The organism is Mycoplasma sp. 246B, from assembly GCF_054353935.1.
Window position 1 is genome coordinate 230,686 of sequence record NZ_JBTHHM010000001.1, and the last position, 54,897, is coordinate 285,582.

Genomic DNA, 54,897 nt, shown 5'->3' on the forward strand with positions numbered 1-54,897 from the left:
TAATTCATATAATTCTGCTTTCATTTTAGTTTATTTAATTAACAAAGGGATGTTATTTAAAAATAATATTATTTGATATAAAAAAGATGGTTTTTCACCAAGTAAGAAAAAATATGTTAATAATCAAGAGACAATTACATTCCTAACAAAATCTAATAAATATACATTCAATTATAATGATATAAGAACTGAATATCTTTCGAAGAAGCGACTTTTGAATGCTAAAAACAAAGGGATAATTAAAAAAGGGAAACGATGAACACCTAATCCGAATGGTAAATTATGTACTGATATTTGAGAAATTCCGTCGGTTAGACATACGAATAAAGTTAACGGCAAGGTTGTGAAGACTAATCATCCAACACCGAAACCGAAAACAATGATTGAAAGAATGATAAAAGCAAGTTCTAATCCGGGAGATCTTGTTCTAGATTTATTTAGTGGTAGTGGTGTTACATCATTTGTAGCAAAAGAATTAAATAGAAATTTCATAGGATGTGAGTTAGATTCAGAATATGTTATGAAAATAAACATAAAATTACTAGATATAAACAAGCAGCAGCAAAAATAATTGTTATAATTTATAACTTATAAGGATTTTATGCAAAAGAATTATCAAGAGATTTATAAACATTTATCTAAATCACAAATACCGTTAGAAGATTTTAAAAAGACAAGGTTATTTAGTTATTTATCTAATTTAGGATACCAGTTATCAAAATTCAAAAATATGAATCAAAAATCATTGTATTATATACACTTTACATCTTTTTGTAATATTTATCAGCCTAACAAAATAAGGTTAAGAAATGATTCGTTTTTAGATGATGTGATAAATAAAAAAGATTCTATTTTAGTAGCTGGATACCGTGAAAATAAAGATGTTTACTTAGTTTTTATGAGTAAATCATTTTTTGGTTATAACAAACAAGTATCTGTATCAAATTCATTTATTTTAATGGAATATAGTGATTTAAAAAATAAGATACTACCATTAAATTCGGATGTAATTTTGCCTTATTGAATTAAGAAAAATAAGCAATCAAAAATAAAATATTTATACTATGTAACATCGAATGACTTTGATGAAGAAATTTTTGATAATTTTAAAGAAACAGTTAATAAGATGAATTTTAATCCATATTCTGAAAATATTGAAATTCAAAATTCACTTATAAACAAAGGCCCAAAAATAAACCAAAATGAAGTCTTAAAAATTAGAAGTTTTTGAAATTATAAATGTGCCTTGATAAGCTCAAATTATGACTATAAATGCCCACTTGGTGAAAACATTGATATAGATAAATTAAATAATTACGGTTTATCTTATGTAGATATTCATCATATTGTTCCGAAATGATATTTTATTAAGTATTTTAAGGATAAAGGTGAAATAATTGATTGAAATATGATTCATAGTAGCACAAATTTAATTCCATTGTGTGCTGCTTGTCATACAGGGATTCATAAAGGCTCTTCGAAAGAATCTATTAAAAAAGAACTTAGCTTTAAAATAATTAATTCGCTTTATAACAATTTATTTAATAAAAATATACAAAGTGATTTTGATAGTTTTATTATCAAAAATACTGATATCAAAGAAATAAAAAAATTATTTGAAATTTATACGGATGAATTATGAAGAAATTAATTGTCTGGGATTTATTTGGTGGTGGTCAAAACTCGGTATTTAATGCAATAAATGAAGATAAATATTTAAAAGACAAATTTGAAATATATACATGAGATATTACTGAACCTACTAGAAACAACCATTATAAATTAGATTTAGCATCAGATAATATAGTGCAATTATTTTGAAAATATCCTAGACCTGATATTATCGTTGCTAGTCCATTGTGTCAAAGTTTCAGTTGTGTTTTAGCAATGAAAGGCGGAGGAACTCCTTTTTGAAAGCTAAATGAAACCAAGGATTATGTTTTAGAACGAAGTGTAGAAGAATTTGAAAGATTAAAGGGTGGTTTTACTAAAAATTTAAAGGCAGATGTGCAACTTTTTATCAAACGTCTGGGTGAAAAATGTTTAAATAATACAATTGAATTAATAAAGTTTTATAAACCAAAATATTTTTATATTGAAAATCCTAAACAATCAATGATGTGAAAATATATACAATTTAACCGTAAAGATTTTCACAATGAAAATCATTACTTTAATGAAGCAAGCTATGGAAAATATGGTTTTCTAACAACAAAAGCAACTTATTTTTATAGTAATTTAAAATTAATTTTAAAAAAAGGAAGAATCGATCCACCTTATACGATACAAGAAATTAATGGTGAAAAGTATTATGTATTAAAAGATGATCACAACATTAAACTTAGACGCGATTTGGATAGTAGGATGTTAGGATTGGCTTCATTGAATCGGATGATTAAGGCTCGTAAAGTCAAAAGTGGTATGGGTGCAATGGATTTTGTGCAAAGATATAAAACACCTGTTCAAAAAAATAAAATGGTAAATGAACAAATATGTGAAGCAGGACCCGCTTCTGCCATACCTCATTCATTGATAATAGATATTTTTAATCAAATTTTAAATGATGTAGAAACGAAAGAGTAAGAAATACATTTAAAGGTATTAAAAATAAAAAAATGGAACAAATGTGGAAATAATTTTATTTATAGAATAAAAAAGTGAATTTTATTTGTAAATATTTAATATTTTCAAATACTTTAATTATAATTATTTAGCCTTGTACCCCCAAGGTAAAAAATAATTCTCAAATTGTGTAATGTTATTCATTTATGTCCTTTTGCTAGTAGCAAATAATATGATGATACAAAAAAACCAAGGAAACTTGGTTTTTTAAAATTTGTTTTGTGGTAAGAAAATGTGTCCATCAATGCTGGTAACATCGGATATTGCTATAAATGCATCGCTATCTATTTTTCGGACATCTTTTATAATTCGATTTACTTGTCTAAACAATGTAATTGATGTAACAACATCTAATAATTCATTTGAATAACCACCTTGTGCTTTAAACAAACTTACACCTGTAACAATTTTACGGTCAACTTTAATGATTTGAGCGATTTCTACTGCTTTTTTGAGTGAGTAAATTTCAACACGGACTAACTTAAATTTTGGATACAACTTATTTAAAACAATGATATAGACAATATTTGTTAAGATTGTTGCAACAAAATTCGGAGATAAATATAATTGAAATGATCACTTTAAGGAGTTTATTTGAGCAAGTTCATGACCAGAAATATTACCTGATTTTGATGCTGCTTCCAAAAGTAGTGAACCAGGCAATCATGAACCAATTAACACACCGATTAAAACAATTATAATGTTAATATTACCTGAAATAGAACCAAATGATTTTTGCTTAGTATTTGCATATCATTCACCAATAATCCCTGTAACTCCAGCAGTTCCACCGATTATCTGAATAATTGCAAAAATTCATGCAAGTAAAAATCCGTATATAATAGCAAAAACAAATAATGCAATAATATTTCCACCATCTTTTCAGGTTAGTGGGATTATCCCGCTTAATGGTTGCTGTCATTCAGAAAGTGATTTTTTAATTTCAGCATTTGAAAAATCACCAATTAAGTAGATTGAACCAATATTATGAATAAATCCTAATCCGAAGGAAACTAATGAAGAAACAACTAAAAAAATTACCGTTAAATTCGTAAATAATTTACCTATTTTTTTATAACCAAAAATAAATATCGGTATGCTTAGGATAATATAAGCTAATCAAAAGACAAATTGATCTAAAAAGTTACGAATTCCTAGTGTAACACTTCCTTTTGGAAGCAAAACAATTAAAAGTTTTGATAAAGCTTGTCCAAAAGTTGCTAATCCAAAGTTATAAATTCCGACATTTTTAACTAAAAAAACCGAAATAACACCAAAAAAGACAGCAGCAGCAATTGTAATTAAAACAAGTTTTCAAAAAGGTTTTTGTGAATAAAGCAAACTTAGTTTCAATCCGAAATTTGCCATTTTGGTTCTTTTATAAATGGTATTTTTTTTAACTAAACGAGTTTTTCTTTCGCTGGTTCCTGCTAGAATTTCTCCAATTTCTAATGTAAGTGTTTTTCGTGATATTTTTGAAATTAAACTATTATCATTTTCGGCTTTTTTGGTTTCTTCAAAAATTGGATCACAAATGCTGGTTTCATTTGTTACATTTTCTTTTTGAGTTTCTAACGAATCATTTTTGTTTTCTTGCATCAAACCTCCTTTTACATAGTAAAAAAATAACAAATTCTTGTTAAGTTTTTTATTAGAATAATTATATTCTTTTTAACTAAAAATTAGACATTTATCTAACTCAATTTTAGTTTTATAATTATATCAAATATAGTTTAGATATTAAGTGATAAAGGAATATGATGAGAGAAAAAGATATTTTAATGAAATTAGTAATGCCAAAATATTCAATAACATATAATCGCTTAGGAATTAATATTGGTAAGCATCCTATAATATTTTTTAAAAATTATCAAGATAATGAATATTATTATGTTTCTGCTCGTAGTGCATCTGATTTTGATAATAAAAAGAGATTTAAATATAATTACGAAGTTGAAATAACTAATTCAAAGATGTTAAATAATAAAGTAAGTTATATTGATACAACACAAATTTTTCATATAAATAAACAAGATCTATATAAAGTTTTTGATAAAGATTCAGTAATATTTTTAAATACAAATTATTTTGATATTAATGATATCAAAAGTATTTATAATAAAATTTATCAAAACTTAACTAAAAATCCACCTTATGTTTCACTTAGTTATATAAATATCAACAAAAATAAAATTCATACACAAACTAAATATTCACATAAAGAGTTTTTATGAAGAAATTATTCTGAATTACAAATAAAACCAGATGGATATAAATATCTTAATTCTGCTAAATGACAAATAAACAAAATTCTAAATAATAACAATTATCCAGATACTATTTTAGAACTTGATGATTTAGCTGGTGGAATATACACAACATATACTGAAATAATTCAAAAACATCATTTATTTGAAAAGTTTAAATCTTTTTTAAAAAAGGATTATCCACAATTTCTTGAAGATAAAAAACTTGATTTTAACAAATATTCACCAAGGCAACTTGAACAAATTTATTTAGGTTTACAAGCATCAGTTGATGTTGATAAATATTTGGATTCAAAATGAGAATACGATCAAATGCAGCAAATTAGAATAGGTTTACAAGCAAAAATTGATATAAAAGACTATTATGATAATAATTTAGATGGATTAAAGATGCAGCAAATAAGAAATGTATTTTTAATGAACTAGATATAAAGAATAAATATAAAAATTATTGAGCAGATTCTGAAAATGATAGTAATTATGATATTAATAAAGCAGATATCAATGTAAAGGACATATTTAATGAAAATTTTGATGACAAAATAAATATCGTTTTTAATGATATTCTCAATCCTAATATATCTTCATTAAATGAAGATGCGAAAGAGACTAAGAATGAAATAAATGTTAAAATTGTTAAAAATATAGATAAAGAAAGTAAATCAGATAATGATGAAAATTCAGATGTTGATAATAAACAAGAGAATGACTTAGTTATTGAAGAAGATAGCGGTATAGTTATGTAAGTTTTAAATTTCAATTGAAAATATTTCCTTAAAATAGATAAAAAAATAATAAATTCACTAAATCTTATATATAAAATTTTGATATAATAATAATATCGTGTATATAAAATAATTCGATATATTTATATAAATAAATGGAGTAAAATGAAAATCAAAAAGAAATTAATATCGCTTTTACTAATTTCATCTAGTGTCACAGCAGTAGCGACAACTGCAGTTGTTGCTTCTTATATTTCGGTAAAGAATGTTCCAACTAAAACTCAATCAATGCATATGTCATTAGCACCATTAAAATATTTTGATGGTGATAATGAAGTTAAAACAAATGAATCAGATAAGAAAACCGATTCAGATAATAAAAATTCATCAAAACAGGAAACAAAAGAGTTACAAGAAGCAAAAGATGGATACAAACAACTTATAGCGTCAATTTTAACTAACGAAAATAGCATTTTCACTGATAAATCTTTTAGTCAATATAAAAAAATAGTAGATGATGAGAAGAAAATTCTTGATGAAAAACTTGACAAAAAAGAAATTACTGTTTTTGATGTAAGACTAGCAAATTCAAAAATTATTCATTATAAGTATCAATTAGTGATAAATGATGCAAAATTAGATGATGTTTATAAAATCATAACAGATTTAACAACAAAAATAAAAAATGATGGTGCCGCAGAAGTTCAAGCAGAAATTGATAAAAAAGTAGCAGACTTTAAAAAATCTTATGCAGATGCAAAAGATAATAATCAAAAAACAGAACAATTAACTAAATTAACTGAAATTTTCCTTGATGCAACATTGATTCAACCTGCTATTAAAGATCTTAACACCACTAATATTAATTCACTTAAATTAGAAATTGAAAACACCTGAAAAGAAAATGCATTTTTCACTGTGGATTCATTTAAACAGTTTTCAGATGAAAAAACAAAACTTATAAATCAACTGCAAGATTTATTAACTAATGGTACATCAATTACACAAGCGCAAGAAGATCAAGTTAATTCAGATTTAAAAAATTCAATTAATAAGTTAGTTATAGAATCATCTAAATTATCAGATGCAGAGAATAAATTAAAAGAACTTATAAGCAAGTTACCTAATGAAAAAGATAAAAATACCAAAAAATCAGTTCAAGATGTTGCAAATGAAAAATTAGCAGAAATCAATAATGCTAAAACAGGTGAAACATTACCATCTGATAAATTACAAGATTTATCTACATTGTTTATAAATGTCTGAAGTCAAATAAATAACCAAGAACTGATACAAAACTTTAAAGAGAAATTAAATCGTGAAATTAAAAAAATAAGCGACAACGATGAAGTCCAAGTTCTTTCAAATGAAGTGCAAAAAGCAGCAACAATAGAAGATCTTAAAAAGGTACAACTAAAGATAACCGAAAAAATAGCAACTCAAAAAGAAGTGATTGAAGAACCAGAATCTAAATCTACTACAGCAGCTATAATTATTACATCGATTGTAATTGGTATTCTAGCAGTTGTTGGAGTTGTTATTTCATGAATTGCTGCTCCTCGCAAAGAAAAGAATAAAGATTCAAAAGCACAAGAGCAAGAACAAAAAGCAGAAAATTAATTTCTGTTTTTTGATATTTAATTAGTTAACTGATTTTATAAATTATAAGAATATATTGTTTCTAAAACTATATCCGTAGAAACAAATATTAACAAAGATTAGCGAATGATTCCAAGATCGTATTGATTAATCAAAAACTTAATTAATATGATAAATCAATATTTTATAAATATACTTAGATAATTATAAAATTATATTTCTTTATTAATTGTTGAAAAATTTCCGTGTATAATGAAATATTGTTCAAATTTCTCTGGAGGGGAGGGATTCTATAAACACAATTAAATAAAACACTGAATCAATAATGTTGATATAAGTTGCACAAGATTTTCTTATCTGTTTTTATATATTTAAATAAGATAGTTATAATATATTTATGGTTAAATAATGGAAAAATTTTCATTTATTTATCGTAAATTACAAATAAAAATATATAATTATAGAGCAAAGAATTTATTTAGTGTTTATCTTGTTTATACTTTTCATTAATAAGTAATTTAATCAAAGTAATTTTTCATTTTTAATTTTTATATTTATAACACTAAATTTATTATGCAAATAAAGATATAAAGTGAAATTTATATCTTTATTCTTATATCTTAATTTTAAGAAAGGTTTAAATGAAAAAAAGACACCAGAAAATTTTTCTTTTATTATCAGGGATTACTTCATCAACGGTAATATTAGTTACTGCATGTTCTAATCAAACTGATAATAAACCAAAGCAAGTAATTATAAATCCAAAATTAATTAATTTATCAACATTACAAACAACATCAAAATCAGCAAAAATAAAAGCCATAATTGATTCAAGCAAACCTGAATATAATAATGCAACGGATTTTAAAATAACATTTAATAACACTTCTTATATAGCTTTTGAGATAAAAACATCTAATAACCAAAAAGAAATTACATTTAACTTAAATGATTTAAATCCTGCTACTATCTATACATTTATAAAATTAGAATTTAAAAATAGTGTTTTAAATTCAGATGTCAATAATTTTTCTTTTACAACTACACAACAAAGTGATTTGACACCACCAAAAAAAAATGAACCTGATCCTGAAAGTGAAAAATCTCAACCTATTGACAAACAAGAATCATATAAAATCGAATCTGTTCAAACATCTAATGTTCATACAACATCTGCTATATTAAAAATTAAGATTCACACATCATCTGATATTTTAGATGCAAGTAATTTTATATTAACATTAAATAATCAAAACTACACTTCTTTGTCATTTAACAAACAAACAAAAGAAGTAACTTTTGAATTAGAAAACCTAAACATAAATACAACATATAAGTTAAATAAATTGATAGTAAATGATAAAGAATTTCCATCATTTAATTTTAGTTTTAAGACAAAAGCAGAAAATGTAGTTGAATCATTACAAGCAAGTTCGATTAGTCACAACAGTTTATCAATCACATTCTCTTTGACAGATAATAATTTAGATGTCACACAATTAAATGTAGAAGTAAGCGATTACAGTCAACCTATTTTAGTTTCATTTAATCAAGAAACTCAAAGTTACAATTTTACTTTAACTAATTTAACCCCACAAAAATCATATACTATCAATTCTATAAGTTATCAAGGTAAGACATTATCAATAAAATCCTTGAATCACACCTTTACAACCACTTCTAATGCATTGCAAGTTAATCAAGCACATTTGGTATCAAAAAGCAAAAATACTGCTGCAATCGAGTTTAATTTAAACCGCGATATAACAGACAATGAATTAGCATCATTATCGGTAGATTTAACAAACAACGAAGCAACAACCAAACATAATAAATTTAAATATTTATCAAACCATAAGATATTGCTTCAAATAGATTCACTAAAACCACAGACAACCTACAAACTAACTAAATTAACTTTAAATAACAATGATATAGCATTAAACCGAGAAAATCAACTTTCTTTTACAACATCAAAAGAAGTTGCTGCTGATTCATTTGTAATTAGCAAAATAACTTATAAAGATATCACTGCTACTTCTGCTACAGTGCATATTGACTTTAGTTCAAACGATCTTTTAAATGAAAACCATCATGAATTTGAAGTAAATTTAGATAATAAAGTTTATAAATTTAGTGATTATAATCCATCTGAATCATATGTTGAAATTGTGCTTGATAATCTTGATTTTCATACTAAGTATTTTGTAAATTCAGTTACACTAAATGATAAAACTTTAACATTACCAACTGATGAATCACAAAAATCATTTACCACCTTGGACTGAAATCGTCCGGTAATATTAAATAGTTTAGGATATACTTTTGAAGATAAAGTTTCAGCTGATTCATCTGATGTGATGTCATTAGATTTTGGTGTTATTGATTTATTTCCACTTCATCGATCTCAGTATTTCTTTACAGCAGAATTTACTGATGAAAGTGCAAATAAAGACTACAATTTAGATTTTTTTGCTACACCTAAGGAAAATAATAACAATCAATTAAGTTTAGATAATATTCGCATCTTTGTTAAAAATAATCCTGAAGAAGCTGATGAAGGACATTATTATGATTTAGAACCAAATAAAACATATAAACTCAAAGCATTAAAATTAACTAATGGTGATGGACAAAGTGAACACGGAACACTTACTTTTACTTTAAAACAAGGTGCTTCATTTATCATTGATACACATATTAACACCACCAGATATCAAAATGTTGAAATAACTAATACTAATAATAATTTAAATGTTTCACTTAGTTTATCAGCCGATTCAAGTGATCCTGTTTCAGTTGATATAAAAAGTGATTTTGGTGGTTTATGAAATATAAATTTAACTAAAACAAATGATAAATATACAGGAAGCTTACAGATTAATAATTTTCCGTCTGGAACATACAGCATCGCAAGAGTATATTTAAATTCAAAACCTATTTTTGTAAATAAAAATAATAAAGGTAACGATACATTAAGAATTGATGCAAGTAAACCAACAACAAATAATATAAATACAATAAACTATTCATATGATAAATTTAATTATCAACATAATATTATTTTAGATTTACAAAGTAATAACACTGTTAATACATTTGTCTATAAACAGTCTCCAAATATTGTTATACAAAAAAATGACTCGGAAGATTTTATTAATTTAAATAGTATATGAAATCCGAATACTAATAAATTAGAAATAAAAACTTTAAATTTAGATTTTGCAACAACTTATAAAGTTATCGGAATTGGTAGTGTACATATTAACGAAAATAAGTCATTTACAACTATAGCTAAACCTACTACAAAAGCACAGCTTAGTGTTGATGAGTTAAATAATCTAATTAATTCAATCAATCACTTAACATTAAAAAAACGTTGATGAGCATCTGGTATTAAAAAAGCTTTATTAGCAGATAAAGATTTATTTAAATACTTTAATTTTTCAAATAAAAATGGATTCGATAATGAAATAACATTTAATTTTGATGAAAGTAAATTTAGTAATCTAAATGAATTAAATGGTACATTATCGCTGACTTTGAAATTAAGTAGTGGAAATAATCATTCAATTGAAAAAACTTTTAAAATTGAAAATTTATACTCAAAAGCTTGAATTATTGCTAATAAAACTAACACATTATTATTCGATCCATTAGTACATATCTCAAAAACAGGTATGAAAAAATCCACCAAGGACTTTGATGATGCATATAAAGATGCTAAATATAGTAACATTGATGATTTAGATTCATCTTTTGGAAAACCTGCTATTATCGTTGATCTAAACGATGCATCGCTACAAAACTTTATTGATATCGATGATGGACTAAAAAGTTATGATCCAAGTGTTTTTAAAGCATATTTTGTTAAATATAAGGATGATGAAAATGTCTATAAACCATATAAAACCACTGCATATGCTCCATTAGGTATGATTCAATATAAAATAATGTTTTGATTCAATCCAACTAATGCTGAAGATAAATATACTAACCAAATTACACCTTTGTGATTAGTCGGATTTAATAATTATACTAACAAAGATGCAAAAGATTGATATACATATTTATCAAGGCAAGCAAAATTATATGCATCAGCAGATTATTTAACTGTTAATTCTTCATATGGTCTTAAATCAACTGCAACCGAGAGTGCTGAGCAAATGGTTGCATCAATAAATAATAAAGCAAATTCTCAAGAAAAAGTAGATTATCTTGATAAATATACTAATTTAATCAAGTTTATTAATGATAATTATAATGTTATAAAAGATGCCTATAATCCAGCTGTAGCACGCAGTTATTATCAAATTGAAATTATAAATGCATCAAAAATTGAATATGGTAAAAACAAGTTTGTAGATATTGCTTTTGCATTAAAACCAATATATTTGGGTGCAAGTGATGCATATAAAGCAAAAACAGATATTATAGCAAAAAATGTTATCCATATCCAATTACTTAACAATAATTAAAAATATCCCGAAAAACTTTCTTCGGGATATTTTTAATCCTTAATTAAGGTTAAATTAATGGTATATTCACCTAAAAGTTGTCCATCTTTAGCTAGTGTATAAGTGAATTCAAATAAATCATCAGCAAAGTTTTTATAAAACCAATTTGATACTAGTTCGATTGCTTGGTTGCGTCAATTATAACCTTCAAGATCTAATAAAAACTTAAATTCTTTTTGGTATTTTAAATATACGGTTGTAGCACCTGCATAAATATTGATATTGGTTTCTGATATTTCGATTCGATTTCGAATTCCTTGTGAAGGTTCGCTAAAAGTTAAAATGTGATAACCATCATCAAATTCATAATCTAACACAGAAATAAAATCAATATCTTTTGATTCACCATTTTGTTTTTTTGTTGATTTAAAATTAATTTTCATATTTTTTTAATGCATCCTTGATAAATTCTGGTCCATATAAATATATTGCTTTTGCTAGCTCAGGACCATGTTGTTGCGATGTAGTGGCAAGACGTATGGGCATAAAAAGATTTTTGCCTTTGATGTTTAAGTTCTTTGAAGTGGCATTAATTGCATCTTGAATATTTTCGATACTAAAGTTATTAAAGTCTATATAATTTTTAAATTCATTGATAACTTGAATTTCATTATCATTAAATTCAAAGTATTTATCAATAGGATTAAGATAAAGCATCAAATTTTGATTCATTTCTGCATATGTAATAGCACTTTGTTTAAATGTATCGATAAATAAATTAATTCATTGTAAACTTTTATTACTATTATCAAGTGATAAATGTTTTAAAATTTCATTGTTATCTTGAGTTTTCATATATTGTTTTGAAAATCAATTCATTTTCAAAATATCGAATTTTGATGGACTTTTACTTAAACGATTTGGATCGAATTTTATAATATTTTCATAATGCGACATCATTTCACTAGCATCTGCTGCAGTTCAACCTAATAATGATAAAAAGTTAAATATTGCTTGAGGTAAATATCCTTCATTTTTATAATCTTCTATAAATTGTTTTAATGATGTATCGCGTTTAGAGAGTTTTTTACCTTCCATATTAGTAATAATGGTAAGATGTCCAAATTCAGGCATATTTCAGTTAAGCATTTGATATAAAGCAATTTGTTTTGGTGTGTTTCCGATATGCTCTTCACCTCTTAAAATATGTGTAATCTGCATATCATAATCATCGATTACTACTGCAAAGTTATAAGTAGGATATCCATCAGATTTGATAATTACTCAATCACCAATTTCATCTGAGTTAAAACTTATTTGTCCACGTACTATATCATTTCATTGATAAACTTGATTTTTTGGCATCGCTAACCGAATCGAATAAGCACCATTTTGATCACGAATTTGTTTTTCTGCATCGGAGATTTTTAATCAATTGCGATTATAACGAAAACTAGGAATACCTTTTGCATCGCTTTCTTGCTTTTGTGCTTCTAATTCTTCGGTTGTATCATATGCTTTATAAGCAAATCCTAGTTCTAACAACATATTTGCAACTTGTTGGTAGCGACCTAGTTTTTCGCTTTGTCGATATTGGCCATATTTTGGGTTTGGTTTTAAAGGTGATTCGTCAGGTATGATACCTAATCAAGCCAAATTATCTATCTGTGATGCTTCACCACCGATAACATTGCGTTTGACATCTGTATCTTCAAGACGGAAGATAAATGTTCCATTATAATGTTTTGCAAATAAATAGTTAAATAAAGCTGTTCGAGCTCCTCCGATATGTAAATAACCGGTAGGACTTGGTGCATAACGTGTTCTAACTTTTTGCATTTACATTATCCTTGAATGCATGATCTGAGTATGCAGAATTTACTCCTTTATCAAAAAGGTGTGTTTTGTAATTTGTTCCATAAAGTTTTTCAAGAGCTTGCTTAAAGGAATTATTTTGATCTTTACCTCCACCATAAATAACATCATATTGAGGGGTGTTGTAATCACCAAATGCTCCATCGTAGTTAACACCCGATGAACGCAATGCTGTAGCAATAGTAACCCTTGAGTCAAAGAATACTGAATCAACTAAAGCAACTAATTCGTTTTTCTTAGTTCTAACACCAGTCCCGGATGCACCACCACCGACATTAAAGTCTCTTATCGCATATGATAGTCCTGAATGGTAGTATTCTTTTCCATCATCTTTGGATGTAAATAGATTTGGTTTATTATCACCATAAGATAAAAACGGAAGTGCTAAAAAGCGATCAAAGACACCTTTGCGGTTCTTAAATTCAGAAAGTACATTTGAATGTGATAAAAATCCACCACGTTGTGCTCTTGGATTATTTGCTAAATCTGTTGAACTTTTTCCGTATAAAGAACGGTTGGCATTAGTTCATAATGAATATGAATAAGGTGCACTAGTTATTAAATCTTTATTTGTATATTGTTCATCACCTTCTTTTAAAAAGAAGTCGACAAACCCTTGTGATTTAGTTTGTGTTGCTGGAAAACCAACAAGGTAAAGTAAGTTGTAATCAGAAACAGGTTTTTTCTTGTGATCATCAATTTGACGTTTAATAATTGGCCCATCTACACTATCATAACCACTTTGTGATAAGTAATCAAAAGTAGGAAATGATACTTTATTTGTATTGTTTACATAATCATTTGACATATCTTTAGCAAATTGTTCTTTGGTTTTTCCATTTAGCAAGTTTTCAGGTAATTTATCAACATCTACTTCAAAGATAGCAAAATCTAAAAATTCTTTTGCATTTTGAGCATTAGTTGCAACTGATGTAGGGTCAAATTTAAAGAAGTCGCGACCATCTAAAATAACCTTAACTGAATTTTTATCAAAGCTAAAATTTGAAAAATGCTGATCAAAAGGAATGGTTTTTAACTGATTACCAATATAACTACCATTATTATTTAAACGAGTTAATCCTAAGGTAAAATCAGGTAAAGAACTTATACCATTTACCACGTGGTAGTTAGTGATAAAGTAGAATTTGGTTGGATAACTTTGGCCTTCTTTGATTTCATAATCAATTATTGATGCAGTTCCTGCTTCAGTTTCTTGTTTTTTTGGATATCCAGCTAATTGGTTGAAATCAGTTGGTTTGTTTTTGCTAATATAATCTTTAACTTTTTGTTTTACGGTTGCATCTAAACCGGCTGTTTCATCTAATTTTTTGTAAATTTTATCATATTCAGATTTTAATCAGTTTGTATATATAACTGCATCTTTTTCATTCCCGTTATTATCCTTTTCGTTTCCGTAGTCTGCTACAAGTTGCTTTTCGGTATCATCTTGAATAAGTTTTCAAACACCACGGTTACCATTCGATTTGTTTCATCTGTCTAATAATTTTGTTTTAGTATCTGAATCTTTAAGTTTATTTATCAAGTTTCCTAAATCTATATTATTTGTTAATGCAGTGGTTAAAAGGTTTTGTTGATTTTCATCTTTAGTAAATAAAAAATGATTAATACTTACATGATAAGATTGTTTGGCAAAATCTGAATATTGTTGGTTAGTGATAGTTCGTGCGACTCCTGTATTATTTTCTGGATTATTAATAGCATCAGTTCAGTTAGCAGCCACACGAGGACTGATATTAGGAAGTTGTAATTTCAATTTATCTTTATCATTAACTGCAATTGAATACCCCTTGATTCTTAATTCATCATAATTTGGCATATCCAGTTTTTTTAATTTTGCATCAATTTCTTGTTTTTGTTGCGAAGTTAAATTACTTGTAAGAGTCGAATCTGCGCTAAGGTATCTGTTTTTAATTAAATTTCAATCATAATCAAATTGTTGATCTTGATTCATATTAATAAAGTAGTTTACTTGGTCATTTTTACTAACATTTTTGGTTTGACCAAAGTTAAATTCTTCTTTTTTCTTAAATCCATCGATTGTAAAACTTTTATAAACATCAGCATCTTTACCAAAAGCCATAAATATAGTTATTTTACCATTAGCATCATCTACTTTGGTATTTGTTATGGTAAATTGAGGAATTTCATTTTCTTTTGCTGATAATTTTAAAATAAGTTTTCCTGGTTCCCTAATAGCAATTGCATCCTTTGTTACATCAACATTTGAAGCATATACATCTGACTTATTTCCTGAAAAATCAATATTAAATAAATCATTTAAAGAAGATTTTTCAACTTTTTGCTGTAATTCATTTTTTGTAAGTGTATTACCAGGATTTTGTGGATTTGTTCCAGGATTAGTCCCTTGATTTCCAGAACCAGGATTATCAGGGTTTTCTTTTTTGTTTTCACCTTCATTTGCATTTGAATTGGTTTTTGTTCCACATGCAACAGCAGAAATAGCTACAAAAGCAGTAGTAGCATTAAACAGCAAGAATTTAGATAAAAACTTGGATTTTTTTATTTTTAATGGCATAATTTCTCCTTATTATTTAAATATAAGATAATTTGAATAAATTTTACTACTTTAATTTTAAAAAAAATATTTTTAATTTTCCAAAAGTAATAAAATATTTTCAAATAAATCATTGATATTATACTAAATATAAAAAATTTTTTAAAGTGTTATAATATCAATACAAGGAGATATATTATGAAACGGACCTGAAAAATTAGTTTAATTGCTCTTTCTTCTATTGTGATAACCTCGGCTGCATCTGGGGTGTTTGCTAATATTGTTGCAACTGCTGCTGATAACAGTTATCACTCATTTACTGTTAGTGATCAACAAACCTTTGATACTCGCAGTAACCTTATTTTAGAAGGAAGTAAGACTTCAAAGGATTATAACCTAAAACAAAAAGATCCAGAAACAGTCATAACTCCTGAAAAAGAAGAAATCAAAACTATTCCTTCGGATGTACATCAAGAAGATATTATTAAAGTACAACCAAAACCACAACAACCAAAAACAGTTACTAAAACTGTGCAAACAGATGTAGGTAATATTCAAGTTACTGTTGAAGATGTTCCTCCACGTGTAGATAAACGTAGCGATCAAGAAAAAGGAATCACAAATCGTATACCATATCGTGCTGAATTAGTTCCTGATTTAAAAGATGTTAAACTTAATGCTGAAAACTATGCGCAAACAGTTTCAAATGGAGAAGCATCATTGAAAGCCTTTAGTAATCTTTGAGCAGGTGTTCCAGGAAAACCTGGTCCACTTCAAGAATACTATAAAGACTTATATATTTCTAGAGGTCATGATGAATTGCAAAATTATTTAAATAATAGTCCTAATGATTTAAATTTAATTTTACAATTATATGATAAATATCGTAATGTAATTGAGGCTGGTAATGCTAAGAAATTTATGTATGATTCAGTTCAAAATAAATATGATGAATGATTTAACCGTACCGATACTTTAGAATATATCCCACCAGTTCGTGGTTATGGAAAAGAGTATTTAAAAGTAGGGTGATTATGAATAGCAATGAATATGGACCCAAGTAAGTTTAAAGAATTATCACAAAACCTTAAAAATGAACTTGCAAAAGGATTTTATATCAGTAAAGATGAAAGAAATGTTTATGTAAATGATAAAGGTGAACTAGATTCATATGCAGTAAGTCCAATTTTCAATTCAGTTGTTGCTGAAATGAAACGAAATAATGCTGAAAAGCGAGCTTTAGGATATGATACACAATGAACTCGTAGTCCTGATGACATTGCCCGTGGTAATTATCCTGGGTGAAGAAAATATGATGGTGATATGTCATATAAATACCATAAATATGGTTTTGAAAGTGGTGATGGAATTTCAGTAACTGAATATAACAAAGAATCATCGAATACTGCAAATCCTAATGGGCCTAAAAAAGCATTTATTATGACTGCTGATTTAGCTAATGAAAAAGCATTTGCTAAAATAACCAATGTTATTAAAAATATGGTAGCTGCAAATGATATTCCGCTGGGAATTAGAATATTAAACATCGGTAAATATGATGATGCTCAAAATATTAGAAGTTTATTATCAGTGTTGCCTAAACATTTACCTTTATTAGAATTATATTTTGATAGCTTTAACACATCTGCTCTTGAAGCTATTTCTGATAAAAATATTGATGAACTTGGTTTATACACCAGCTTAAATTCACTTGATGAAAGATGATCAATTAATCCATGAGCGCTAAGAAATGTAGCTTGAGTAAATACCTTAGACTATAATGTAAGTTCCGATTATAATCGATATGAAAAAATTACTACTAGAATTACTTTTAATTCACTTGCTTTTGATGAAGATGACTGACATGGTGAAAATGATATGACAACAATTAATAATGGATTACGTATGGCATATGTAACCAGAAATAATGAACGTATTTTCCAAGGTGCAATGGGTCCAGGGTTGAAACCCGATCGTAATGCTTCTGGAAATTCATATCCGACTGGTTTAGATTTATCTCGAATTAAAGAAGCAAAAGGACTTAAAAATATGATTTTCTATGATGAAGATCACGGTTATTCAACCTTACGTAAATTAACCAGAATTGTCTTATATAATAATTCCGATACATGAGAAACTGATACTGATAATATGAATAAAGCACAATTTGCTATGGTTTTAGCAAAAGATATCCCGATGCCTCGCTCTAAAATTATTTTTTCAAATGGCAAAGGAACCAAGAATATTTTAATTAAACCAAAAATACCAGGTGCGACTTTAGATGGAACTGGTTTAGCTAACTTATCAACATTGATTGCTTATAGCGATGGAACTTTCTTTAAAGAAACAACTAAAATCTTTGTTCCAAATAACGCAACCAATTTATATAATCAATTAAAGGCTAATGGATATAATGTTGACTATCAATCAAATGATATACAAGAAATATAAAAATAATACCTTAAAAGGTATTATCCCAAAATGCAATCTAAAAAGCTACACTATAAAAATTAGACTATTGTGTAGCTTTTTTTGTATAACCACAAATATTTTCAATAATAAATTTACGATATTAATTTAACAAAAGCAAAAATAATTTTGAACTTACAAAGTCATTAATCCCAAAAGTTAAATTTTAAATTTAGTAACTTTTTTTATTTTTTATGCAAGCTTAAAAAATAAAACCTGCTTTGTAAACTGAGTTTGCAAAGCAGGGAGTTTTTTTGTTTCTTTTTTACAAAAAAGAAAGTTCCTCCGCCTATTTTGCCATTAGGCGAGAGCGGAGGGGGGTGGTAAAAGTGCAAAACAGATAAATGTATTGTATGTATATTTTACAAAGAGAAGCTTTGTTTTTGTTATTTCTAAATAAAATTATTACGGTTGTAAAAAACCCCTTTTCTATCTAGTGAATAGAAAGGAGCCTCTCATTAATAATTTTACCCTGAAAACAAGAATTTGATTAGAATTTTTATTAAAAACAGAGAAAAAATCACTAACTGAAATTTCAACAGAAATGAAAATTTCACGTTCATCTATCAGCAGAGAAATAAAGAGAAATTCGCATTTATTTGGTTATGATGCTTATTATGCGCAAGAAAAATGTGAGATAAGAAATCAATGAAAAAAGCATTGTATTTTAAAATCACACATGCATAAATATGATATATTTTCGCAAATTTTCCTTAGCAAATTTAATAAAAGAAGTTTTGGAATCGATGTCACTTATCAGTATATTAAAAATACTAAAAATGTGCAAATACAGCTTTAAGAACAGTATTCAACTGAATCGAAAGTGGTGTTTGAGTTATAAGCAGAAAAGACTGTTTACGCAGCAAATATAGAAAGAAACATCCAGATGACTACAAAAGTAGAGTAGAAAAATTAGTAGGAAAAAGATGGATTCGTCCTTTTTGATCTCGTCCAACTAGTATTGCAGAAAGAAGTGAATATGGACATTGAGAAGTCGATTTAATCGTAGGAAGAAACCGTGCAAAACATAGTCATTTACTTATTTTCACAGAGAGAATGACAAGATATGGAATTATCATTCTTCTACCAGAAAAAAATCCTTGAAAGATTAATCGATTACTTTGAGACACAATTAAAAAATACAAATTAAATGTTAAATCAATTACACAAGATAATGGTTGAGAATTTAAGAGTCTTTTTTATTTAGCATACAGATTACAAATTTATATCTACAAGGCAGACCCATATGCATCGCAGCAAAAGGGTGGGATTGAAAATTTCAACGGACTGGTTCGTAGATATTTTCTAAAGGGCACAAACTTCAATAATGTCACAGAAGATCAATTACTTTTAGTCCAAAACGAAATAAATAAAATGCCTCGAAAACTTTTTAAATACCAAAGTTCAGATGAGTTATTTTATCATTACAATTATTTTTTAGATCCTTGAAAACCTATACCAGATGAAGAACCTTTATATGCTTACAGTTATTTAAAAAGACAATCAAATACATCGAAAAATAAATTTTTCAAGAAATATAAATAGAAAATTAAACTAGATAGAAAAAGGAATATCAGTAATTTTTGATTACTGATTTTGTTTTCTTTCTTTTTTTCTTTTGTGAAAAATATAAGTAAACAAAAGAAGACAAATATTGATTTTTAAGTCTTTATTTGTCTTCTTAATCATTGCATTTAGTGTAGCTTCTTTAATTGCAATTCAGCATAATACCTTAAAAGGTATTATTTTATTTCTTTATAATTTGATTCGTCAATGAATTTATCACCCGATAATTCCTTACGTTTTTCTCGCATCTGTTCTCATGATAAACTTGGATCTGCAAATTCTTTAAAATCTAATCCTGATTCTAAGGCAAGCCGTATTTCTTCCATCTGTCAAGCATCAAAAAGACCACTAGAATATAAACTGGTATCAACTCCACTTTCTAAACCAAGACGTATTTCCTGCAATTGCCCATGACAATACGAATCTAAATCATTATTTCGTAATTCGACATAATCTGGAAATTGATTAACTAACAACTCTTGTTCGCGACTACGACCTTGATATTCAAATAATGCTTCTTGGTATTCCCTTTTAATTCAAATTAATAAGTTTTGTAGTTCTTTAAGTGTTTGTGGGTCCTTGTTACGTTTTTTTTCGATTTCAAGCAATAAAGTTTTCTTAGCTTCGCGTTGTTTTGATGTTAAAGTCGCATCATCACGAACTCAATCATAATCACGCTTTAAAAAGTTATCACAAGCATATAATGTCTTAGCACGCACTTGATTTTTTTTATCAATATATACATGCGAAAGCGATACAAGTGGTCGATTTTTACTTAAATTATCAATTATCCCTTTATATAACTCATGAATTTGTTCGATGTTAAAAAAATCTGTTTCTAAATAATAAATTGATTCTTCATCAAAAACTTCATGCAGATCATGGTCACTTATTTTATAAATTTCAGATGTATCTATAAAGCTATCATGGATAAATAAACCAGTTTTTGCTTTAGGAACCTTGATTTCATATTCCAATTTAGCCCGCTTATGATGAAATTTGTTTTTGGCACTTCGCGCTTTAACGTAGTAATAAACATCTTTATAAATATCTAAAAAAACTACAATTGGATGTACACCAAAATTATTTTCAAGTCGATCAAAGGTAACTGATTCATATGGTTTGAAAGGTTTTAATGGTTCAAAATGTTTTTGTATTTTATCTTTTTGTTCTGACATATTAACTCCTTTAATAAAATTATAAAACATTAAAATAAAGCAAAAGCAAATTTTTAAATTTATATATAATAAAATAAAGGGGTAAAATGATTGATAATAAATTAACTTATATCACACTGTTTTCATCAGCAGGAGTTGGTTGTTTCGGGTTTAAAAAGCAAGGATATGAATGCATCGCTACAAACGAATTGCTTGATAAACGTTTAAATATACAACGAATAAATAATAAATGTAAATATCAAAGCGGTTACTTATTAGGTGATATTAAAGAAAATTATGAAAATTTATATAATGAGATACAAAGATGACATTTACTTGGCAATGATGTTGTTGATGTAATTATTGCTACTCCCCCGTGTCAAGGGATGAGTGTTGCAAATCATAAAAAGAATAACAATGATATAAACCGAAATAGTTTAATCGTAGAAAGTATAAAATTAATTAACAATATTCAACCAAATTTTTTTATTTTTGAAAACGTTGCTTCCTTTTGAAAGACGGGGTGTTTATATAACAAAAAAATCGTTACAATATCAGAAGCTATTAAAGAAAGTTTAGGTAAAGATTATGAATATCAACATAAAATTATAAATTTCAAAAATTATGGTAGCAATTCATCAAGAACACGAACCTTAGTCATTGGTGTCCATAAGAAATTAGCTGATAAAATTGATGTCGAGAAACTTTTTCCTAAATATCAGGACGAAAAAACACTTTATCAAGTTATTGGTGATATGAAAACCTTAAAATGAGGCGAATATGATGACGATGATTTTTTTCATAGCTTCCGAACTTATAAACACCATATGCAATCATGGATACAAAATATCAAATCAGGACAATCAGCATTTAATAATTTAGAAGATATAAATAAGCCACATAAAATTATTAATGGTAAAATAATAATAAATAAAAATAAAAATGGTGATAAGTATAAAAGACAAAGTTTTGATAAGGTTGCTCAATGCATTCATACCAGAAACGATCAATTAGCAAGTCAAAATACAATTCATCCGAATCAAAATAGAGTATTTTCTATTCGAGAGTTAATGAAAATGATGACAATACCAAATGATTTTAAATGAACTAATATCCCTCTGTCACAGTTGAATAAGTTATCTTATGAAGAAAAAGTTGCTTTTTCAAAAAAGAATGAAATGAATATAAGACATTGTATCGGTGAATCAGTTCCTACTGTAATCTTTGAACAAATTGCTAAAAATATTAAGAAAGAGTTTTTTTGATGAAGAAAAGTTTAAATAAACAACAAATTAAACAAATTATAGAAAAAAAATGAATTAATAAACCATCAGAATTTAATTAAATTTATTAAAAATAGCAAACACAAATATGATTTCAATAGTTTATCTAGAATAATTGAATTATCTAATAGTAAGCGTAATTATTATGCAGCATTTTATACACCACAAATAATTTTAGAGCAAATAAATTCACAATTACCCGAATTTACAAAGAAAGAAATTAATATTTTAGAACCTGCAGTGGGTTCAGGTAATTTTTTACCTATTTTATTTAGAAAATATCAAAATAATATTGTGAATTTAACAATTATTGATATAAATAATGAATCATTAGAACTTTTAAAGATTCTTTATGAAAACAATATACCTGAAAATTTTAAGATTAAATATGTAAATGATGATTATTTAATGTTAAAATTTAATAAAAAATTTGATTTAATTATTGGAAATCCACCGTTTACCAAAATAAATAAAATTAAAAAAGTTGAATATCAAAATTTACATCAATATTCAGAAAATTTAAAAAATTTAGCAGGGTTATTTTTAGAAAAATCCTTATTAGAAGCCGAAAACATTTCACTGATAATGCCAAAAAATTTATTAAATACACCAGAATATCAAGAAACACGTAACTTATTAGTTAATTTTAATATTTCATCAATTATAGATTTTGGCGAAAAAGGATTTGATGATATTTTAATCGAAACTATTAATATAACAATTTCAAAATGTATTATAGATAGAATTTATATTAAATCATTACCCAAAAAACAAGAAAATTATCAATTCAGGGACTATATTTTCTCTAAGGAATTGCCATACTGAGTTATTTATCGTGATGAATTTTTTGATTTTGTGTATAAAAAAATGGAATTTGATATTTTTAAGGTATTTAGAGACCGTCAAATTACTAATTCAATACTTATTAATAACAAACAAAATACAATAAGAGTCTTGAAGTCTAAAAACATCGATGATAGTGGAAAAAGTATCAGCGAAATAGAAAATTATGATTCTTACATCCTGGATGTTGTTGCAAAAAAATTAGATGTCTATAAATATCTTGATTATGAAAATGCTTATTTAACACCTAATATGACTTATAAACCTAGGCTAATATCAAAACCAAAAGGTTATCTAACAAACGGATCAGTAGCAATATTAATACCTAAGAATAATTTAAAGTTAAATGACAAACAAAAAGAATATATTTCGACTGATGAGTTTAGAAAGTTCTATCATATTGCACGAAATTATCAAACTCGTTCAATAAACATTGATTCTTCAAGTGTTTTTTGATTCGGGAAGAACAAGGAGTTGAATTAGATGTATAAATTATTAAGCGATTTCTTCGATGATAAGAATTATGATTTAAGAATTTCAAAAAATTCTAGATGAATTGATCAAAAGTGTACATATGATGTTTTGTCAATAGTTTCTGATTGTATTTTAGAATATATCAATAATAAAATGGATACATTTAAAGTAAAAGACATTTGATTTAATGAATATACAGTTATAAATGTTTCAAATCTATTTACCAAACCAAATCCATCGAATAAATCATCAAGAGAATACGATAAATATTTTGGACAACCTATTAATTTACTTGTATATGCAGGAGTTTTAAAACAAAACAAAGTAAATAATGTAAGACACTTTAAGGTAACTAATAAAGAAATTTTAGAATATATTGCATTAAGACCAATGAATGTTCTAAACTTTTTATGTGAGTATATCAAAAAGGTTTTAAAAGATACTGATATATATCATTATTTTGTGAATTTTTTAAACAACACCAATGCTTATACCTTTAAATATTAAATGAACATTTAACAAATTTTTATAAACAAAATACAAAAATTAAAGGAACCCTAGAAATTTATAGAATTTTACTAAAATTATAAATCCACTTTCATTTGTAAATAAATCCTTAGGAACTAAAAAAGGTTATTTGTCTAAAAATATTATTACATTAGATGATTTAACATACAATAAAACAAATTTTAGAGATCTAAAACCTAAAAATATGTCTAGAAATGACTATGCACAAGTTATAAATAAGAAAATTAATGAGACAACATATCGAAAATATTTAATCGATAAAGCAAAAAAAGCAATAAAAATGTTGAATCAAAAATATAATAACAATAAAAGTGAAATTATAGGATTAACGGATAATAACGATGCAACACAAGTGCATCATATCTTTCCACAGTCTAAATTTCCACAAATAGCAGATTATTTAGAAAATTTAATTGCACTAACACCAAATCAACATTTCTTAATGGCACATCCGAATAATAGCACACATTATATTGATGTAAATTTTCAATATTTAGCATTAGTCGCTAAGACATTTACAATTAAAAGTGATATCGAATCTGGAAATGAAAACTATTCATTTAGTAAATTTATTAATGTATTGAGATGCGGGTTAAATACATAAGAGTTCGATGATATAGAAAACAAAGATTTTTTCATAATTATAGAAAAAATTGATTTAATATATTCACAATTTGGAAATGATAATCAATATAAGGAAGAAATTAGGATAAATAAACAAAGGATATTTAATTAAATTAAGGAAAATATGACACAAAAACAAAATTTTGAATACAAATTAACAAACGGATATAATATGAAACTAATACTACCGAAAAAACCTATTACATTTGATAGGTTTGAAGAAGATTATGGAATACATCCTGTTATTTTCTTTTACAGCGATCTAACAGGTTCATTTTACTATCTTAAATCTAGAAGTGCATATAATAAAAAACAAATCCAAAGAAAACCGTATGAATATGAAGTTTTAATTAAAAAGTTAGGCAATGGATTGCTATATAATGACAGTTATATAGATACAACACAAATTTATAAATTAAATATTGCAAAGGAAGATTTATACAAGGTTTTTGAAAAGGATTCTGTCTTATTTTTAGATACTGAATATTTTAATATAGATGATATTGATGAAATTTATTCACAGTTATATCGTAATTTAAAAAATAATCCTCCGTTTGTTTCGATAAGTCAGATATATTTTTATGATGAAGAAGTTAAATCAAGAACACTTTATAGCCATCAAAATTTTCTTGATATGGAATTAAATACATATAAATCAAAAAGTAATATTTCAGTTGAACAAATTATACAAAAACAAGAGTTATATAATGAAATTATAAATTATAGTAACAACAATTATGATATTCTGTTTGAACTTAAGGAACTATCAAAAGGTTGTGATTTAGTATTAACTGATATTCATAATGAAATTAATTTTTTTAATGAATATAAAAATAAGATTTCAAGTGAATTTTCAAGTTTTATTACAGATAATAAATTTGATTTTAATAAATATTATTCAAGCCAACTTGAACAAATATATTTAGGTTTAAAAGCAAATTTAGATGTTAAAAAATATACAAAAAATATTTTTAATGGTTTTCAAATGCAACAGATAAGACTTGGTTTACAAAAAGATTATATATTAGATAAGGTATATTTATATATAGATCCAAAATACGATTGAAAACAAATGCAAGAGATAAGAAAAGAACTAGAGTTATCGTTGGATGTGAAATTATACCTAGATTCAAAATTATCATATTATCAAATGCAACAAATTAGAAATACATTACTCGAAGATAAAATGAAGGTTATTAGCGATGATGTAAAAGAAAAAGGACTAGATAGTGAATATATGAACGAGTTGAATATACCATATTTTGATGCGATTTTGGATGAAGTTCACAAACGAAAGCAAAACACATCTGAGAGCAGTAGTCACATGCAAATTGTAAACATCAAGCATAAGGTTGCTAAGGCAGATGAAATAAATTCGCAGCTACATTTATTTAATGAGCAGCAACAAGAACAAATCAAACTAGGAATACATGTAGATATCAATGTATATTCATATTTGGACCCAAAATTATCAGCCAATCAGATGCAAGAGATAAGATATCATTTACTAGAAGAAAAAGTATATCAAATGAATTTAGATTTAAAAGAAAATGGCATATATAGCCAATACTTTGATTATACATATAAAAATGTTTTCAATCAATTTAATGAATTAAAAGAGTTATATAGTGATGAAAAATCAGATGTAAAAGAGAATGTGATGTAAGTGTGATATGTTTTAGCAGATAAATGTATACTGTTTAACAAAATAATAAAGTCACTAACCATAAAGAACATAATATGGCTTTATAGGCACTATTTTGTGGGTATAAAAAGTTGTCTACACAAAGTGTATAGACAACTTTTATAACTCTGAATTAGAATTTGGTAGTTTTTCAAAATGATTATCTAATTTATCAAAGATAAATGTATCAATATTTGAGTTTTTATCTTTTTTGATGGCTTTATAGTATCCATATACATCGAATAAATATCATTTTTTATCTTCTTGATTATAAAATTCTACTCAGTATGTAAGTTTCTTAGAATCTGTATTTATTTTATATCCTAAAACAGATTGAGTTTTATATATTTTATTTAAAAATAAGAGTTTAGCGAATAAATCAGCTAATGAATATTGTGATGTTTTAGATTCTGCAAAACTTTTATCGATTAGTTTGTAAATATTATCCAAATCAAATTTAACAACTTCAAAGTTTAAAAAGTCATTAATAGTTTTTGTCGCTTGTGCCTTTGTAGTAGCATTAAGATTAGGATTTCGCAATGCTTCAGATGCTTTTTTAACAGCCGGCAGAGTTTTTTCAAAATAATCTATAACAATTTTATAAACATCAACTTTTTTATTGGTATTTTTTACAAACAATTCTGCAGCTTTTAAAGCAGAAATTTTTTCATCCAACTTCTTTGTGTCATTATCATTTTGAAGTTGTTTGATTTCTTGTTGTAGTTTTTCAATATTCTCTTGCGTTTTTTTAATTGTTTCAAGAGTTTCGGGTAAGGTATTAATGTATGAATGATAAGTTTTATAATAAAGCATATCGATGTGATTTTGGATAAATTCTTTTGGTTTGGATAAAAATTCACTTTGTTCTGTTTCACTGAGTTTTTCAGAAAATACTTTATATTCATCGTTTTTATTTTCTTTTGTATCAGATGTTGCAGATGGCGAAATTCCAAAAATTAGGTAAGTAGGACCAAATCCACGAGTAATTCCATGAATTTCATCTTCCAAGTTTGCAGGAAGAGATTCATCGGTTTCGATGCGATAATTTGGATATAATTTATAAAACACATTTCAAATGTTTTTTAAAGTATTTTTAGCATCTATTTTAGTATAATCAATTTTTGAATCAAGAATCTTATTTTTTTGTAGAGTTAAATTAACTAAGTTTGTATCAATGGTGTTTCCTCGGATGTTATTTGCAAAATCAATTTTAAATGAAATGTCAGCATTATTATAAGTTAAAAGTTTATTCACTGGTTTAAATGCTTCTAGTTGTTCCTTGTTAGCATAATCGACATAATTTATCCCAACTGCTAATGGAGTATCTTTGATGAAGTTATATACAATGCTTTTAACTTTATCTTCGGTAATAACTTTATTAAAATCATCAATTTGATAATATTCAATTTTGCTTAATGATTGATATAAAGTTAAAATTTGTTTTTCTAAATCGATATCATCCCCTGCTTCATTTGTTCCATATTTGTGGACTAATATTTGTGCAACAGAACGTTTTCCGTTGATTTTATGATATGCATCTAGTTTCTCTAAGATTTGTTTTTGTTTTGTGTGAATATCATTTAATAAAATGATATTTGAATTAATTAAGTCTTGTCCTTGTCGTTGGTATTTATGTTTTTTATTATATTGATCAAAGTTGTATTGCATCAAAAGGATGCTATTTGCTAAAAAGTTGATATTATCTTGGTTAAATGCAACACCTTTACCTGCTGTTGTAATAATTGTTGGTAGGCTTGTTTTTAAAAACGAGTTATTAATAGAGACATTTAAATTTTGATATCTGATGTCTACATCTGAATATGTATATGCTAGTCAGTTTGCAGTATATAAATTATTTTCAAATTTTACTAATGTAGGAATATTTTTGTCAGCAACTCTTTGTTTGATATTAAATCCGTTTTGTTGGACTCAATCCTTAGCATACTGAATTGTTTTATCACCTTGGTATAAACAGGACACGGCTGTTAAAGGAACGACACATGAAGATAAGGTTGTAAAAAGGAGATATTTAATTTTTTTGTTCATATTAACTAAACATTTCTGAGTATTTTCAAGATTTAAAACCAGCATATGAAATAATTACACCGATGATAAATACTACACAAGAAAATGCTAAACCTCCTATAGAATATGCTTTAGAAAACTGAAATGCATCTATGATGCTCCGATCTAGTTCGACTTTTTTGTTTAATTCAATGGTATAACCTAATTGGTGGATAAAAATTGATAATCCGATGATTGCTATCAAGGCCAATGCAGCAATAATTGTTCAAATAATAATTCTGCGTTTATATGTTCTCATTTTTATCCTTTAATAGTTGAACCTTGTCTGCTGATTGCATTCATAATTCTTTTTCTAAGTAATAAATAAATAATAAACATTGGCAAGATTACAAAGATAGCAGCTGCCATTTTAATATTTTGGAGTGGAACACCAGCACTGTTATCATCGCTAAAGTCCATACCAGCATTAAATAATCAAACTGATAGCAGTTGTAATGAATTACGATCTGAAACTAAAATTGATGGTCACAAGTAAGCATTTCAAGAAGCAAGAGCGGTTAAGATAACAATAGTTAAAGTAGTAGGCATTACCATCGGAAAGGCAATTTTAAACATATATTTTATCCCACCTGCTCCATCAATTAATGATACTTCTTTAATGCGTCCTGGAATTGCTTCAAATGAGTTTTTATACATAACGGTATTAAAGATGCTAGATACAAAAGGAAGTGCAATAGCAAATAATAAACCAGTATAATTAGCCCGCATATTAGTACGAAACACCACGATATATTGTCCAGATAATAAGGCAACTTCAGGTAGCACCAATAAAGCAAGTGCTAAGAATCAAACCAAACCTTTTCCTCGTCACTTTTTAAGAGCAAAAGCATATCCCATTAAAAAGGTAATGAATACTTTTAAAACAACTGATATAATAACATTTAATGCAGTAAAACCTAATGAATTTCAATAACCAGTTGCTAATGCACGATGATAGGTATTGGCAACAACTTTTGACCAAGCAACAGTATCACCAATACCTTTGGTTCCTTGATAATATGTATTTCCTTCGGTAAAATCAGAAACAAATCGAAAATTAGTACTTAGGTTTGCAACTTCATCATCTGTCATTAATGAAATTGAAATCATAAAGAAAAATGGGAATAATATTAGAACACCAAAAAAACATAACACTAATAACTTCGAAACCGATAAAAAAAATGCTGATGCAGGATTGCTGTCGATTACTTGGGTGGTAACTTTTTCTTGGTTGCGACGGATTTTTCTATGTATTAGAAGTTGTTGAATTTTTAACTTTAACTCAAACATTTCTTTCTCCTAAATTATTTAATGATAATTGCACCATAAAAAATCCTCCACGAATAATAGATGAAAAACTTACACCTATGATAAATAACAAGATAGCTGCAGCACCTGCATTATGAAATTGCGCGCTTTTAGTCATTAAATATACATATAACATTAAGGTTCCGCCACCGTATGAAAATGCATCAGTTGGGTTATTATTGAATAAAGCAAGTGGAAAGACTTTTAAACCTCCGATGATACCTAAGGTGATTATAAAGTTAATAGTCCCTTTAATTGATGGTAAAGTAATACTAAAGAATTGTTTGATCCCACCACATCCATCGATAGAAGCAGATTTATAAAGGTTTTTATCTACTCCGAGCATTGCTGTGGTAAATATAAGGATGTTAAATGCTAATCCACCTCAAATCCCGTTAATAAACATTGCAATCAATGCATTGAATGTATATGGATCGGATGTGTTTAATCAGGCACGAGTGGAACCGGTAATTTTGTTTAATATCCCTGCTGGAGCAAAGAATTGGATAAATACCAGTGAAACTGCAACAGCATTAGTGATATATGGCATAAAGAATACAGTTTGTCATATTCCACGTGCATATTTACGATGTAGTTTTGCAATAATTGAAGAAATAATTAGTGAAAAGGACATCACAAATGGTAGCACAACTAAACCATATATAAATGAGTTTCTTACCCCAGTAGCAAAACGCGCATCTTTAAACACATATTCATAATTCTTTCATGTTCCTTCACCGCTTTCGGTTGTAAAAGATTGATAAATATTAATTCCCATCGGAACTAATGTAAACATTAAAATGAGTAAAAATCCAGGGAGTAGTAAAAGTAATGGGATATATAAAGGGGTACGACGTTCTAAAATTGAATGTGATAAAACGACTTTCTTTTGTGATTGTTTTTTTAGTGACCAATTAAGTAAAAACCCCATATGAATCGAGATAAAAGAGTGCAACTTACGAATTAGATATTTCATATTCTAATCTTTCTTCGGAAACTGCATCAAAGATATGCAATTTTGAAATAGGTAAATCAAAATAAATATTATCCCCGATTCGATATTCTAAATCATTATCTAATAAAAAGTTAATTCTTCCGATGTTGTTAACTTCAACTATTAATTTACTTTCTTTTCCAAAGTTCTCTTGCACGATAACTTTACCTTTAAACATCGCTTCTTCGTTGTTTTTAATAATAAAATCTTCTGAACGAACCCCAATGTTTAAACTTGGATTTGACACATTTTTTATAAGTACATTTTCAAGCAATTTACCAGCAACATATACTCTGTTATCCTTATATTCTGAAGGGAATAATCCCATTTCAGGCATCCCTAAAAAACGAGCCACGAATTGGTTTTTAGGTTTATTATATAACTGCATTGGTGTTCCAAATTGTTGCACTTTTGCAGTTGACATACAAACAATAATATCTGAAATTGACATTGCTTCCTCTTGATCGTGGGTAACAAATACAGTAGTAATTCCGAGCGATTGTTGAATTTCCCGAATTCACTGACGGGTTGAAATCCGTAGTTTTGCATCAAGGTTAGAAAGAGGTTCATCCATTAATAATATTTCAGGTTTTTTAACAATTGCACGAGCAATTGAAACACGTTGTTGTTGACCTCCAGATAAACGAGTCGGTTTTTTTTGTAAAATAGGAACTATTTCAACACGTTTTGCTACTTCCATAACTTCATTATGAATTGCTTTACGTAGAGAGATTACATTTTTTGTTAATTCTTTTACTTTTTGGCGATTGCTTTCATTTAGAATGTGGGGAATAATTTTCTTACGTTCTTGTTTTATTTTATTGTCTAAATCATATCTTTTGCTTAAGTCTTTAATTAGGTTAATAAAGTGTTTTTGAGCAACATATGGTAATCGCTCGCTATCATCTTTAAGTTGTTTAAAACTAAGATCTTCGGATTTTGCTAACTTATATTCTCTTTTTGTAGCTAAATAAATTTCTTTGGTTCTTGCTTTTTCTTCGGCATATTTAGCATATATTTCTTTACGTTTTAAAATATATTTATAGCGAGTGATTAAATGCAACAATTTTTTTTCTACTGAAACAATTTTTAATCGCTCATTTAATTCTAGATGGTCAAGGTTTTCAGAAACTAAATTTGCAACTGCTTGCTGTAGTAATTCTAAATGAGCTGGGATGTCTTCAGGTTTTAATGGTTTAAAATGTAGCAGTTTAAGATCCATATTAGATAAAATTTCGGCTTTTTTAAGGTCTTCTAATAAGTTGTTACTTTTTTGAGATAGGTATTTGTCTTTAATTTCTTGTTTTTTAGTTTTAGTATCAAGATCCACTTGCTTATTAGTTTTCAAGACATTTTTAGTTAAAAGGGAAATTTCAGATGTTTCATGTGAAACGGCAAGTTTATAATCAGTATGAGCTTTTTCAAGATTTTCAATCATACGAGCATATGCTTCGTTGAATTTGTGCTGTAAATTATAAGATAAAAGTAATCAGTCATCAAAAGCTTGTCTTAATGAATTTGTTTCATTTTTACTTGCACCAAGCGCATTTAGATATAAAATTCTAATTTCATTTTGTGCTTGTTGCTTTTTTAACATTGTACGAAACTGTCAATCATAATCATTTTTTAATGGAAAAGCAATGTTAGCATAAACACTTAAATGTGGATATAAAGCATAGTTTTGAAACACAAATCCGATTTTGCGACGTTGTGGAGTAAAATCGGTAACATCTTTTCCTTTAAATAAAATTTTTCCTGATGTTACTGTTAATAAACCAGCAATAGCATTTAATGTAGTAGTTTTTCCAGAACCAGATGGACCTAATAAAGTTACTAATTTACCATCTGGGATTTTAAAACTAACATTATCGACAGCTAAGGTTTCACCAAAATCGATATTTAAGTTTTTCAACTCAATTGCAGGAACTGAATCTAGGTTTTTTTCTCGAAATTCATCTCGGTATTTTTGAATTTTCATTAAATCTGAATCGGTGATATTAATAGACTGAGTTTTAAGTTTATGAATTAACTTCTTCAGTAATAACATAAATTCCTTTCGTTATTTTTGATTAGTATATGTTTTAACTTTATTAGATGCATCACCAGGTTCACTGGAATAAAATGGAGCATATGAATTAGGTCGTTTGCTTAAATATACATATAATGAAACTTGATCAGGGGTGTCAAAATATTTAAAGAATCCATTTTGTTCTGCTACAGCTTGGTCAGCTGCTTGTGCCATCTTTGGATAAATATTATATATAAAGTCATCTGTTTTTGCTTGTTTAAAATCCACACTTCAAGCCGCTTCAGAAAGTGGAAGGGTTAAACCAGCACGAATAATTTCAACACCATAACTATATTTATATTTACTATAATTATTTATATGTTGACTTGAATCATTGCTACCAAAGATAATATCTGCTACATTTCTACCATATGTATCTTTTCCGCTTGGAAAGGCAACTAAAACATCATCTTTATATTTATTGAAAATTTTTTCAGCAAATTCAGTTGACTTATAAGCAAAATGTGATTCAAAAGGACTAGCAGTTTTATAATTTTTTCCACCACCTATTCCTTTTTCAGGGGTATCAATTCCACGTAATCTTATTTTATATTGCTCGCCTATTTTAAATTCAGCATTACCTATTATTTTAGCTTCTAGTGGCTCAATGGTAAATGTATCACCATCTGAATCAGAAACAAGTTTAGCACGTAATATTTTATTTTTAAAGCGTTCTTGATTAAAATCAATTCCTAATGGGACAAAGTTTTTTTCATCTGTATCAACTTTCATATCCTTAATAGGGACATCAAAACTAAATGGTTTTTCAATATTAACTACAGATACTCAATCAACAGGATGATTTTGATAAAACATTTGATATCCTAAGGTTATTTTGTCTTTTATGCTTTTAGAATCTCATTGCGATAGAGGATTATTTTGTCCAGGTTCTTTCAGTTTGTCATCTAAATTAAGTGATACACTAGCATATAAAAACTTAAATACAACATATTTATCAAAAAACTTCATACGAACTAGTTTTGGATAACTACTCTTAGCATCATCGATTCTTAATACAGCTTTTTGTGGTTGTAAAAAAGTCAAACGGATTTGTTGTTTAAATTGATTTTGTATTGATGATGCGATTTTTTCTTTAATCTTATCAATATCATTATAAAATGAAGTTCTTTTTAATGTATTGTTTAGAACTTCTGGTGTGGTTGTGATGTTATAATGATAGTCTTTTTTATCTTCTGTAAAAATAAGTGGATATTTTGAAACAGAAGCATCAACTTTATATTCAAGTATAGGGAGTTTTTCGTCATTAGCAGGATCATATTTAGAACAAGCTACTGCAGCAACTAAACTACTTGCTGATAAAGTTGGTAAAGCAATCATTTTTATTAATTTAGTAAACTTAGACATATTTTCCTTTCATTAAAATATAACTTGCCTAAGCAAATTATATTTATAATATTAACTTACTCCGATTGTGATAGCATCAACAAATTTGGTGAAATTGAATTTTTCTTGACTTGGATTATTGAAATTGTATTGATCAATGGTTTGTTTTCATGCATTTTTGATTTGTTCTCTAAATGTATCAGAGAATGTTCCAGCAGGTTCTTCAAATGTATGGATTTCATCTGGTTTATTAATTGCTTCTTTTGCTTCCGCTAACACAACTTGAAGATATTTATTTGTACCACTCTTAGTTTTAGCAAATTTATCAGGATCTAAATTAACTAAGTCATTTGTTCCTGAAATATAAGACATTCCTTGTTCTAAGGTTCTTAAAGGTGTGTTGGTAATAGTATTTTTATCAACTTTAAAGTCAAAGGTTTTTGTAGTAGTAATCAATCATTTTACAAAAGCACGAGTTGCATCTTCATCAATATCATTTGATTTAACACCCATCAATGAAGGTCCTTGAAGGTATAAAACATTTTTATCGGTTGACTTTGCAGATCATTTTTTAGGTGTTGGTAGAGCAAATAATTCATCTTCGGAAAGAACATCAGTAGCTTTTAATATACGTTTGTGCAATCCAACTTCATTTAAAGCATTAGTAAATTTATTGTCTGTATCATCAATATTTTTTTCATAATCTTCATATTCTTTTGTATCCATTTTTAGAACATCTTTTAATATTACGAACGCAAACGAATCACCTGATGAATTCTTCATATCAATAATTTCAACTTTAGAATCTGTTTTATCTTTTAACATATCTTTAGCTTTTTGGATAAAATTAGTATTTTTTGGATTATCTTTTAATGAAACAATATAACCTAAGTTTTTACCACTTGTTTTAAGATTTTCAATTTTAGTTTTATTTTCATCATCAGCAGGAAGTAAATCATATTTTCCGATTGAAATATCATTACCTTTATCATCTTTTGGTATAGAAGATCATACAAAATTTTTAAAACCACCATAAACAGCTAGAATATTTGATTTGTATTTATTATATAATTCTTCAATTGTAGATGTACTTCCATCTCTATTTTTCTTAAATGTAGGATTTTGGATAAAAGTAAATGTGTTAGATTTTGATGGTTCAAATGAGAAGTTACCACTTTTATCATCAATTTCAGTTGCACCATCATTTTTAATATCTTTATAATTTTTTGAATATCCTGCAGTTGAACCGATTGAAAATGCGATTTTATGTTTAATTTGATCAGTTGATGAATATTGTCCACCCGGAAAACCATAAATTGCTTTAGTTTCAAATCCCTCAGTAAATTTATCTCAAATTTGTTGTGATACAGTATATGCATCACTACCTTTGCTTTTTAAAGCGTTATATTGAATTACGGTTTTATCATTTTGACGAATCGCTGTTGAAATCATTTTTGAGTAATCAGCACCTAAGCTAGAAAATAATGCTGAATCATAAACTCCAACCATATCATCGATTCCGAAAACATGTAATGATGTATCATTTGTCTTTGCTGAGTTTGTAAATAAACTTTGCATAGTTTTTGAGAAATTAATAATTCCTGTGTATGTTCCGAATAAATCATCCTTAGTTATAGTTTTATTTGGATCTAAATATCCTGCATTTTTCAGGATATCTTGTACATTGGAAACAGGAGCTCCTCAAATTGCTGTAACGCTATTGCGATCAGCATATGATTTATCAATAATGTCATTGAATTCATCACTAATTTTTACACCCTTAGCTTTCATTTCATCTAAAAAGTATCCTAAAACAGGTGCATTAATTGATAAAACATTTGAACTTTTGAATAATGGAAGAATGTATGTTCCTGGTTTGGTAATATTTTCAGTTGTATAGTTTGCATTAACGAAACTTTTAGCAAAATCATCTAAATCAGTATTTAAAGATTTATCTTGTGAATTGAAATTTAATAATAAATTTTCTCCATTGCTGTTTAAAACTGAAGCAATTACAGGATAACCGATTAATAAATTATAATAATCTTGTTGTTCTTCTTTTTTTAATCCGTGTATAGCTGCAATTTGTTTTCCAACATTTTGCACCCCGTCTGGATAACTGTTTCCATAGTTATCTACCTTAACTATTTCAGCAGCAGCAGAGATTCCTAATTCATTTAGTTTTGCTTCTTTTTGTTCGTCGGTTGCGTTTTTATTATCATTTACGAATTTTTGATATTTGCTAACTAAATCATTATATACATCAACAATAGCTCTAATTGTATTACCTTGAACACCACTTTGAGAAAAGGTAATTCCTAATTTAATATATCTATTCCCGTTGGAATCTTTCTTTTCTTTTTGACCATGACTTCTATTGTTTTTATCATTTTGAGCATTTTGAATCCGATCTTCTTGTGTCGCAGTTTCTAAGTCGCTTTTGATAACTAATGAACCTGGGTTACCTGGATTTCCTGGTGTAGTCGCACTACCTCCACCAGTATTATTTCCTTCACCACTTGAAGATTTACCACCTCCACATGCAGCAGCAAGTGCTACTGTGGTGCTACCCACTAAACCTGATAAGGTTAGTAAATATTTTTTTAACTTCTTTGACATATTATGTATATCTCCTAAATTATTTATTTATGTTATATAGAGCAGAAATATTTATTTCTGTATAAATTATATATTATTTTCTATAGTAAGTTTTAATATGCTTATTTTATAAGGTTATTTAATAATCTTTTGCTAAGAAGTGAAAATTCATTTCATATTTTTTTCATAAGTAACAAAAAGAACCAATATGGTTCTAACGATTTATTGACAATTGATAAATAACATTAACAGCCTTGGACATCTTTGATAAAGTTTGTAGTTCTTTAGCAAACTCAGGATTTTTAATGAATTTATCAAATTCGTTAAAATTGCTTCAACGTTCAATTACTAAAATTTTATCATCTGCTTGTATTCCGTATTCAAAAGATAAATTAGTTTCTTGCATACGTGTTTTTTGTGTAAAAACATATAAATAATCAATAAAACCCTTCATTTTTTCAGGATTAATTATATATTGTGTAGCTTTTGTGTAAATCATTTAGTTTCCTTTTTTGATGCGATTAAATAAAATAAAATGTGATTTAGGGATGATGTTATCAAATTTATGAAAATTAATTATTTGTTGAAAATCAAAACCAGATATGCATAAAGCATCTGCAACTTCTGAAACTTTTTTAGGTAGTAAAATAGATAAATATGTTGAAACAGCATAAATTCCATTTAATAATACTAATAAAATATCTTCCAATCTGATTAAATCATTTGTCAGTGTTCAAGGTTTAGTTACATCAATATATTTGTTTAAATTATCTGATAAATTTGTTGCAATCGCAAATGCTTTATGGATTTGATAGCGATCAAATTCATAACAAAAACTTTCTTTTGATTCTTTAATTTGTTCAAGCATTTGTAAGTCTTCGTTTAAATATTCATTTGTTTTTAAAGGTCTGTTAAAACTATTTGAAATCATCTTTAAGGTGCGTGATACTAAATTACCATAATTATTTATTAATTGTGAATTAATAACATCAATAAAACGATCTTCATCAAAGATTAAATCTTCACCTAAGGCAAATTGTGAAATAAAGAAATATTTAATCATTTCAGGATGGTATTTAGAGACTAAATCAAAGGGATCTATTACATTGCCTTTTGATTTAGACATCTTTCCTTGTGATGTAACAATTCAACCGTGTGCCTGGATGCGATTTGGTTGTTTGATGTTTAATGCTTTCAAAAAGATAGGTCAATAAATCATATGAAAACGCGAAATTTCTTTACCTAAAATATGTACAACTTCAGAGTTTTCGTTGTTTCAATATTTATTAAAATCACCTGGTTTATCAATATCATTTATATCAAAATCTAATGCACTAATGTAATTACATAAAGCATCTAATCATACATATAAAGTATGATTAGTATCTTCGTTGATTTTAATCCCTCAGTTAATATTAGTTCTTGTTACTGATAAATCTTCTAAACCTTTGTTAATAAAGTTAACTAACATCTCATGTTCTGTTTTTTTAGGGAATAAAAGGTCTGGATTATTATTAATATATTCTTTGAGTCAATTTTCAAATAGTTTCATTTTAAAAAAGTAACTATCTTCACTTACTTTTGTAAGTACATGTCCTGAAGCTGGATGATAAAGTTTTCCATCTTTTTTAATTGCTTGTGCTTCGGTTAAAAACTCTTCATCTGAAATTGAATATCATCCTTGATATTTACCTTTATAAATATATCCTTGCTTTAAAAAATAACTAAAAATATCTTTAACTATTTGTTTATGTTTTGTAGATGTGGTTCTTGAAAAATAATCATAATTAATATCAAAAACTTCTCACATATTTTTAAATTTACTTACAACTTGATCCACAAATTGCTGGGGTGCTAAATTATGTTGCTGTGCAATTTGTTGTATTTTTTGTCCGTGTTCATCAGAACCAGTGAGCATTTTGACATCATAACCTTGACTTTTTTTATAATTTGTAATCGCTCAAGCGAGTGTGGTAGTAAATAAATGTCCAATGTGTAAGTTTCCGCTTGCATAATAAATAGGAGTAGTAATATAAAAAGTTTTTTTCATCTTATTCCTTATTTAATTTTATAGGTTTATACAGTTGTTTTATTTGTGGTAGATAATCATGATTATTTAAATCTTTTGCATCGTGAAGATATAAATTAGGTAAAAAGTGTGAACCTCAGCCGGCTTGATATCGCGCTTCAATTAAAACAAATTTTGCTTTATCTTGCAACCTCGGATGCACAAATTGAATGCGTTTAGGTTCGAAATTGTATTTACGCAATAATTCAAATGCATCGATGCAACGTTCTACAGGTAAAACTAGTGATAAAAATCCTTTTTGTTCTATTATTTTTGAGCAACCTAAGATTAATTCATCTAAATTAAGTGTAATTTCGTGGGTTGCAATCAATTTTGCTTTTGATATATCTTGCTTAATTTTGGATGCATCAAAACGATAAAAAGGTGGGTTGCAAAAAATTATTTGATATTTTTTTTGATTTTGTTGATTAAATTGCTTTCAGTATAAATTAAAATCAGCATTAATCACATTTATTTGCTTATCAAGTTCGTTCAAAGCTACATTATATTTTGCTAACTGTATTGCTTGTTGCTGTATTTCAATTGCATCAATATGTAGTTTTTCACTGCGTGCTGCGATAAAAATTGATAAGGCAGCATTATTAGTTCCAATTTCCAGAGCATTTGTAAAATGATTTGATAAAAACACAAAATTACCCAGTAAAATTGTATCAACTGAGTAATTAAACATCGTTTTGTCTTGATAAACATATAAATCACTATCAAAACCTAAAGAGTTTTTGATTCAGTTTTGTTTTGGTAATTTATTTTCTAATTCGTTCATGATGGAATTTTTTCTTAACATATTCAGTATATAAATCAGCAAGGCAGCAATCTATTTTACCTTCAACTAAATCGACATCTAAAACAACAATATCGACATAATCACCAATAGCAAAGGTGCGTTTTTTTGAAATTAATTTAGTAAGGTTTTCGTTAGGTTCATAAATATCATCGATTAATGTAGTTTTGTGAACTAAACCAGATGCCATAAAGTCAAATTCCACAAAGAAACCAAAATTAAGAACACTAACAATTTGGACTTTAAAAGTTTGTCCAACTTTGTTTTTTAAAAATTCTGCAAATTTTAAATCATTAACACTGCGTTCGATTTGAACTGCCTTTTGTTCAGAACGAGTATTTAGATCGCCGAATATACTGATTTGATGTTTATATTCAGCAAGATTCTTTTTATTTTTATTGATAATAAAGTCACGAATGATGCGATGGATTACTAAATCTGGGTAACGACGAATTGGACTGGTGAAATGACAATAGAACTTTGATGCTAGTCCGAAATGTCCGATGTTATCTGGTGAATAAACTGCCTTTTGCATTGTACGTAAAAATAGTAATTTAATAAAATCATCATTGCGCATTTGCTTTACATGATTTACAAAATCAGAAAATTTATTTGGTTTAATACTAGTATTTGAATTGATTGCTTCACTGCTTATATTAATTGCGTTCAATGAGTTTGATAATAATGTTAATTTTTCAGCATCGGGAGCCTCATGAACACGGTATAAAACAGGTAATTTATGATCAAATAAGAATTTAGCAACTGTTTCGTTGGCTCTAACCATAAAGTCTTCAATTAGCACCTCAGAAAAACCACGATCATTGATTAAAACTTCTTTAACAGTTCCATCATCGTTAAGTTTAATTTTCGGTTCGGGAAGTTCAAAGTCAACATAACCTTGTTTAATTTTATATTCATGTAAAATTAAACTCAGTTCCTTTGCATCATTTAACATCTGTTTTAGTTGTGATACTTGCTTTGGATCGCATTCTTCATTAATTAAACCACTTTGGTAATACTTATCAACTTGTTTATAGGTTAAGCGAAACTTGCTTTCTATGATTCCTTGAATAATTTTTGTTGAAACGTTATTCCCATCCTTATCAATTTCCATTTCACAACCCATAACAAAACGTCGAACATTTGGATTAAGAGAACAAATTCCGTTTGATAATTCAATAGGAAGCATCGGTATAACACGATCCGGTAGATAAATACTAGTCCCACGTTTTAGTGCTTCATGATCAATTGCGCTACCAGATTTAACATAATAGGAAACATCTGCAATATATACACCTAAAAAGTAATTTCCATTATCTAATTTTTTAACATAAATTGAATCATCGAAGTCTTTGGTATCATCACCATCGATGGTAACAATCATTTTATCAGTTAAATCAACACGATTTTTTAAATCTTCATTGTCTATTGTTTGTGGGATGTTTGCAACTTCTGAAGTCATTGCATCTGGGAAATTTGAAGGGGCTTTAATATGCTCGAGGTATGATTTAACATACACCATCGGGTCAGCTTCATTGCTAATTACTTTAATAATTTTAATTGAAACGGTTTTTCCATCATATTTAATAATTTTTGCAACTACTAAATCATTAAATTTTGTTTCAACATTTGATTCGATAATATTTCAAGTTACATTTTTCATCCGAGTTTCAACAGGGATAAAATAAGTTGAATAATTTTTATGTTTTATAAAACCAATGACTTCTTTGTTACCACGTTCTAAAACTTTTACAACTACACCAGAGTTCAATTGGTTTTTATCTTCATACGGGTTTGAATAAACATACACAAAAACCTTGTCGTTATTCATTGCTCCATTGAAATTAAAGTTTTTAATAAAAACACGATCCTTAGTTTTATTTACTTCATCAATGTTATAGTCAACAAAACCAAATTGACCTTTAGCATTGACATTTAAAATACCCTCAATTTTATCAACTAAAACTGGTGCATAATATTCATCGTTAACATTTTTAAATAACTTATATTCTCGTTGTAATAAAGATAATAAACTTGTTAGTTCACGATTGTTCTTAGGCAGAATCCGAAAACGTCTTGCTATATCTAAAAAACTTCTTGATTTAACAGACTGGATGTATTTTAAAACTTCTTCTTTATTCATAATTTAACGAATAAAAACCCTTAATAAAATTGCAATTACAAATAATAAAATTCCTAATACAATCATAGTATATTTTAAGGTTTTTTTAACTCCCCTTTCTTTTGAAATTTTAAATAAATCAAGGTCTCCAGAACCAACTAATGCACCTGAAAAACCATTTGAATCAGGTGACATTAAAAAGGAGACAATTAAGATTACAAAAGATATAATAATTAAAATTACTGTTAATGCGATCATAATTTCCTTATAAGTTTTATTATTATATATTATTCTATTTTTTTCTTAATATTTTGATTATAAATATCTTAATTTATTAATTTTGTTTTACAACTCATCATATGCTATGTATTTTCATTTTTATAAAGATATAATATAATTAAAATTATGCAAAAAAAATGAAAATATAAATTTTTATCATTGTTATCAACCATTGCTACTACCACAACATTAATAGCTGCAGCTTGTTCACCTAAGCAACAAGTCAGCAGCTCTGAAAATGTTGTAGATAAAGAAGCAGAGAACAAAGAAAACGAGATAAAAATCCAAAATCAACGAATAGAAACTTTGCAAAAAGTACATAACTATGCTTTTAATTTAGTCATCCCACAGATTATTACACAGGTAACAAAAAGTGCTAATGATTTATTAAATAACAAAGATAAACAGAAGCAATTCACAGAGAATCCTGAATTAAAAAACCAAATTACACAATTAACTAAATACGATGACTTGCTTAATGGTTTTAATGATATTAATAAGAAACTTTTAGAAGCAAACTTTTATCAACATAAGCCATACTATAATTTCACAGCGAAAATTACTAATATAGGTCGTATAATTTTTCAAAATCGTATATATATAATTTCACAAATACTTCAAACCAACCATGAAGATGCAGAGAAAATAACTGATTATGTAAAAAAATATAGCGAAATATATGCACTTTTGAATTTTACAGCTCGTTTATATTGATCGGAAAGTGTTTTAAATGTTTTGTCTAACGTTAAACAAATCGATCAAAATAAAATAACTGATATCCAAAAAGAATCTATCAATTTTCAAAGTCAAATTGATGATATTTTAAAACAAATCCAGGAAACTAACTATTTAGAAAATAAAGAAATAATTACAAAAGTCGAAGATTTAACAAAAAAACTAAATGATACATTTTTAAAACTTAATGAGTTTTGAAAAACTTATTTACAATTAGAACATAAAAAGCAAATATGAAGTTTTGCTATCGGTAAATATAAAGATACTAAATTGGAGATAGAAAATCAAATCATAGATAATTATGAACCTTTATCTAGTTATATTGATAAATTAAGCAAGAATAAAGACAAGGATGAAAAAGAGAAGAATGCAAACGAAACAAGAATTCAGCAGCTTAAAAACCTTCAAGAAAAACTTTTAAAAGAAGGTAATACACCAGAAACAGATGTCAGAAATGATGTTGATTATCAATTCTTTTTACCTGTAAATGCTACTTTTAAGTATCGCGATAATCAATATCCAGCTAATTTATTTTTAACTGTATATTCAAAGGATAATACTGGTAAATTTAGGTTAAATGACTTTGATTTGGATGATAATACTACAAATTTATCTACACTTATTCCTGATGATGTAAAACATTTTGCTAAACTTACCCTATCCCATAATGATTTTGTTAACTTATATGCTTCATACTTTAATGTAAGAGAAATGTTTCTTAATCCAGAAGATGAGCAAGCATTACAACCATATAAACTAGCTTTAATCAATTTATTTACAGTAAATTCAGTAAATTATGATAAAGCAGACAATGTATTAAAACTAGGTTTATTAAATGAATTTGATAACGGTAATTATAATTATAATGCTGACAGTTTTGAAGGCAGCATCCCAGGATTATTCTCAAATTTTGCATTATTTTTCAATAAAGATAGTTTTATAGAAGATTCTAATGTTGATTTATTCTTCCAAATTTCAGATGATTTATATAATTATCTAGATGCTTTAAATAAAAAGCAGAATGCAAATAAGCAACCAAATGAATCGGAATTAAAAGAAAATATATTCAAAATTGAAATTCAATATCAATAAAAGTCCCTAAATTAGGGACTTTTATGATTGATTTAGTTTATTAAATTTCTTAGCAAGTTCAACTGCTTTATCTTTAGCTGGATTATCCATTGATAAAGCTTGTAAAATAGGGATTCCAGTAACTATACCGTTAATTAATCCAATTGCTAAACCTGATTTACCTTCAAGTAATAATTCCACTGCTTTAATTCCCATCACAGATGATAAAACACGTTCAGCAGCAGTCGGTTTACCCCCACGTTGGATGTGATTCAGTGGATTAATGCGAGTTTCCCATTTGGTTGCTTGCTGAATTAATGAACGCAGTAAATTTAAATCATATTTTTTCTCTGAAATTACAATCATAATGCTGCGACGTCATGATTGTTTTGATAACTCTAGTGCTTTTTCAACAATTTCTTCGTTAGAAAGATTTAATTCAGCGGTTGCAATGATTTCAGCACCAGTAGCTAAACCAGAATATAAAGTTAAATCACCACAACCATTTCCCATTACTTCAACTAACATAATGCGTTTATGACTTTGTGCTGTATCACGAATGCGATCAATAGCTTCTACCACGGTGTTTAATGCGGTATCATAACCGATGGTTACATCGCTTGAAGCGATATCATTATCAATTGTACCTGGTAAACCTATAGTTTTTACACCTAATTCGTGTAATAACTGAGCACCTTTATAACTTCCATCTCCACCGATAACAACTAATGCTTCGATACCAAGTTCTTTTAGGTTTTTTACAGCAACTAAACGAGTTTTTTCATCTTTAAACTCTGGATAACGGGCTGAAAAAATGCATGTTCCACCTTGATTGATATAGTTGTCTAAATTAACTTTTTCAGATGGGATTATTTCATTATTGCATAAACCTTTATATCCTTCAAATACTAAATAACTTTGGATTCCGTTTGCTTTTGCAGTTTTTACAATCGCTCTTAATGCATTATTCATTCCAGGTGCGTCACCACCAGAAGTTAATATAGCAATTTTCTTCATTATTCTCCTATCTTACAATATCAAGTAAGTTTTTTAATAAACAAACTACAGTAACAGGTCCTACTCCACCCGGAACAGGGGTAATGGCTGAAACTTTATCCTTTACAGATTCAAAGTCTACATCACCTGCTAAAGTCTCGCTAAGTTGACTATCTAAATTAGTTCCTACATCGATTACGATCGCACCTTCTTTAACATTCATTGCTTTAACATACTTAGCAACACCGATAGCAACAATTATAATATCACCACTTTCCACACCCTTTAAACCAGTGCGTTCGTTATAGGTGGCTACATCTGCACCCATACGCTTGATAATATGAGCAATAGGTTTACCAACCACTTTACTACGTCCTACAACACACACTTTTTTACCTTTAACATCAATATTATGATACTCCATTAATTCTAAGACAGCCCTTGCGGTAGCTGGAACAAAATGCTTAGTAGGAATATCGTTATAAAGTGTAAATTCATTTTTTGCACTAAGTCCATCAACATCTTTTTCGTGTGGGACCGCATCTAATATCACTTGCTGGGGTATATGTGCAGGCAAAGGTAGTTGGATGATAACTCCGGTAGATTTTTCATTTATAATATCAAGTTTCTTAAGCAGTAGCTTTTGTGTAATGGTTTCAGGGAATTTATATAATGTTCCTTTTAAACCAATTTCTTCACATTTTTTTAATTTAGCTGCTACATATTTATTTGATGCTGGATTATCTCCAACCTGCACAATTGATAAATTCGGTTTATCTTCATCATCAAGTTGTGCAACTTCTGCTTTTAATTTTAAAAGTTCTGCCTGGGCTAATTCTTTTCCACTTAGTATTTTCATTTAAGCTCCTTTTGGTATTTTTCTAGGTCTTGTGAATATTTTTGTAACTTAATTCGTTCTGCTTCAACTTTTTCAGCAGGTGCAGAAGTAACAAATTTTTGGTTTGAAAGCATATTTTTAGCTCGCTGTATTTCAAATTCAGTATCCTTAATTTTCTTCAACAGGTCTGCTTTATTTTTTTCTTTTAAAGCTGCATCTACTTTAATATAAAGGTTTTTACCTTGAATAGAAATAAGAAAATCATTATTTTCTGAAACTAGTGCATTAGCTAATTTATTAATCATTTCAATAGCATTTTTAGGTAAATTGCCTTGATAATCGTAATATATAACATCTTTTTTAGAGATTTTATTATCATCACGGAAGCGACGAATAGCGGTAGTTATTTCGATGACTTCATCAATATATTCAATGCCTTTTTTGATTTTCAAAATAGGCCATTTTGCTTCTAAAAGCTCTGTATTATAGATATTTTTGTATAAATAATCGGTTAAAAAAGGTAAGAATGGGTGTAGAATAATTAATGTTTTTTGTAACACTTGCAATGCAATCTTTTTATTAGAATTAGTTTTTAAAAATTCAACATATCAACCACTTAAATCATTAAAAATATATTTGTATATTTCACTGCCGAGTACAGCAAAATCATATTTATTAACAAACTTGCTTATTTTTCTTGACAAGAATGCGAGTTTGTTAAAAATTCATTTATCAGCTGGACTTAATGATTTATCCTTTGAATCAGGAAGTTCTTTAATGTAGTTTGCTATATTTCATAATTTATTATTTACTCTTCATGCGGCTTCAACTTTTTCGCTTGAAAAACGAATGTCCATTCCGGGTGCTGTATTAGTTAGCAAAAATCAACGAAGAGCATCGGATCCATATTGATCAATTAATTGCATTGGATCTACTCCGTTATTAAATGATTTTGACATTTTTCGTCCATCTTCAGCACGAATTAATCCGTGAAATAGCAATTGTTTAAACGGTATTTGTTTCATGAATTCCAAACTCATAAAATACATTCTAGCAACCCAAAAGAAGATAATATCATAACCTGTAACTAATAAAGATGTAGGGTAAAATCTTTTTAATAATAGATTATTCAAATCAGGTCAGTTTAAGAAAGTAAATGGTGCTATCCCTGATGAAAATCAAGTATCAAGAACATCAGGATCTTGAATCCAATTTGGACCAGGACTGTCTATTTGGACTTTAATTTGATCTTGATAATATCAAACCGGTAATCGATGTCCTCACCAAAGCTGACGTGAAATGGTTCAATCATGCACATTTTCCATCCATTGCTTCATTGTGTCTTTAAGCCTATTCGGATAGAATTTAACTCCATTTTTGGATTTTAAATCATTTAATATATGATTTTTTAACTTATCCATTTTCACAAATCATTGTGGAAGCACCAATGTCTCAACAACTGATTTAGAACGATCAGAAACAGCAACATTTGAAATTACATCTTCTGCTTTTTCAAGCATATTTTGCTCTTTTAAGTAGTTAGCAATTGCTAAACGTGCTTGAAAACGTTCCATTTTATCAAAAGCACAACCAGGAGCATTAATAAAACCGTTTTTATCAATAGTTTCATTAATTTGTAAGTTTAACCTTGTTATTATTTCAATGTCTGCTTCAGAATGTGCAGATAATTTCATTAAACCACTTCCAAATTTTGGGTCAACATATGAATCAGCTATAATTGGAAGTATTTTCTTAGTAATCGGGTGCACAACAAACATCCCTTGATATTTTTGATAACGAATATCAGTTGGATTATAAACAACAGCAACATCGCTTAGCAGTGTTTCAGTACGCACAGTAGCAATAATCAATGATTCATTTGAATTATAAATTGGGTATTTAATATAATACATTTTTTGTTGGGTAGGTACATTATTAACTTCAATATTTGAAAGGGCAGTTTGTAATTTTATATCCCAACTGATTGCTCGCATTCCTTTGTATAATAAACCTTTGTTATACATATCAACAAATACTTTTTGCACTGCAGCACTAACTTTTTCATCTAAGGTAAAGCGTGCATTTTGATAATCGAGAGCTAATCCCATCTTGTATCATTGTTGTTTAAATATTTCAGCATACTTATGCTTTCATTCTCAAACTCGCTTGATAAATTCATTGCGACCTAAATCGTGTCGAGTTTTACCTTCACTTTTAAAAATAACATCTTCAACCTTAGATTGAGTGGCAATTCCGGCATGATCCATACCGGGAATTCACATCACATCATAACCTTTAAGTTTTTTATAACGAATAATTGTGTCAGGAATATATGAATCAAGAGCATGCCCTAAATGTAGCATCCCGGTTACATTCGGAGGCGGAAGCAAGATTGAAAAAGGTTTTTTCTTAACATCGTGGGTAATAAAATATTTTTTATCACGTCATTTTGCTTCTATACCTTTTTCAACTAATTTATGATCATAATTTTTGTTCATAAATCCTCCTTTTAAAGAAGTTATAATAAATCTTTATATATTATAAACTATTTCATAAATTTTCTAGGGAAATGCTAAAAATAATATAAACTTATGCAACTTTGTGGAACAATAAACTAAAAGTATGTTTATTTAGTGTAAAAATATTAAAAAAAACTACATAAGATGCAGTTCTTAATTTGTATTAGGATGTTCAATTTCACAATTATGTGTGTGATCGCTATTTTGTTTTAGTAGTTGTGTATATTCTTTTGAAGAAAGATTTTGTGATTGATTTTGTGGGTTTACAATTGCTTTTTTAAAGTCAATAAATCATTTGAATAATAAATATACTCCTCAAACAATAAATCCAATTACCATAAATACAATATAACTTAATATTGTTATTAATTGTGAACTATCATATGCTTCACCTACAATAGGTGGAATAAATGTAATTAATAATACTATAATAATTAAGATACTTGTAATAATGTATACTATCTTTTCTCATAATGGAAACTTAACTTCATTGCGCAATTTTTTCGAAAGAACTAATACTGCTATAATAGCAAGTAAATATTGCACAAAGAAGACTAAATTACCTGCATTTAAGATAGTTTCAAATTGATCTGGTACACCCAATAAACCTGGTAGAATTGTAAAGATAATCATTGAAGCTATAGTAATGGATGCTGCAAAAACGATTGCTTTACGGTGTTGTCCGTTTTTAGCTACTTGTGATAATTGACTTGGTAAAAATCCATCTTGTGCTAATGGAACAACTGCTTTTGCATAATATATCATTGAAAAGACGGTTGAAGTAACTTGTCTAAATAAAAGTCCGATAGTAAATATAATCAATCCTGCAATTCCCATAACCTTATTCATTATTGCAGCGGTATAATTCGAGATAGTTTTTGTTGAAACACTTGATGAATCAATAAAAATAAACATTAAATAAAATACTAAATAAATGAATAAGATGATACCAAAAACAGAAAGCAAGATTTTTCTAAAGTTTTTCGCTTCAACTTCTGTTGATAAACCTGATAATCCTTCTACGCCACCATACGCATATATGAAACTTAAGATTGAACTTATTATCATAAATGGTGTAACTTTTTCTGTGTTTTTAATAAATGAATTCCCTGGATTTTGAATTAATAAAGCTATAACAGAAGCAAAAATAATCGCAATAACAATCCATTTTATATAAGCTGTTCAAACAATAACTTTTTTAGAAATACCAAAATTTAATGCTGAAATAATTGTTAAAACAATAAAAAATAGTAATGCTAAAAGTTGTATTAACAATGAATATTTCTCATAGACTGATGAATTGTTGATAAATAATCTAATAATAGATATAAAGAACAAAGGTGTAGTTGCAGAAAACAAGGGAGCCTGCAAGAACTGGTTTCATCCGTTAAAATATCATAGTCATCTTTTTTTTGGGAATGCTTTTTTAACAAAAACATATGATCCACCAACTTCTTTTGAATACATTTGGGTTCCACGTGCAAAAGCAAGCATAACACCACCTGCAATAAATGAAGTAATAGCAAATACTAAAATACTATAACTACCTGTTTTTAAAACACTAGCAATCGAGGCAAGAAGACCAAATCCGACGATATAATTAATACCATAGAAAAGAAAATTCTTTCCTTTAATTTTTTTCATTTAATCACTCCTAATATATTGATTTTTAATTATATATCAATAAATAATAGCAAAAAATTAATTTTTTCCTAAAAAAATGATAAAAATTTAACTTTTTAGTTATATAAATCCTGTTATAAAAGTATATATAGTATTTGATATTATAAAATATCAAAATATTTTACTTTTTTTGTTTCTAATTTGTTCTTTTGTTGTTCTCTTAATATATATAAAGTGGAGGTAAAATGACAAAAAACATAAAACTGATTATGATTTTAGGTTCAACTGCAGTTGTTGCAGGAGCAGCAGCATATCCAATTAAGCTTGCAATAACGAAACTGCAGAAAAATTCATCTAATTCACCTGTTCTTACAAATCAAAAAAGTTTTGAATATCAGAAGGTAATTGAAAATATAGACAATTTTAATAAGCAAAGACCTAGTTTTGATAATTTAAATGCAGAAAAAGATGCATTTGTAAAATTACAAAACCAAATTAATGAGAGAATAAATAAAATAAAAGGTTTTCAAAATAAAATCCAAGACGAACTAAAACGAACGCAAAATATAAATCTTTCTTTTAATCAAAATATCTTACCGATTAAAGAAGATTTAAAAATTTTTTTAAACGATATTATAGACAAAAATAACGAAATACAAGCTGTTAAGTTGAATCAAGAACTTAATTCAAATCAAATAAAATCATTAAAAAGTTTTTTAGATGAAAATAACAATAGATTGAACTCTAAATGAGATATTTATCTAAAATTGATAAAAAAACATAATGAAAATTTGAAAAAACTATCAGCTGATACAGATGAAATTCCATGAGTAAAGCAAAGTTATGAACAAACCGCTTTATTAGAATCTAATATACAAACTTTATTAAATGAAATAAATAATAATGTTTGATTGGAAACCGATGATTTTTTAGGTTACTATAATCATATAAATAAGATTATTAATGATGTTATTGGATTAATTGATTCAAGCGATATATACATAAATTTTTGAATAAAGCATGATTTGAATATTAATATCAATTATGCTAATTCGATTAAGAATAACGAAAGTTCTTTAAAAAGTTTGCAACAAAATATGAATTTATTAAATCAGAATTTGCAAACTTATAAAGAAACAGTTAACAAATTTATTGAATCAACAAATTTGTTAAAAAAGACATTATCTGAATCTAAAAACTCACTGCAACAAAAGCAAGAAAGTTATTTAAACTATCTAAATAACTATAAGAAAGTGATTAATGATGCATATACAAAGCAACTTACTTTATATCAAAGCGCATTAAAAACAAGCCAAAACAATGATATAAAAAAAATAGCAAGCAATATGAATGATGCTATAAGCAAGCAAGAAAAAGAATTTGAAGACAAATATAACAAAGAAGAAAAAGCAGAAAATAAATTTAATAATATAAGTAATTTTATAAGTAAGGATTTTTGATTTTTACAAAAGAATTGGTATAAACTAAGTCAAAATGTCTTAGATAACGAGAATAATGTTTCAAAAAAAGCATTTGATAACGATATAAAATTAAACGATAAGAATATTGTAGTTTTAAATTTATATAATCAACTTAATAAAGCAAATCATAGAAATATGGATTTAAAAAATGAACTGATTAAACAAAATAATGAGTTAGATAAAATAGACAAACTTTATAAAGAAAATAACAGTGATGAACTATATATAAAGAAGCAAATTTTTCTAAGAGATATAGATAAAACTAAAAGATTAATTGAAGATACTGATAACAAAATAAAACAAACTCAAAATCAAATTAATCAAGAAATAAATAAATATGATGAAATATTAAAGAATACCGATAAATATTTTACTGGTTCGTTGCAATTATCTAATGCAAATTCATTATTTTTTTCTATCAATGAAGAAAATATGAGTACTATAAAAGCACAAGGTAGGCAAATAGCATTACTAGAAACAGATATTAATGATAAAAAGAAATTAATCGATTTATTAAAAGGTAATATTAATGATTTAACAGATTCAAAAAGAAAACTTGAATCTAAATTAACACAGTTAGATAATGATAAAAAAGAACTAGAGCAAAAATTAAATGAAACCAAAAAAATAACAAATAAAATGAATCAGCAAAATGATGATAACTTAAAAATTATTAACACAAAAAACAAAGAAATAGAGATATTAAGACAAAAAGATTCTGAAAATGAAAAATTAATTCAAACAAAACGTAATGAAATAGACAGAATAAAAACAGAAAATTTAAAAATTCAAGAACAAATTCAATTTAATAGACAAAAGATACAGCAATTAAATGGTCAACTTGATGGCAAAGTTGAAATAATAGATAATTTAAATACACAAATCCAACAACTAAATGGTCAGCTTACACAGAATCAAAATGCAATAAATGCAAAGGCAAAAGAAATACAACAACTTACAAATCAAAATAGTGAACTAAGAGAGCAAATACAACAAAAAGATGAAGAAATTTTAGAACACCAAAGAACAATAGCAGAAAATACAAAAATTATTGAAGGAAAAGACAAAGAAATAAAGCACTTATTGCAAACATTAAGAAGTGCATATCAAGCAAGAGATGAAATAGCAAATAATACCAAAAATTATGGTGAAAACATTGTAGCAATGTATTTAGAAATAAACAAACTCAAAGAACAGTTAAATGATATAAACCAAAAATATGCAGATACAGATCAAGAAAAGAATCGACTTCAGGCATCACTTAATACACTGACTACTAATTTCAACAATTTACAAAACCAAAATAATAATAATTTAAATGAAATTCAGTTACTAAATAAGAGAAACAACGATTTAAAGGACAATAAAACTAAATTATTATCTGATTATCAGAGTATGATTAATAAATATGAATTCACAAAAAAACAATATGAAGATTTAAAATTAGAAAATTATGAATACAGAAGAAAATGAGGTGTAGCTGGTGAGCTAAACAGAGAAAAAGATGTAACTATTGCGGTTCTGAACAAAAAACTAATTAATTATAATGAATTAATCAAGTTGGTAAAAGAACTAAGAGATATCTATGATGGTATTTCAAAAAAATCAAAGTATAGATACAGAGAAGGGCCTTCATCTTCTGGATATCCTTATACAGGAAGCGAAATGTATGAAAAAATAGATTATGGTGCCACATATGAATACCACGCCAGAAAATTTCTAGAAAATGCTAAACCATATTATGAAAATGAAGAATAAAGGAGATAAATGAATACACCGAATAAACAAGAATTATCAAATAACCAAATAAATGAATTATTTTTTGAGTATATTGAAAAAAGCAAAAACATTGAATGTTCTGATATTTTCGATTTTACAATATATGAAAAATATTTAATGACATAACATTAGCAGCCTAATAAGGCTCTATTTTCAAATTTTAACATTTTATACATAAATTGTTATATAATAATTAAACAAAAATTAAAGGTGATAAAGTAAAATATGAATAAAATTAATTATGGACAAGTATTTACGCCAAAAGATATCGTTTTAAAAATGATATCTTTAATTTCTTTTGATAACAATGCTTTTATATTGGAAACTTCATCTGGAACAGGTAATTTTTATTTTGAATTAATCAAAAAATATAATAATCTTATAGCATTAGAAATAGATGAAAATATAGCACATAAAGGAGCAAAAGTCACATCATATTTTAATACTAATTATCAACCAGATGTTATTATAGGAAATCCACCTTATGTAGATTATAAAAATATTATAGATGCACCCAAAAGTAAATTTTTAATCCACAAACCTAACCTATATTTATATTTTTTAGAAAAAGCATTATCAGATTTAAAGCAAAATGGCGAACTTATTTGAATAATTCCTGCTGCAATTTTTACAACAACTTCTGCAAAGTATTTGTTAAAAATTATTTATGATAATTTTTCAATTACATACTTTGAATTAATCCCTGAAAACATTTGAGAAAACGCTTCTGTTCCTACTGCTATTATAAAGATAGTTAAAGTTAAAAATCATAAAGATAAAATTAAATATTTTTGATCTAATTGAAAAATTTTATTTGGTAAAAAACCAAAATTACCTACAGATATTATTGTAAAAGTAGGTGGAGCAAGTGGCTTCAATTCAAAATTGCAAAAAGGGAATATATCTTTTGTTGTTTCACATACAGAGAGAACAAAACAACTGAATAATATTTTGTATCAACCAAATAAATGAATTCGACCTGTCCCCATCCCACCAAGAAAATTTACATATCAAATTTTTGTTAACTGTAAAACAAGAAATAAAAGACCTTTTTATGTTTTAGATTTTCAAGAAAAAGGCGAATTTATCCATTATGATGCATCAGTTTTGTCAATATATGTAAATTTAGATTATCAAAATACTAAGAAAATTGTTGATATTTTAAACAACATTGACTGAGAATTAATGGGAATAAAAAGAGACGGAAGGTATCATTTTACACAAAGTATCTTACAAGCAATATTTAATTTTTAAAATTTTCATTAAAATCATCTAAAATTTTTGCTCTCTTCTTAACAGATTGAAAAAGTATATTTAATAAAAACTCTTTGGATTGTGCATATGTTCGATTAACTAATTTACGGTTTAAATTAGGATTAAATTGAAAAGGTAAATTATTACCATTCGGAATTAAAGATTGCATTCTTTTTAAAGATGTAAAGAAAATATCATTAGGATTATTTTTGTTGAATACTAGCAAATAATAATCTGTTTGTGTT

40 protein-coding genes (1 of these 40 only partly in view) are annotated in these 54,897 nt (G+C 27.1%); 17 read left to right on the forward strand and 23 right to left on the reverse strand.

Features of this window, described 5'->3' with window-relative positions; translation table 4 throughout:
* The 3 genes in view from ACXYRR_RS01000 to ACXYRR_RS01010 are tightly spaced (at most 30 nt apart) and all read left to right on the forward strand, a layout consistent with a single transcriptional unit that may run on beyond the window.
* On the forward strand, window positions 1–571 hold the 3' portion of the coding sequence (locus ACXYRR_RS01000; protein ID WP_458597354.1) for a DNA-methyltransferase. It extends 218 nt beyond the left edge of the window; only the last 571 of its 789 coding nucleotides appear in the window; the start codon falls outside the window, past its left edge; its stop codon occupies window positions 569–571.
* Between the two features lie 30 nt (window positions 572–601).
* Window positions 602–1,651: a hypothetical protein gene (locus ACXYRR_RS01005; protein WP_458597355.1), complete on the forward strand. Its 1,050-nt coding sequence runs from the start codon at window positions 602–604 to the stop codon at window positions 1,649–1,651.
* Window positions 1,639–2,583: a hypothetical protein gene (locus ACXYRR_RS01010; protein ID WP_458597356.1), complete on the forward strand. Its 945-nt coding sequence runs from the start codon at window positions 1,639–1,641 to the stop codon at window positions 2,581–2,583. The genes ACXYRR_RS01005 and ACXYRR_RS01010 overlap by 13 nt, the downstream gene beginning before the upstream one ends.
* A gap of 246 nt (window positions 2,584–2,829) precedes the next feature.
* Here ACXYRR_RS01010 and ACXYRR_RS01015 read toward each other — a convergent pair whose 3' ends face one another.
* Window positions 2,830–4,221 (reverse strand): DUF2179 domain-containing protein, encoded by a 1,392-nt coding sequence (locus tag ACXYRR_RS01015; RefSeq protein WP_458597357.1) that lies wholly within the window; start codon window positions 4,219–4,221, stop codon window positions 2,830–2,832.
* 161 nt (window positions 4,222–4,382) lie between these two features.
* Here ACXYRR_RS01015 and ACXYRR_RS01020 point away from each other — a divergent pair, with 161 nt between their 5' ends.
* Entirely contained in the window at window positions 4,383–5,315 is a 933-nt protein-coding gene (locus ACXYRR_RS01020; protein WP_458597358.1) for an Mbov_0400 family ICE element protein, read from the forward strand.
* A gap of 52 nt (window positions 5,316–5,367) precedes the next feature.
* Here the strand turns inward: ACXYRR_RS01020 and ACXYRR_RS01025 are convergent, their stop codons facing one another.
* Complete coding sequence (locus tag ACXYRR_RS01025; protein WP_458597359.1) at window positions 5,368–5,649, reverse strand: hypothetical protein; 282 nt, start codon at window positions 5,647–5,649, stop codon at window positions 5,368–5,370.
* Window positions 5,650–5,779: 130 nt separating this feature from the next.
* Here ACXYRR_RS01025 and ACXYRR_RS01030 point away from each other — a divergent pair, with 130 nt between their 5' ends.
* Entirely contained in the window at window positions 5,780–7,234 is a 1,455-nt protein-coding gene (locus tag ACXYRR_RS01030) for a hypothetical protein (RefSeq protein ID WP_458597360.1), read from the forward strand.
* 620 nt (window positions 7,235–7,854) lie between these two features.
* Window positions 7,855–11,691: a hypothetical protein gene (locus tag ACXYRR_RS01035; RefSeq protein ID WP_458597361.1), complete on the forward strand. Its 3,837-nt coding sequence runs from the start codon at window positions 7,855–7,857 to the stop codon at window positions 11,689–11,691.
* Window positions 11,692–11,723: 32 nt separating this feature from the next.
* On the opposite strand, the gene ACXYRR_RS01040 is transcribed toward ACXYRR_RS01035, so the two are convergent.
* From ACXYRR_RS01040 to mip, 3 genes are read right to left on the reverse strand one after another with little or no spacing between them, the layout of a single operon-like run.
* Window positions 11,724–12,113 carry a hypothetical protein gene (locus ACXYRR_RS01040; protein WP_458597362.1) on the reverse strand — a complete coding sequence of 130 codons (390 nt, stop codon included), beginning with the start codon at window positions 12,111–12,113 and terminating at the stop codon, window positions 11,724–11,726.
* Window positions 12,103–13,509 (reverse strand): glutamate--tRNA ligase, encoded by a 1,407-nt coding sequence (gene gltX, locus ACXYRR_RS01045; RefSeq protein WP_458597363.1) that lies wholly within the window; start codon window positions 13,507–13,509, stop codon window positions 12,103–12,105. Before gltX ends, ACXYRR_RS01040 begins: the two co-directional genes overlap by 11 nt.
* Window positions 13,496–16,102 (reverse strand): Ig-specific serine endopeptidase MIP, encoded by a 2,607-nt coding sequence (gene mip / locus ACXYRR_RS01050; RefSeq protein ID WP_458597364.1) that lies wholly within the window; start codon window positions 16,100–16,102, stop codon window positions 13,496–13,498. Before mip ends, gltX begins: the two co-directional genes overlap by 14 nt.
* 177 nt (window positions 16,103–16,279) lie before the next feature.
* Here mip and ACXYRR_RS01055 point away from each other — a divergent pair, with 177 nt between their 5' ends.
* Window positions 16,280–18,532 (forward strand): putative immunoglobulin-blocking virulence protein, encoded by a 2,253-nt coding sequence (locus tag ACXYRR_RS01055; protein WP_458597365.1) that lies wholly within the window; start codon window positions 16,280–16,282, stop codon window positions 18,530–18,532.
* Between the two features lie 873 nt (window positions 18,533–19,405).
* On the forward strand, window positions 19,406–20,095 hold the full coding sequence (locus tag ACXYRR_RS01060; protein WP_458597390.1) for an IS30 family transposase: 690 nt from the start codon (window positions 19,406–19,408) through the stop codon (window positions 20,093–20,095).
* Between the two features lie 197 nt (window positions 20,096–20,292).
* On the opposite strand, the gene ACXYRR_RS01065 is transcribed toward ACXYRR_RS01060, so the two are convergent.
* Window positions 20,293–21,294, reverse strand: a complete 1,002-nt coding sequence (locus tag ACXYRR_RS01065; protein ID WP_458597366.1) for an Mbov_0400 family ICE element protein — start codon at window positions 21,292–21,294, stop codon at window positions 20,293–20,295.
* 86 nt (window positions 21,295–21,380) lie between these two features.
* Here ACXYRR_RS01065 and ACXYRR_RS01070 point away from each other — a divergent pair, with 86 nt between their 5' ends.
* The 5 genes from ACXYRR_RS01070 to ACXYRR_RS01090 all read left to right on the forward strand — a co-directional run bounded on the left by ACXYRR_RS01070 (window position 21,381) and on the right by ACXYRR_RS01090 (window position 26,691).
* The gene (locus ACXYRR_RS01070; protein ID WP_458597367.1) at window positions 21,381–22,553 is read left to right on the forward strand and encodes a DNA cytosine methyltransferase; all 1,173 of its coding nucleotides are present in this window, start codon (window positions 21,381–21,383) and stop codon (window positions 22,551–22,553) included.
* A 231-nt stretch (window positions 22,554–22,784) separates the two neighbouring features.
* Window positions 22,785–23,882, forward strand: a complete 1,098-nt coding sequence (locus ACXYRR_RS01075) for an Eco57I restriction-modification methylase domain-containing protein (RefSeq protein ID WP_458597391.1) — start codon at window positions 22,785–22,787, stop codon at window positions 23,880–23,882.
* Complete coding sequence (locus ACXYRR_RS01080; protein ID WP_458597368.1) at window positions 23,883–24,380, forward strand: hypothetical protein; 498 nt, start codon at window positions 23,883–23,885, stop codon at window positions 24,378–24,380.
* Window positions 24,381–24,510: 130 nt separating this feature from the next.
* The gene (locus ACXYRR_RS01085) at window positions 24,511–25,005 is read left to right on the forward strand and encodes a hypothetical protein (RefSeq protein WP_458597369.1); all 495 of its coding nucleotides are present in this window, start codon (window positions 24,511–24,513) and stop codon (window positions 25,003–25,005) included.
* A 144-nt stretch (window positions 25,006–25,149) separates the two neighbouring features.
* Window positions 25,150–26,691, forward strand: coding sequence for an Mbov_0400 family ICE element protein (locus ACXYRR_RS01090; protein WP_458597370.1), 1,542 nt, complete (start codon window positions 25,150–25,152; stop codon window positions 26,689–26,691).
* 138 nt (window positions 26,692–26,829) lie between these two features.
* Here ACXYRR_RS01090 and ACXYRR_RS01095 read toward each other — a convergent pair whose 3' ends face one another.
* The 12 genes from ACXYRR_RS01095 to secG form a co-directional block, all read right to left on the reverse strand.
* On the reverse strand, window positions 26,830–28,755 hold the full coding sequence (locus ACXYRR_RS01095; protein WP_458597371.1) for a hypothetical protein: 1,926 nt from the start codon (window positions 28,753–28,755) through the stop codon (window positions 26,830–26,832).
* 1 nt (window position 28,756) lies between these two features.
* Window positions 28,757–29,032: a hypothetical protein gene (locus ACXYRR_RS01100; protein WP_458597372.1), complete on the reverse strand. Its 276-nt coding sequence runs from the start codon at window positions 29,030–29,032 to the stop codon at window positions 28,757–28,759.
* Window positions 29,033–29,034: 2 nt separating this feature from the next.
* Window positions 29,035–30,063: a carbohydrate ABC transporter permease gene (locus ACXYRR_RS01105; protein ID WP_458597373.1), complete on the reverse strand. Its 1,029-nt coding sequence runs from the start codon at window positions 30,061–30,063 to the stop codon at window positions 29,035–29,037.
* Complete coding sequence (locus ACXYRR_RS01110) at window positions 30,020–31,057, reverse strand: carbohydrate ABC transporter permease (protein ID WP_435130539.1); 1,038 nt, start codon at window positions 31,055–31,057, stop codon at window positions 30,020–30,022. Before ACXYRR_RS01110 ends, ACXYRR_RS01105 begins: the two co-directional genes overlap by 44 nt.
* Window positions 31,038–33,122 carry an ATP-binding cassette domain-containing protein gene (locus tag ACXYRR_RS01115; protein ID WP_458597374.1) on the reverse strand — a complete coding sequence of 695 codons (2,085 nt, stop codon included), beginning with the start codon at window positions 33,120–33,122 and terminating at the stop codon, window positions 31,038–31,040. Before ACXYRR_RS01115 ends, ACXYRR_RS01110 begins: the two co-directional genes overlap by 20 nt.
* A 12-nt stretch (window positions 33,123–33,134) precedes the next feature.
* A complete protein-coding gene (locus ACXYRR_RS01120; protein ID WP_458597375.1) occupies window positions 33,135–34,508 on the reverse strand; it encodes a thermonuclease family protein in 1,374 nt (457 codons plus the stop codon).
* 51 nt (window positions 34,509–34,559) lie between these two features.
* Window positions 34,560–37,106 carry a P68 family surface lipoprotein gene (locus tag ACXYRR_RS01125; RefSeq protein ID WP_458597376.1) on the reverse strand — a complete coding sequence of 849 codons (2,547 nt, stop codon included), beginning with the start codon at window positions 37,104–37,106 and terminating at the stop codon, window positions 34,560–34,562.
* Between the two features lie 193 nt (window positions 37,107–37,299).
* A complete protein-coding gene (locus tag ACXYRR_RS01130) occupies window positions 37,300–37,584 on the reverse strand; it encodes an antibiotic biosynthesis monooxygenase (protein ID WP_458597377.1) in 285 nt (94 codons plus the stop codon).
* Entirely contained in the window at window positions 37,585–39,135 is a 1,551-nt protein-coding gene (gene metG / locus ACXYRR_RS01135; RefSeq protein ID WP_458597378.1) for a methionine--tRNA ligase, read from the reverse strand.
* A gap of 1 nt (window position 39,136) precedes the next feature.
* Window positions 39,137–39,937 carry a tRNA1(Val) (adenine(37)-N6)-methyltransferase gene (locus tag ACXYRR_RS01140; RefSeq protein WP_458597379.1) on the reverse strand — a complete coding sequence of 267 codons (801 nt, stop codon included), beginning with the start codon at window positions 39,935–39,937 and terminating at the stop codon, window positions 39,137–39,139.
* Window positions 39,918–42,098, reverse strand: a complete 2,181-nt coding sequence (rnr, locus tag ACXYRR_RS01145) for a ribonuclease R (protein ID WP_458597380.1) — start codon at window positions 42,096–42,098, stop codon at window positions 39,918–39,920. Before rnr ends, ACXYRR_RS01140 begins: the two co-directional genes overlap by 20 nt.
* Before the next feature lie 3 nt (window positions 42,099–42,101).
* A complete protein-coding gene (gene secG, locus ACXYRR_RS01150) occupies window positions 42,102–42,335 on the reverse strand; it encodes a preprotein translocase subunit SecG (protein WP_458597381.1) in 234 nt (77 codons plus the stop codon).
* Between the two features lie 147 nt (window positions 42,336–42,482).
* Between secG and ACXYRR_RS01155 the strand changes: the two genes are divergently transcribed.
* Window positions 42,483–44,183 carry a hypothetical protein gene (locus ACXYRR_RS01155; protein WP_458597382.1) on the forward strand — a complete coding sequence of 567 codons (1,701 nt, stop codon included), beginning with the start codon at window positions 42,483–42,485 and terminating at the stop codon, window positions 44,181–44,183.
* Window positions 44,184–44,204: 21 nt separating this feature from the next.
* Here ACXYRR_RS01155 and pfkA read toward each other — a convergent pair whose 3' ends face one another.
* The 4 genes from pfkA to ACXYRR_RS01175 all read right to left on the reverse strand — a co-directional run bounded on the left by pfkA (window position 44,205) and on the right by ACXYRR_RS01175 (window position 50,159).
* Window positions 44,205–45,179: a 6-phosphofructokinase gene (gene pfkA, locus ACXYRR_RS01160; protein WP_458597383.1), complete on the reverse strand. Its 975-nt coding sequence runs from the start codon at window positions 45,177–45,179 to the stop codon at window positions 44,205–44,207.
* A 7-nt stretch (window positions 45,180–45,186) separates the two neighbouring features.
* A complete protein-coding gene (locus ACXYRR_RS01165; RefSeq protein WP_458597384.1) occupies window positions 45,187–46,017 on the reverse strand; it encodes a bifunctional 5,10-methylenetetrahydrofolate dehydrogenase/5,10-methenyltetrahydrofolate cyclohydrolase in 831 nt (276 codons plus the stop codon).
* Window positions 46,005–48,494 carry a valine--tRNA ligase gene (locus tag ACXYRR_RS01170; RefSeq protein WP_458597385.1) on the reverse strand — a complete coding sequence of 830 codons (2,490 nt, stop codon included), beginning with the start codon at window positions 48,492–48,494 and terminating at the stop codon, window positions 46,005–46,007. The genes ACXYRR_RS01165 and ACXYRR_RS01170 overlap by 13 nt, the downstream gene beginning before the upstream one ends.
* 174 nt (window positions 48,495–48,668) lie before the next feature.
* Window positions 48,669–50,159, reverse strand: coding sequence for an APC family permease (locus ACXYRR_RS01175; protein ID WP_458597386.1), 1,491 nt, complete (start codon window positions 50,157–50,159; stop codon window positions 48,669–48,671).
* Between the two features lie 224 nt (window positions 50,160–50,383).
* Between ACXYRR_RS01175 and ACXYRR_RS01180 the strand changes: the two genes are divergently transcribed.
* The 3 genes from ACXYRR_RS01180 to ACXYRR_RS01190 all read left to right on the forward strand — a co-directional run bounded on the left by ACXYRR_RS01180 (window position 50,384) and on the right by ACXYRR_RS01190 (window position 54,652).
* Window positions 50,384–53,377 (forward strand): hypothetical protein, encoded by a 2,994-nt coding sequence (locus ACXYRR_RS01180; RefSeq protein ID WP_458597387.1) that lies wholly within the window; start codon window positions 50,384–50,386, stop codon window positions 53,375–53,377.
* A gap of 9 nt (window positions 53,378–53,386) precedes the next feature.
* Complete coding sequence (locus tag ACXYRR_RS01185) at window positions 53,387–53,524, forward strand: hypothetical protein (protein ID WP_435130575.1); 138 nt, start codon at window positions 53,387–53,389, stop codon at window positions 53,522–53,524.
* Window positions 53,525–53,623: 99 nt separating this feature from the next.
* Window positions 53,624–54,652: an Eco57I restriction-modification methylase domain-containing protein gene (locus ACXYRR_RS01190; protein ID WP_458597388.1), complete on the forward strand. Its 1,029-nt coding sequence runs from the start codon at window positions 53,624–53,626 to the stop codon at window positions 54,650–54,652.
* On the opposite strand, the gene ACXYRR_RS01195 is transcribed toward ACXYRR_RS01190, so the two are convergent.
* On the reverse strand, window positions 54,642–54,897 hold a 256-nt coding region (locus ACXYRR_RS01195), incomplete at its 5' end, for a hypothetical protein (protein WP_458597389.1). The genes ACXYRR_RS01190 and ACXYRR_RS01195 overlap by 11 nt on opposite strands.